At 69.7% G+C, this 54,262-nt stretch carries 56 protein-coding genes and 1 tRNA gene; 28 read left to right on the top strand and 29 right to left on the bottom strand.

Features of this window, described 5'->3' with window-relative positions; genetic code table 11:
• The first annotated feature begins 233 nt into the window (after positions 1-233).
• Positions 234-590, top strand: a complete 357-nt coding sequence (locus EPL03_RS05385; protein WP_135828595.1) for a DUF5802 family protein — start codon at positions 234-236, stop codon at positions 588-590.
• Positions 591-611: 21 nt separating this feature from the next.
• On the opposite strand, the gene carB is transcribed toward EPL03_RS05385, so the two are convergent.
• Both carB and EPL03_RS05395 read right to left on the bottom strand, forming a co-directional pair.
• Entirely contained in the window at positions 612-3,899 is a 3,288-nt protein-coding gene (gene carB, locus EPL03_RS05390) for a carbamoyl-phosphate synthase large subunit (protein ID WP_135828290.1), read from the bottom strand.
• 278 nt (positions 3,900-4,177) lie between these two features.
• Complete coding sequence (locus EPL03_RS05395; RefSeq protein WP_135828291.1) at positions 4,178-5,518, bottom strand: APC family permease; 1,341 nt, start codon at positions 5,516-5,518, stop codon at positions 4,178-4,180.
• Positions 5,519-5,725: 207 nt separating this feature from the next.
• Between EPL03_RS05395 and EPL03_RS05400 the strand changes: the two genes are divergently transcribed.
• Positions 5,726-6,349: an NUDIX hydrolase gene (locus tag EPL03_RS05400; RefSeq protein WP_135828292.1), complete on the top strand. Its 624-nt coding sequence runs from the start codon at positions 5,726-5,728 to the stop codon at positions 6,347-6,349.
• Positions 6,350-6,365: 16 nt separating this feature from the next.
• Here the strand turns inward: EPL03_RS05400 and EPL03_RS05405 are convergent, their stop codons facing one another.
• A complete protein-coding gene (locus tag EPL03_RS05405; protein ID WP_135828293.1) occupies positions 6,366-7,001 on the bottom strand; it encodes a MogA/MoaB family molybdenum cofactor biosynthesis protein in 636 nt (211 codons plus the stop codon).
• Positions 7,002-7,142: 141 nt separating this feature from the next.
• Positions 7,143-7,856 carry a phosphoribosyltransferase gene (locus EPL03_RS05410; protein ID WP_135828294.1) on the bottom strand — a complete coding sequence of 238 codons (714 nt, stop codon included), beginning with the start codon at positions 7,854-7,856 and terminating at the stop codon, positions 7,143-7,145.
• Between the two features lie 168 nt (positions 7,857-8,024).
• Here EPL03_RS05410 and EPL03_RS05415 point away from each other — a divergent pair, with 168 nt between their 5' ends.
• On the top strand, positions 8,025-8,522 hold the full coding sequence (locus EPL03_RS05415) for a LabA-like NYN domain-containing protein (protein WP_135828295.1): 498 nt from the start codon (positions 8,025-8,027) through the stop codon (positions 8,520-8,522).
• 2 nt (positions 8,523-8,524) lie between these two features.
• On the opposite strand, the gene EPL03_RS19785 is transcribed toward EPL03_RS05415, so the two are convergent.
• Positions 8,525-8,695, bottom strand: a complete 171-nt coding sequence (locus EPL03_RS19785) for a hypothetical protein (RefSeq protein WP_168216183.1) — start codon at positions 8,693-8,695, stop codon at positions 8,525-8,527.
• A gap of 203 nt (positions 8,696-8,898) precedes the next feature.
• Between EPL03_RS19785 and EPL03_RS05420 the strand changes: the two genes are divergently transcribed.
• The 3 genes from EPL03_RS05420 to EPL03_RS05430 are packed head-to-tail and all read left to right on the top strand — an operon-like array spanning position 8,899 to position 10,589.
• The gene (locus tag EPL03_RS05420) at positions 8,899-9,396 is read left to right on the top strand and encodes a PUA domain-containing protein (protein WP_135828296.1); all 498 of its coding nucleotides are present in this window, start codon (positions 8,899-8,901) and stop codon (positions 9,394-9,396) included.
• 60 nt (positions 9,397-9,456) lie between these two features.
• Positions 9,457-9,861, top strand: a complete 405-nt coding sequence (locus tag EPL03_RS05425) for a nascent polypeptide-associated complex protein (protein WP_135828297.1) — start codon at positions 9,457-9,459, stop codon at positions 9,859-9,861.
• A complete protein-coding gene (locus tag EPL03_RS05430) occupies positions 9,858-10,589 on the top strand; it encodes a tRNA (adenine-N1)-methyltransferase (RefSeq protein ID WP_135828298.1) in 732 nt (243 codons plus the stop codon). The genes EPL03_RS05425 and EPL03_RS05430 overlap by 4 nt, the downstream gene beginning before the upstream one ends.
• 46 nt (positions 10,590-10,635) lie before the next feature.
• On the opposite strand, the gene EPL03_RS05435 is transcribed toward EPL03_RS05430, so the two are convergent.
• A complete protein-coding gene (locus EPL03_RS05435; RefSeq protein WP_135828299.1) occupies positions 10,636-10,950 on the bottom strand; it encodes a transcription factor S in 315 nt (104 codons plus the stop codon).
• A gap of 156 nt (positions 10,951-11,106) precedes the next feature.
• Between EPL03_RS05435 and EPL03_RS05440 the strand changes: the two genes are divergently transcribed.
• The 3 genes from EPL03_RS05440 (at position 11,107) to EPL03_RS19790 (ending at position 13,607) form a co-directional block, all read left to right on the top strand.
• Complete coding sequence (locus tag EPL03_RS05440; protein ID WP_135828300.1) at positions 11,107-11,898, top strand: protein sorting system archaetidylserine synthase; 792 nt, start codon at positions 11,107-11,109, stop codon at positions 11,896-11,898.
• A 114-nt stretch (positions 11,899-12,012) separates the two neighbouring features.
• The gene (locus tag EPL03_RS05445) at positions 12,013-13,311 is read left to right on the top strand and encodes a HEAT repeat domain-containing protein (protein WP_135828301.1); all 1,299 of its coding nucleotides are present in this window, start codon (positions 12,013-12,015) and stop codon (positions 13,309-13,311) included.
• Positions 13,312-13,451: 140 nt separating this feature from the next.
• On the top strand, positions 13,452-13,607 hold the full coding sequence (locus EPL03_RS19790) for a DUF7837 family putative zinc-binding protein (protein ID WP_168216184.1): 156 nt from the start codon (positions 13,452-13,454) through the stop codon (positions 13,605-13,607).
• A 36-nt stretch (positions 13,608-13,643) separates the two neighbouring features.
• Here EPL03_RS19790 and EPL03_RS05450 read toward each other — a convergent pair whose 3' ends face one another.
• A complete protein-coding gene (locus tag EPL03_RS05450) occupies positions 13,644-13,886 on the bottom strand; it encodes a hypothetical protein (RefSeq protein ID WP_135828302.1) in 243 nt (80 codons plus the stop codon).
• Between the two features lie 79 nt (positions 13,887-13,965).
• Here EPL03_RS05450 and EPL03_RS05455 point away from each other — a divergent pair, with 79 nt between their 5' ends.
• Entirely contained in the window at positions 13,966-15,756 is a 1,791-nt protein-coding gene (locus EPL03_RS05455; RefSeq protein ID WP_244605199.1) for a phospholipase D-like domain-containing protein, read from the top strand.
• 6 nt (positions 15,757-15,762) lie between these two features.
• Here EPL03_RS05455 and EPL03_RS05460 read toward each other — a convergent pair whose 3' ends face one another.
• Positions 15,763-17,667 (bottom strand): DHH family phosphoesterase, encoded by a 1,905-nt coding sequence (locus tag EPL03_RS05460; protein ID WP_135828303.1) that lies wholly within the window; start codon positions 17,665-17,667, stop codon positions 15,763-15,765.
• Between the two features lie 110 nt (positions 17,668-17,777).
• Between EPL03_RS05460 and EPL03_RS05465 the strand changes: the two genes are divergently transcribed.
• Entirely contained in the window at positions 17,778-18,209 is a 432-nt protein-coding gene (locus tag EPL03_RS05465) for a cupredoxin domain-containing protein (protein ID WP_135828304.1), read from the top strand.
• A 52-nt stretch (positions 18,210-18,261) separates the two neighbouring features.
• Here EPL03_RS05465 and EPL03_RS05470 read toward each other — a convergent pair whose 3' ends face one another.
• From EPL03_RS05470 to EPL03_RS05485, 4 genes are read right to left on the bottom strand one after another with little or no spacing between them, the layout of a single operon-like run.
• Entirely contained in the window at positions 18,262-18,897 is a 636-nt protein-coding gene (locus EPL03_RS05470) for a 30S ribosomal protein S3ae (protein ID WP_135828305.1), read from the bottom strand.
• The gene (locus EPL03_RS05475) at positions 18,894-19,229 is read right to left on the bottom strand and encodes a KEOPS complex subunit Pcc1 (RefSeq protein ID WP_368277058.1); all 336 of its coding nucleotides are present in this window, start codon (positions 19,227-19,229) and stop codon (positions 18,894-18,896) included. Before EPL03_RS05475 ends, EPL03_RS05470 begins: the two co-directional genes overlap by 4 nt.
• Complete coding sequence (locus tag EPL03_RS05480) at positions 19,226-20,422, bottom strand: serine/threonine-protein kinase (RefSeq protein WP_135828306.1); 1,197 nt, start codon at positions 20,420-20,422, stop codon at positions 19,226-19,228. The genes EPL03_RS05475 and EPL03_RS05480 overlap by 4 nt, the downstream gene beginning before the upstream one ends.
• Positions 20,423-20,890, bottom strand: a complete 468-nt coding sequence (locus tag EPL03_RS05485; RefSeq protein ID WP_135828307.1) for a 30S ribosomal protein S15 — start codon at positions 20,888-20,890, stop codon at positions 20,423-20,425.
• Between the two features lie 292 nt (positions 20,891-21,182).
• On the opposite strand from EPL03_RS05485, the gene EPL03_RS05490 reads away from it, so the two are divergent.
• Positions 21,183-22,202, top strand: a complete 1,020-nt coding sequence (locus EPL03_RS05490; RefSeq protein WP_135828308.1) for an NADP-dependent oxidoreductase — start codon at positions 21,183-21,185, stop codon at positions 22,200-22,202.
• Positions 22,203-22,262: 60 nt separating this feature from the next.
• Here EPL03_RS05490 and asd read toward each other — a convergent pair whose 3' ends face one another.
• Positions 22,263-23,297 carry an aspartate-semialdehyde dehydrogenase gene (asd, locus tag EPL03_RS05495; protein ID WP_135828309.1) on the bottom strand — a complete coding sequence of 345 codons (1,035 nt, stop codon included), beginning with the start codon at positions 23,295-23,297 and terminating at the stop codon, positions 22,263-22,265.
• Between the two features lie 127 nt (positions 23,298-23,424).
• Positions 23,425-23,598: a 30S ribosomal protein S17e gene (locus tag EPL03_RS05500; RefSeq protein ID WP_135828310.1), complete on the bottom strand. Its 174-nt coding sequence runs from the start codon at positions 23,596-23,598 to the stop codon at positions 23,425-23,427.
• 140 nt (positions 23,599-23,738) lie between these two features.
• Here EPL03_RS05500 and EPL03_RS05505 point away from each other — a divergent pair, with 140 nt between their 5' ends.
• Positions 23,739-24,173, top strand: coding sequence for a universal stress protein (locus tag EPL03_RS05505; RefSeq protein WP_135828311.1), 435 nt, complete (start codon positions 23,739-23,741; stop codon positions 24,171-24,173).
• A gap of 34 nt (positions 24,174-24,207) precedes the next feature.
• Here the strand turns inward: EPL03_RS05505 and EPL03_RS05510 are convergent, their stop codons facing one another.
• From EPL03_RS05510 to cofD, 5 genes are all read right to left on the bottom strand, one after another.
• Positions 24,208-24,891, bottom strand: a complete 684-nt coding sequence (locus tag EPL03_RS05510; RefSeq protein WP_135828312.1) for a TVP38/TMEM64 family protein — start codon at positions 24,889-24,891, stop codon at positions 24,208-24,210.
• A gap of 68 nt (positions 24,892-24,959) precedes the next feature.
• Positions 24,960-25,601, bottom strand: a complete 642-nt coding sequence (locus EPL03_RS05515; RefSeq protein WP_135828313.1) for a DUF447 domain-containing protein — start codon at positions 25,599-25,601, stop codon at positions 24,960-24,962.
• Positions 25,598-26,458 carry a triphosphoribosyl-dephospho-CoA synthase gene (locus EPL03_RS05520; protein ID WP_135828314.1) on the bottom strand — a complete coding sequence of 287 codons (861 nt, stop codon included), beginning with the start codon at positions 26,456-26,458 and terminating at the stop codon, positions 25,598-25,600. The genes EPL03_RS05515 and EPL03_RS05520 overlap by 4 nt, the downstream gene beginning before the upstream one ends.
• Complete coding sequence (locus EPL03_RS05525) at positions 26,455-27,261, bottom strand: tRNA-dihydrouridine synthase (RefSeq protein WP_135828315.1); 807 nt, start codon at positions 27,259-27,261, stop codon at positions 26,455-26,457. The genes EPL03_RS05520 and EPL03_RS05525 overlap by 4 nt, the downstream gene beginning before the upstream one ends.
• A complete protein-coding gene (gene cofD, locus EPL03_RS05530; protein WP_135828316.1) occupies positions 27,261-28,301 on the bottom strand; it encodes a 2-phospho-L-lactate transferase in 1,041 nt (346 codons plus the stop codon). The genes EPL03_RS05525 and cofD overlap by 1 nt, the downstream gene beginning before the upstream one ends.
• Before the next feature lie 568 nt (positions 28,302-28,869).
• On the opposite strand from cofD, the gene EPL03_RS19795 reads away from it, so the two are divergent.
• The 5 genes from EPL03_RS19795 to idsA3 all read left to right on the top strand — a co-directional run bounded on the left by EPL03_RS19795 (position 28,870) and on the right by idsA3 (position 34,255).
• Positions 28,870-29,031 (top strand): hypothetical protein, encoded by a 162-nt coding sequence (locus tag EPL03_RS19795; RefSeq protein WP_168216185.1) that lies wholly within the window; start codon positions 28,870-28,872, stop codon positions 29,029-29,031.
• A gap of 83 nt (positions 29,032-29,114) precedes the next feature.
• Positions 29,115-30,356 carry an HD domain-containing protein gene (locus EPL03_RS05535; RefSeq protein ID WP_135828317.1) on the top strand — a complete coding sequence of 414 codons (1,242 nt, stop codon included), beginning with the start codon at positions 29,115-29,117 and terminating at the stop codon, positions 30,354-30,356.
• 87 nt (positions 30,357-30,443) lie between these two features.
• Positions 30,444-31,457 (top strand): amidohydrolase family protein, encoded by a 1,014-nt coding sequence (locus tag EPL03_RS05540; protein WP_135828318.1) that lies wholly within the window; start codon positions 30,444-30,446, stop codon positions 31,455-31,457.
• Between the two features lie 385 nt (positions 31,458-31,842).
• Positions 31,843-33,195 carry a ribonuclease J gene (locus EPL03_RS05545; RefSeq protein WP_135828319.1) on the top strand — a complete coding sequence of 451 codons (1,353 nt, stop codon included), beginning with the start codon at positions 31,843-31,845 and terminating at the stop codon, positions 33,193-33,195.
• 4 nt (positions 33,196-33,199) lie between these two features.
• Positions 33,200-34,255 (top strand): geranylfarnesyl diphosphate synthase, encoded by a 1,056-nt coding sequence (gene idsA3 / locus EPL03_RS05550; RefSeq protein WP_135828320.1) that lies wholly within the window; start codon positions 33,200-33,202, stop codon positions 34,253-34,255.
• A gap of 135 nt (positions 34,256-34,390) precedes the next feature.
• Here idsA3 and EPL03_RS05555 read toward each other — a convergent pair whose 3' ends face one another.
• Both EPL03_RS05555 and EPL03_RS05560 read right to left on the bottom strand, forming a co-directional pair.
• On the bottom strand, positions 34,391-34,792 hold the full coding sequence (locus EPL03_RS05555) for a DUF7344 domain-containing protein (RefSeq protein ID WP_210424904.1): 402 nt from the start codon (positions 34,790-34,792) through the stop codon (positions 34,391-34,393).
• A gap of 138 nt (positions 34,793-34,930) precedes the next feature.
• On the bottom strand, positions 34,931-36,643 hold the full coding sequence (locus EPL03_RS05560; RefSeq protein WP_135828321.1) for a bacterio-opsin activator domain-containing protein: 1,713 nt from the start codon (positions 36,641-36,643) through the stop codon (positions 34,931-34,933).
• Between the two features lie 131 nt (positions 36,644-36,774).
• Between EPL03_RS05560 and EPL03_RS05565 the strand changes: the two genes are divergently transcribed.
• A complete protein-coding gene (locus EPL03_RS05565) occupies positions 36,775-38,505 on the top strand; it encodes a glutamate--tRNA ligase (RefSeq protein ID WP_135828322.1) in 1,731 nt (576 codons plus the stop codon).
• 989 nt (positions 38,506-39,494) lie between these two features.
• Here EPL03_RS05565 and tmcA read toward each other — a convergent pair.
• Positions 39,495-41,792: a tRNA(Met) cytidine acetyltransferase TmcA gene (tmcA, locus tag EPL03_RS05570; RefSeq protein WP_135828323.1), complete on the bottom strand. Its 2,298-nt coding sequence runs from the start codon at positions 41,790-41,792 to the stop codon at positions 39,495-39,497.
• Between the two features lie 130 nt (positions 41,793-41,922).
• Between tmcA and EPL03_RS05575 the strand changes: the two genes are divergently transcribed.
• A complete protein-coding gene (locus EPL03_RS05575) occupies positions 41,923-42,906 on the top strand; it encodes a transcription initiation factor IIB (protein ID WP_135828324.1) in 984 nt (327 codons plus the stop codon).
• Between the two features lie 42 nt (positions 42,907-42,948).
• Complete coding sequence (locus EPL03_RS05580) at positions 42,949-43,242, top strand: hypothetical protein (RefSeq protein ID WP_135828325.1); 294 nt, start codon at positions 42,949-42,951, stop codon at positions 43,240-43,242.
• Positions 43,243-43,269: 27 nt separating this feature from the next.
• Here the strand turns inward: EPL03_RS05580 and EPL03_RS05585 are convergent, their stop codons facing one another.
• Together EPL03_RS05585 and EPL03_RS05590 are read right to left on the bottom strand one after the other, a co-directional pair.
• Complete coding sequence (locus EPL03_RS05585) at positions 43,270-44,034, bottom strand: CPBP family intramembrane glutamic endopeptidase (protein WP_135828326.1); 765 nt, start codon at positions 44,032-44,034, stop codon at positions 43,270-43,272.
• A gap of 24 nt (positions 44,035-44,058) precedes the next feature.
• Positions 44,059-44,487: a hypothetical protein gene (locus EPL03_RS05590; protein WP_135828327.1), complete on the bottom strand. Its 429-nt coding sequence runs from the start codon at positions 44,485-44,487 to the stop codon at positions 44,059-44,061.
• An 85-nt stretch (positions 44,488-44,572) separates the two neighbouring features.
• On the opposite strand from EPL03_RS05590, the gene EPL03_RS05595 reads away from it, so the two are divergent.
• The gene (locus tag EPL03_RS05595; RefSeq protein WP_135828328.1) at positions 44,573-44,911 is read left to right on the top strand and encodes a hypothetical protein; all 339 of its coding nucleotides are present in this window, start codon (positions 44,573-44,575) and stop codon (positions 44,909-44,911) included.
• Between the two features lie 3 nt (positions 44,912-44,914).
• On the opposite strand, the gene EPL03_RS05600 is transcribed toward EPL03_RS05595, so the two are convergent.
• The 3 genes from EPL03_RS05600 to EPL03_RS05610 form a co-directional block, all read right to left on the bottom strand.
• Positions 44,915-46,156, bottom strand: coding sequence for a mandelate racemase/muconate lactonizing enzyme family protein (locus EPL03_RS05600; protein ID WP_135828329.1), 1,242 nt, complete (start codon positions 46,154-46,156; stop codon positions 44,915-44,917).
• Positions 46,157-46,165: 9 nt separating this feature from the next.
• Positions 46,166-46,363, bottom strand: coding sequence for a hypothetical protein (locus EPL03_RS05605; protein WP_135828330.1), 198 nt, complete (start codon positions 46,361-46,363; stop codon positions 46,166-46,168).
• Between the two features lie 214 nt (positions 46,364-46,577).
• Positions 46,578-47,534 carry a dihydrodipicolinate synthase family protein gene (locus EPL03_RS05610; RefSeq protein ID WP_135828331.1) on the bottom strand — a complete coding sequence of 319 codons (957 nt, stop codon included), beginning with the start codon at positions 47,532-47,534 and terminating at the stop codon, positions 46,578-46,580.
• Positions 47,535-47,636: 102 nt separating this feature from the next.
• Between EPL03_RS05610 and EPL03_RS05615 the strand changes: the two genes are divergently transcribed.
• Positions 47,637-47,909, top strand: a complete 273-nt coding sequence (locus tag EPL03_RS05615; protein WP_135828332.1) for a MoaD/ThiS family protein — start codon at positions 47,637-47,639, stop codon at positions 47,907-47,909.
• A gap of 164 nt (positions 47,910-48,073) precedes the next feature.
• Positions 48,074-48,709, top strand: a complete 636-nt coding sequence (locus tag EPL03_RS05620; protein ID WP_135828333.1) for a hypothetical protein — start codon at positions 48,074-48,076, stop codon at positions 48,707-48,709.
• A gap of 18 nt (positions 48,710-48,727) precedes the next feature.
• On the opposite strand, the gene EPL03_RS05625 is transcribed toward EPL03_RS05620, so the two are convergent.
• Positions 48,728-50,005, bottom strand: coding sequence for an HAD family hydrolase (locus tag EPL03_RS05625; protein WP_135828334.1), 1,278 nt, complete (start codon positions 50,003-50,005; stop codon positions 48,728-48,730).
• 95 nt (positions 50,006-50,100) lie between these two features.
• Here EPL03_RS05625 and EPL03_RS05630 point away from each other — a divergent pair, with 95 nt between their 5' ends.
• On the top strand, positions 50,101-50,388 hold the full coding sequence (locus EPL03_RS05630) for an acylphosphatase (protein WP_135828335.1): 288 nt from the start codon (positions 50,101-50,103) through the stop codon (positions 50,386-50,388).
• 37 nt (positions 50,389-50,425) lie between these two features.
• Here the strand turns inward: EPL03_RS05630 and guaB are convergent, their stop codons facing one another.
• Positions 50,426-51,919 carry an IMP dehydrogenase gene (gene guaB, locus EPL03_RS05635; protein WP_135828336.1) on the bottom strand — a complete coding sequence of 498 codons (1,494 nt, stop codon included), beginning with the start codon at positions 51,917-51,919 and terminating at the stop codon, positions 50,426-50,428.
• Positions 51,920-52,442: 523 nt separating this feature from the next.
• On the opposite strand from guaB, the gene EPL03_RS05645 reads away from it, so the two are divergent.
• From EPL03_RS05645 to EPL03_RS19800, 3 genes are all read left to right on the top strand, one after another.
• Positions 52,443-53,306, top strand: coding sequence for a DUF5794 domain-containing protein (locus tag EPL03_RS05645; protein ID WP_135828338.1), 864 nt, complete (start codon positions 52,443-52,445; stop codon positions 53,304-53,306).
• A gap of 102 nt (positions 53,307-53,408) precedes the next feature.
• Entirely contained in the window at positions 53,409-53,636 is a 228-nt protein-coding gene (locus EPL03_RS05650; RefSeq protein WP_135828339.1) for a DUF5795 family protein, read from the top strand.
• A gap of 134 nt (positions 53,637-53,770) precedes the next feature.
• Positions 53,771-53,950: transfer RNA gene (locus EPL03_RS19800), tRNA-Trp, on the top strand.
• Positions 53,951-54,262 lie beyond the last annotated feature (312 nt).

Consider the following 54,262-nt stretch of genomic DNA (forward strand, 5'->3'; position numbering starts at 1 on the left):
GGGTTACGGCTGTGGGCACTAAACCTTGGGGACTGTTCCGGGCCGACGAGTCGCCGGATTCCCGGCGAGGGTACGCTCGCGACGGGTTCTCGGGCCCGGGCTCCGCCCGTCGCGTCGCTCGCCCGACCAGTCGTCGGGTACGAGTCGCGTATTTTAAAATAGTGCTATTGCACGACTATATAAGTCTTCACGAAAGGGCTTATTAACCACGGTGATATATGGTAGCGTGTCTCATGTTCGAGGAGTTCTCCACCGGCTACTACCTCGGGCGGCTGTACGTCGAGCCGTACGACGGTGAACAGGCGGCCATGCGTCGCGACCAGCACGAGCGGATAAACGAGCAACTGTACGCTTCGGGCGAGGGAATCGAGCGACTCGACGGGCCGCTCGTGATGAAGGTGGACAACCACCACCTCGCGGTCCGAGGCGAGGCCGGCATCCCGGAGGGGACGCTGGCGCTCCCCGAGGACCTGCTCGACGACACCGGCGTCCGGAACCCGCCGGCGCTCAAGGAAGTGCTGCTCGCGAAGGCCGACCGCGCGGCCCAACTCCTCCGGTATCAGGAGACGATGCCCGGCGTCGGGACCTGAATCGGTTTTCGTCCCGCGCGCTCAGCGACCCCACTGACGGACCTGCTTGGCCCGGTCGCCCACCGGCTTCACGTCGAGCGGCTCGTCCCGGGAGTCCAGCGCTTCCAGCGCGGCGCGGGCGCTCGCCTCGGTCGAGAAGTAGGTCAGTTCCTCCTCGACGGCGGTCTCCAGCACGTCGCGGTTCCGCGAGACCGCGAGGTCGACGTCGCCGTCCCGGATCGCAGCCTTGGCGCGCTCGGTCCACTCGTCGCCCTCCGCGAGGTCCTCGGGCGTGACGACCTCGAAGTGGGTCGCGAACTCGGCCGTGCTGAAGTACTCGCCGAAGTCGTCGGTCAGGTCGACCAGCGCGGTTCCGCCCGCCGGAATGGGTTTGCCGGTCGAGTCCTGTGCCTTGTCGTAGGCCTTGCCGAACGCGTCGGCGGTGCCCATCACCTCGCCCGTCGACTTCATCTCCGGTCCGAGCCGGGGGTCGCTGCCCGGCAGGCGGTCGAACGGCAACACGACCTCCTTGACGCTGACCTGCTCGGGCACCTGCTCGTCGACGTCGAGGGTCGACAGCGACTCGCCGGCCATCACGGTCGCGGCCAGCTTGGCGATGGGGACGCCCGTGGCCTTCGAGACGAACGGCACCGTGCGCGACGAGCGCGGGTTGGCTTCGAGGACGTACACCTCGCCGTCCTGGACCGCCAGCTGGACGTTCAGCAGGCCGACCGTGTCCAGTGCGACCGCGATGTCCTCGACGACCTCGCGGACCCGCCCGAGCGTCTCCTCGTCGAGCGACCGGGGCGGAATCATGCACGCCGAGTCGCCCGAGTGGACGCCGGCGGACTCGACGTGTTCCATGACGCCGCCGACGAGTACGTCGTCGCCGTCGGCCACGGCGTCGACGTCGAGTTCCACCGCGTTCGCGAGGAACTCGTCGACGAGGATGGGTTTGTCCGGGCTGACGCGAACGGCCTCCTCGATGTACTCGCTGAGTTCGTCGTCGTCGCGCACCACGTCCATCGCGCGGCCGCCCAGCACGTAGGAGGGCCGGACGAGGACGGGGTAGCCGACGTCGTGGGCGAGGTCGAGCGCCTCGGCCTCGCTGGTCGCGGACCCGCCCTCGGGCTGGGCGATGTCGAGGTCGTCCATCAGCCGGTTGAACCGGTCGCGGTCCTCCGCGAGGTCCATGGCCTCGACCGAGGTGCCCAGAATCTCGCAGTCCAGTCCTCTGCGCTCCAACTCGGCTTCGAGGGGTTCGCCCACGTCGACCGAGGTCTGGCCGCCGAACTGGACCATCACGCCGTCGGCGTTCGTGGTCTCGACCACGTCCGCGACCTCCTCGGCCGTAATTGGCTCGAAGAAGAGTCCGTCGCTCGTGTCGTAGTCGGTCGAGACGGTCTCGGGGTTGTTGTTGACGACGTGAGCCTCGATGCCGGCCTCGCGGAGCGCGCGCACCGCGTGGACCGAGCAGTAGTCGAACTCCACGCCCTGGCCGATGCGGATTGGGCCGCCGCCGACCACGACCACGCTCTCGACGTCGCGGTCGACCTGCACCTCGTCGATGCCGACCCCGGTCGCGCTCGACGCGCCGGGCTGGCGCGAGGAGTAGTAGTACGGCGTCGAGGCCGCGAACTCGCCGGCGCAGGTGTCGACCTGCTTGAACTCCCGGTCGGGAGCCGCCGACTCGACCGCTTCGACCGTGGCGGCCCCGCCGTCGGTCGCGGCTCCGTCTGTAGCTCCGCCGTCGCTTTCGGCCGGGAGCCACGAGGCGTGGGTGTCGTCGAACTCGCCGCCGGCCATCGCGGTCAGTTCGTGGTCGGTGAACCCGACCTCGGCCGCCCCTTCGAAGTCGCCCTCCTGTGCGGCCACGGCCGCCTCGGCGACGTTCCGGTAGCGCTCGACGTACCACTCGTAGATGCCCGTCAGGTCGACGACCTCCTCGACGGCGTACCCCCGGTCGAACGCCTCGAACATGGCGTAGGGCCGGTCGGGCGTCGGCGATTCGAGGTAGTCGGCTTCGAGTTCGTCGTCGCCTACGTCGGCCCAGTCGACGTCGGGGTCGTACTCGCTCGACCGCAGCGCCTTCAGCAGGCTCTCCTCGAAGGTGCGACCGATGGCCATGGCCTCGCCGGTCGACTTCATCGCCGTACCGAGCTCGAAGTCGACGTCGGGGAACTTGTCGATGGGCCAGCGTGGCACCTTCGTCACCACGTAGTCGATGGCCGGCTCGAACGCGGCGGTGGTCTCGCCGGTTATCTCGTTGTCTATCTCGTGGAGCCGTTTCCCGAGCGCGACCTTCGCGGTCACGCGGGCGATGGGGTAGCCCGTGGCCTTCGAGGCGAGCGCCGACGAGCGCGAGACCCGCGGATTGACCTCGACCACGCGGTACTCCCCGCCGGGCGTGCCGTCGTCGCGCCACGCGAACTGGATGTTACAGCCGCCCTGAATCCCCAGATCGCGAATCACTTCGAGAGCGGCGTCGCGCATCTCCTGGTGGCCGTCGTCGGGGATGACCTGCGAGGGCGTGACCACGGTGGACTCGCCGGTGTGGATGCCCATCGGGTCGATGTTCTCCATGTTGCAGATGATGATACACGAGTCGCCCGCGTCGCGCATCACCTCGTATTCGAGCTCGACCCAGCCCGCGATGGACTCGGTTATCAGCACCTCGCCGTTCCGGGAGAGCCGCAGCCCCTTCCGGACGCGGGTGAGGAGCTCGTCCATCTCGCTCACGACGCCGGACCCGGACCCGCCGAGGGTGTAGGTCGTGCGCGCGATGACCGGCAGCCCCCCGACCTCCTCGACCGCGGCGTCGACGCGCTCGCGCAGCGACTCCTCGTCGACGTCGCTGACGGACTCGTCGTCGTCCAGCGTGATAGTGGTCGAGCGCGCGACCGGCTGGCCCAGCTCGCGCATGCGCTGGCGGAACAGGTCCCGGTCCTCGGTGGCGTAGATGGTGTCCAGCGGCGTGCCCATTATCTCGACGTCGTGTTCGTCGAGGACGCCCTCCTCGGAGAGTTCGGCCGTGACGTTCAGCCCGGTCTGGCCGCCCAGCCCCGCGATGACGCCGTCCGGTTGCTCCGCGCGGATTATCTCGGCGATGGCCTCGGTGGTGATGGGCTCGATGTACACCTCGTCGGCCATCTCGGGGTCGGTCATGATGGTCGCCGGGTTGGAGTTGACCAGCACGACTCGCGCGCCCTCCTCCTGGAGCGCGCGGCAGGCCTGCGCGCCGGAGTAGTCGAACTCGGCCGCCTGTCCGATCTGTATCGGGCCGCTCCCGATGAGCAGGATGGTGCGTCCGTCGGCAGTGTCGTCGGTCATTCGTTGGTAGGACGGAGTTCGCTCATCGTAATAAATCCGACGATAGATTACGAGTTCCGAAACGATATTTCGATTTTCGAATTTGGTAGGGGTTAGCACGGTTCCCGCCTGCGACTGCTGCGGGTCGATACTCCCCGGCCGCGAGCGCGCTCACACGGCACGCGTGCGCTCGGCCATTCCGGTCACGGGAGCGCTCGTCGAACGTGGTTCGCCCCCAGAGCGCTGGCCGCGTCGCGTCCGGCCGACGGGAAAACGGGACGCGGCGCGTCGAGCCCAACCTACAGTTCGAGGTCGGGCTCGTACTCCCGAACCTCCTCCTCGATGCGGTTGCGCTCGAAGTAGAGGAGTTCGACGGCCAATACGGCCGTGGCGATACCCACCACCGCGTAGAAGGTGCCCGGTTCGCGCGTGTAGAGGTTGGACAGCATCAGCGGGAAGAACGTCACCGCGCCGGCGGTTCCGACTGCGGGAACGACGGCGTTCACCTCGTCGTGGTCGCGCTGGCGGAACGCGAGGTAGCTCATCGAACCGAAGACCAGGATGAACGACAGCGACGCGAACGAGGTGATGGCTCCGAGGCTCCCGTACCACGTGGACGCCGCAGTGGCCGCACCGAGGACGAGTACCGTCCGCTCGGGGACGCCGTCGGCGTCCGAGTCGCCGATCTGGTCGGGGAGCAGGTCGTCGTCGACCATCCCCTTCGCGAAGTGCGCCGACGAGAACAGGGTCGCGTTGATCGCGCTTCCCGTCGAGAACAGCGCCGACAACGCGATGACGACAGCGCCGACCCGCGCCAGCCCGTACGGTCGCATCATCATCGTGGCGGCGTCCTTCAGGGCGACGTGGGGGTGCGACTGGAGCGCCTGTGGGGCGAGGTTCACCGTCACCATCCCCACGAGGACGTAGATGGCGACGGCGACCGGGATGGAGACGTACACCGCCTTCCGGATGGTCTCGACCGGGTCCTCGATGCTCTCCTGGTCGTAGAACAGCAGCTGCCACCCCTGGAAGGCGACGAACGAGATGGCGGCCGCCACGACGGGACCGAACCCGCCGAGCTGACCCGCGCCGTACTCGAAGGCCGCATCGCTAAAGCCGACCGCGTACACCATCCCGAACGCGCCGAACGCGACGAGGATACCGACCTTCAGCGCGACGAGGACGTTCTCGGCGACGCCGGTGGTTTGCGCGCCGAGCAGGTTCAGCCCGACGAACCCGGCCACCGCGAGGACCGAGACGAGCGGCCGGGTCGGCACGCCGGCGACGCTCGTCGGAACAACGCCGAACGCGGCCGTGAACTCCCCGAACGCGAACGCGTACATCGCCATCGACCCGACGTACCCGAACAGGAGCGTCCACCCGACGATTCCGGCCAGCGTGGCGTTGCCGAGGTAACACTGGACGAACGTCACGGAGCCGCCGCGATTGTCGGTGAGGCTGTTGAGCGCGTTGTACGAGTAGCCCGCGCACGCGGCGACGATGCCTGCGAGAAGGAACGCGACCCAGATGGCGGACGTCGTTATCTCCGCTACCACGCCGAAGACGGCGTAGATGCCGCCCCCGATCATGCCGCCGAGCGCCATCGAGACGCCTTCTTTCAGTCCGAGACCGTCATCCATGGCCATCGACCTCCATCCGATACGTCCCGTCCGAGACGGTAGTGTCTTGCGAGGCGTGAATTCTTCGCTCGACGGCGTCGGGGCGAACGGCGTCGCCGCCCTCGTCGTCCCCGACAACTCGTCTGGGCCCGCTCCCGACGTCCACGTCCCGAGCGTCGCGCCGACTTATCGAAGACGGTTTTACGGCGCTCGCACAATTCAGCCACAATGAGCACCGACGCCGACGATTCGTCCGCCGACCCCAGCACGTCCGATTCGGAGGACCGCCACGAGAACGCCCGCCAGCACGTCGTCACGGTCGACGAAGACGACGGGAAGCAGGGCGTCGCGAACCGACTCGACGCCCACACCGGCGACGGCATCCGCCACCGGGCGTTCACGACGCTGGTGTTCGACGGCGACGGAAACATCCTGCTCGCTCAGCGCGCGCCCGGCAAGCGCCTGTGGGGCTCGTGGTGGGACGGCACCGTGGCCTCCCATCCCGTCGAGGGCCAGTCCCAGGAGGAGGCCACTCGCCAGCGCCTCGACGAGGAACTGGGCGTCACGCCCGACCAGTACGACGACCTCCGGGTGACCGACCGGTTCGAGTACAAGCGCTACTTCGAGAACGCGGGCGTCGAACACGAGGTGTGTGCGGTACTCAAGGTCACGCTGGACGACCGCTCGCTCGACCCCGACGAGGAGGAGGTCGCGGGCCTGCTGTGGGTGCCCTACGAGCGCCTCCACGAGCATCCCGAGTGGTACCGCCAACTGCGCCTGTGCCCGTGGTTCGAGATAGCGATGCGACGGGACACGTCGCCCGACCACACGCCGCCCTCGGGCCCCTACTGAGCGTTCGAAACGCCGCTCAGTCCCCGCGCCCCGCCAGCCCGGCGAGGTGGTCGGCTTCCTCGACGATTATCTGCTCGACGCCGAGGCGGGCGGCGTCCTCGCTCCCCGGCAGGCAGAACACCACCGCGCCGTCGGCCACCCCGGCGGTCGCGCGCGTGCCGACGACCTTCGTGCCGACCCGGTCGTGCGAGAGGAGTCGGAACAGTTCGCCAAAGCCCGGTAGCTCCTTGTCGAACAGCGGTTCGAGCGCCTCGACGGTCACGTCGTCGGGGGTCACGCCCGTCCCGCCGGTCGTCACCACCGCGTCCACGTCGTCGCGGCCGACCAGCGCGTTGACCGAACTCTGGACCCCGTCGAAGTCGTCGGCGACGAGGTCCCGGCTGACCACCCGGTGGCCCGCGTCCTCCAGTCCGGCCACGACGACGTCGCCCGAGGGGTCGTCCGAGAGGCTCCGGGACGACGAGACGGTGACGACCGCCACGCCGAGGCTGTCGACGTCGTGGGCGTGGTGGTCGTCGGTCGCCCCGCCGTCGTCGTGGCCGTCGCTCCCGGCGGTGTCGGGTTCGGTCGTCGCTTCGGACTCGCCGGGGTCGTCCTCGTCGTCCCCGTCGTCGCGTCCCCGTCGCGTGTCGCGGGATTGAAAATCGACCATGTGCGCGCATTTGTGCGACAGGAACTTAAATCAACGCCGCGACCGTTCCGCCCCGTTGCCGTCCTGCCCGGGGTCGTTCACCGCCCGACCGAGCGACGTGAACGCACCTCGACGGGCGTTCGCGGGTCCGACTTCGACCGCCTACGCCCCCACGCCCTCGTCGTTGGCGACCAGCCGCCACCGCTCGCCCTCGTCTTCGAGGACTCCCCGACGCACCATCTCGTCGAGCACCTCCGTCATCCGCTCGGGCTGGGCGATCTCCATCTCGATGCGCTCGACGTCGTGGTACTCGCTCAGGAGGTGGCGTATCTCCTCGGCGGTGAACGTCTCCCCGTCGGCCTTCTCCATCGCGCCCGAGGTGAGGTCTATCATGTCCTCGATGAAGTTCCACGGGTAGACTATCCACGCCCACTCGTCGAGGCGCTCGCCGACGTAGTCGGGCTCGAACTCGCTGGTCTGGAGGAGCTGGAGCGTCGCGGTCCGGACCTCCCCGGCGTCGCGGTCGGTGACGTACTCGTAGGCGCGCTCGATGGAGCCGCCGGTGTCGGCGATGTCGTCGATGACGAGCACGTCCTTGCCCTCGACGCTCCCCTCGGGCATCGGATACCGGATTTCGGGGTTGCCGGACTTCTCGGCGGTCCCGACGTAGTGTTCCATCTTGAGACTCGTCAGGTCGTCGAGCCCGAGGAAGTCACAGATACACCGCCCGGCGAACCACCCGCCGCGAGCCAGCGCCACCACCACGTCGGGCTCGAAGGAGTCGCGCTTGACCCCGTCGCTGACGTCCCGGCAGAGCCCGTAGATGTAGTCCCAGTTCGTTATCGTGCACTTGAACTCGTCGGGGAGTTCGCTCATACCAACTCGGGTGTCGCACGTCTTCGCACTTAACCGTTTACAGGTGTGGTTGCGGGCTCGTCCCCGGCGATTCGGACCGAGCCGCCGGGTGCGCTGGTCTTCGCCCGCCGGGCGACTGACCGCGTCGGCGTACAAGTCTTTTTACCGCAGGCGGATGCAACGTCTGCTATGACCGAGATACACCCCCACCAGCGGGTCGCCGTCCTCGCGGACGCCCAGAACCTCTATCACACGGCCCAGAGCGTCTACAGCCGGAACATCGACTACTCGGCGCTGCTCGACAAGTCCGTTCAGGGTCGGGAGCTGACCCGGGCCATCGCGTACGTAATCCAGGCCGACAGCCCGGACGAGGAGCGGTTCTTCGAGGCGCTGGAGGACATCGGCTTCGAGACCAAGATAAAGGAACTCAAGACGTTCGGCGACGGCTCGAAGAAGGCCGACTGGGACGTGGGGATGAGCCTCGACGCGGTGACGCTGGCCAACCACGTCGACGCGGTCATCCTGTGTACCGGCGACGGCGACTTCTCGCGGCTCTGCTCGCACCTCCGCCACGAGGGCGTCCGCACGGAGGTCACGAGCTTCGAGGAGTCGACCTCCGAGGAACTGATTCAGGCTGCAGACTCGTTCATCGACATGTCCGAACGACCCGACACCTTCCTGCTGTAGACTCAGACCGGCCGGCCGTCTTCGCCGGCCGTGCCGCTCAGGAGCGCGCCGGCCGCGAGTCCGAGGACGGCGACCGCCGAGACCACGTAGGAGGTGAACGTCTGCTGGGTCGCCACCGCGAAGATGACGACGCCGAACACGACCAACAGCAGGGCACCGATTGTCTCTCTCATCGTGGGCCCAAGTACTCGCTCGAAGCTAATAAATCGACCCATAACCGCGGGGCGACGACGTGAGGAATCGTGACCTTTCGTCGACGTCTCTCGGTTCCTGTTACCGAGTCCCACTATCGGGGCGGTCGGGTCGGTCCCCGTCGGTGGGCGTCGCTCGGCCCGAGAGCGAAGCCTTTTCGCCGACCGACTCGAACCGGTGACGGATGACCACGCGCGAGACCGACGACGGGGCCGACGACCTGCCGCGACTTCGCACCGTCGCCGACTACCAGTTCGGGCCCGGCGTCGGCGCGGCGCTGTTTCCCGAGAGCGAGCGACTGACGGTCCGGCGCTCCTCGTCCGGGCGGCCCCAGCAGGTCCTCGCGGACGCCGGGCGAGTGGTGACCTACGGCACCGACGGCCGGTTCACGCTGGGGCTGGAAGGGGGCCGGCGGCTCGCGGCCGCGCTCGACCCGCCGGCGGGCCGCGTGACGGTCGGCGACGAGAGCGACCCGTTCGTCAGGGACGGCAAGAACGTCTTCGCCAAGTTCGTCTCGCGGGTCGGGCCGGAGGTCCGGCCGGGCGACGAGGTCGCGGTGGTCCACCGCGACGGGGGGCTGCTCGCGGTCGGCCGGGCCGAGCTCTCGGCCCGTTCGATGGCCGACTTCGACACCGGGATGGCGGTGCTGGTCCGGGAGGGTGCGGGCGACGAGCCGGTCTGACCCCGGCGGCGGTCGGTCCGCTCCAACACGCTTATCCCCTCACGTTCCGACGCTTGGAGTATGTTCGGAGGAGGCGGCGGGGGCCTCGATCCCCGCAAGATGAAGCAGATGATGAAGCAGATGGGCATCGACGTCGACGAACTCGACGCCGAGGAGGTCGTCATCACCAAGAGCGACGGTGAGCAACTGTACTTCGAGGACCCCGACATCACCGTGATGGACGCCCGGGGACAGGAGACCTATCAGGTCGTCGGCGAGGCCCAGAGCCGCGAGGCCGATGCTGGCGCTGTAGGGGACGCCAGTGCGGTCGAAGCGGGCGCGGACGCGGCGGCCGGCGACGACGCCATCCCGGACGACGACGTCGAAATCGTCGCCCAGCGCGCGGGCGTGCCCGAAGACGAGGCCCGCGAGGCGCTCGAAGCCACGGACGGCGACCTCGCAAACGCGATTCAGCGCCTAGAGTGACGGTCCTGCTGGTCCACGGCGACCGGGAGTACCTGCGCGAACCCGGCGAGGAGCTCCAGACCGACCTCGGCGTACTCGACGTGCCCGCCGACGTCGAGCCCGGCACCACGCTCGAGACCCATCTGGGCGAGCCCTTCGAGGTCCGGCCGCTCCGGGGTCCGGACCTGTTCAACCACTTCGAGCGCACCGGCGCGCCGATGATGCCCCGCGACGTGGGGCTGGTCGCGGGCCACACCGGCGTCGCCCGGGGCGACCGCGTGCTCGACGCCGGCACCGGGACGGGCGTGCTCGCGGCGTACCTCGGCCGGATGGGCGCGGACGTGACCACGTTCGAGCGCGACCCAGACTTTGCCGAGGTGGCTCGCGAGAACATGGCACTCGCGGACGTCCTCGACCGCGTGGACGTGCGCGCCGGCGACGTGACCGAGGCGCTCGACGCCGGCGACCTCGACGGTCCCTTCGACGTCCTCACGCTCGACACCGAGGACGCCCCGAGCGTGGTCGCCCGCGCACCCGACCTGCTGGTCGACGGCGGGTTCGTCGCGGTGTACTCGCCGTTCGTCGAGCAGACCCGCGAAATCGTCGCGGCCGCGCGCGAGGCCGGACTCGCGGACGTCGAGACGCTCGAAACCATCCAGCGACACATGGACTTCGACGACCGTGGCTCGCGGCCCTCGACTGCGGGCGTCGGTCACACGGGATATCTGACGTTCGCACGGCGGTCGTAGTTGCGAGGGCGGCGCGTTCGTGCGCGGGCGGCGGGAGACGCGGGTTCTAGTTGTCGTCTTCGCGCCACTTGTGCTCGCACTCGGTGCAGATGAAAAAGCGCGTCTCGCTCTCGTCGGCCGACCGAATCTGTTGCATGTACCACCGCGCCTCGTCGTGCCCGCAGTTCGGACAGTGGGCGTCGGTCACGGGGAGCGCGCTGTTCTCCTCGTCGCCGGTCTCGATGACCTCGCTCTCCTCCTGGTCGTCGGTGACGGTGTAGTTCGCGGCGTCGTCCTTGGGTTCCTCGTAGCCACAGCTCCCGCACACCCACAGGCCGTCCTCGGCTTTCATCATCGAACCGCACTCGTCGCAAAACTCCATTGGTGGCACGACGTAGCTGGCGTGGCAAGTTAAGCGCCCCGTTTTCGCCCCGGACGCGCCCCACGCCGGCCACACTGTCGAGTCGGCGACGACTCCGCGAGCGAGAACTTTCCCGAGTATAAAGACGTAAGACCGGCGGTCGCACACCGGACACGTATGCAACCCCGGTTCGTCGGTCGGCTCGGCGTGGCCGACGCCGTGACCTCGGCCAACGCCGCCCTGGGCTTTCTCGCGGTCGTCGCGGCCACCGTCGACCCGGGACTGGCGGCCCGACTCGTCCTGCTCGCGGCCATCGCCGACGGGCTCGACGGCGTGGTGGCCCGGAAGCTGGGGAGCACGCCCGCCGGCGAGTACCTCGACTCGCTCGCCGACGTGGCGTCGTTCGGCGTCGCACCCGCCGTGCTGGTGTTCGCGGTCGCGCGCGGTCGGTGGAGCCTCGCCGAGCCGTCGCTGGCCACGGCGGCGACGTTCGCCGTCCCCGCGCTGTTCGTGGCGATGGCGGTCGTCCGACTCGGGCTCTACACCGCCTACGACGTGGGCAACGCCCACACCGAGGGCGTCCAGACCACGCTCGCGGGGACGGTTCTGGCCGCCGCCGTGCTCTCGGGCACGACCGACGCGGGCGTCCTGCTCGGAGCCACCGGCGCGTTCGCAGTGCTGATGGTAGTCGACGTCACCTACCCGGACCTGTACGCCCGGGACGCGCTGGCGATGGGTGGCCTGCAGGCGCTGGCGGTCCTCGTTCCGACCGCGCTCGGCGGCGCGTTCCCGCGACTCCTGCTCGGGGCCGCGCTCGCGTACCTCCTGCTGGCCCCGCGATTCTACTGGCGCGAACTCCCCGACTCGTCCGCCGACGCGGTCCGCGACGAACCGGTCGACGGCGACGACCGCGAGTCCGAGCGCCTCGACGCCGAGGGGTCCGACGCCGGCACGAGCCACGGCGACTGAGGACCGGGCTCGGCGACCGGCCGGACCGTTCCCGAGGTGGAAGGGAAACGCTCTTGAAGCGTACGCACGGAGGTTCGACCATATGAGTCCGGTAAGCGAAACGGGGGCGGACGAATGAGCGACGAGGGCGAGGACAGCGACGTCGAGAGCGAGGCGGCGGACGCCGAGGACGAGACCGCCGACGAGGAGGCGGTCGAGCCAGTACTCTCGGAGGACGAACTCGACGCCGAGTTCGACCAGGCCGAGTCGGACCTCGACGCGGCCGAGACCGAGGCCGACCTCGACGACGTCGAGACCGCGCTCGACGACGTCGAGGGCCACCTCGAACGCGCCGACCTGCCCGACCCCGACGACGACGAGGAAGACGGGCCGCGCGCGGCGTTCGAGGACCGGCTCTCGGAGCTCCGTGCGGACCTCGAGGCCGAGCGGGGCCCGTACGCCGAGGACGTCGTCGAGGACGCCTCGGCGGCCGGGACGACCGTCGAGGACACCGAGTGGACCGACGCCGGTCGGGATGAACTGGCCGACGCGGTCGAGACGTTCGTCGCGGACGTCGAGGCGGCGCTCGGCACCGACCTCGGCGTGACGGTCACGCCGGCGGTCGAGGACCTCGCCGGCGCGATAGAGGACGCGGCCGTGGCGGTCGGCGAAGCCGGCCTCGACCCCGACGCGGACGCCGAGACCGTCGCCGACCTCGTGGCCGCGACCGAGGCGCTGGAGGCCGGCGTGGCGGACGCCGAGGAGTGGGACGACCTCACCACCCGCGAGCAGTTGCAGGCCCAGGGGTACTACGAGGTGCTCGACCACCGCAAGGACTACCCGCCCGAGTGGCACGCGCTCAAGGTCTGGGAGAAGCGCAACCGCGCCGACATGGTGTTGCTCGCGCTCGACAGCTTCGAGTCGAACTTCATGGAGGAACACTGTCTGGACGCGCTCGTCCGGATGGGCCATCCGGACTCGCTCGACGCCATGACCGACCGCGCCGGGCGTCGCGACGAGGACGCCATCCGCATCCTCGGCAAGATCGGCCACGAGGACGGCCTCGACGCCGTCCTCGAATACGTCGACTCGGACCCGGGCCTCGCCAAGCCGGCGCTCACGGCCGCCGGCGAGATCGGCAGCGAGGAGGCCACCCAGGACGTGGCCAACCAGCTCGCAGCCGACGACGCGTCGGTCCGCAGCCGGGCGGCGCGCGCGCTCGGGCTCATCGGCGACGCGCGAGCCATCGACCCGCTGGCCGACGTGCTCGACGGGGACGACGCCGACGAGGTGCGGGCCAGCGCGGCGTGGGCGCTCAACCGGATCGGCACCGAGCGGGCGCTCGACGCGGTCGCCGAGTACGCCGACGACCGGTCGTACCTCGTCCAGAGCGAGGCCGAGAAGGCGGGGACCGAGCCGGAGCCGGCCGCGTAATCGCCGCGTACTCCGAGCCTCCCGTTTTCAGTACGACATTGACCCGCCCGTCGACGGAGTAGTGTGACGATACTGCGACCGGGCCCAGGTTACCTCTCCAATAACAATGAGACGTTCGTACGTTGTAATACGCGGGTCCAATGTCGTTCGACGCGGAACCGCTCGGCCGCTGTCCGGAGTGCGGGACGGAGATCGCGCCGGACTTCCTGCTCATCGAGTACGAGTCGGGGGGTCGGCCCACGCGCTTCGCCGAGTGTCCGGACTGCCGGGACGTGGTTCACCCCTCGGCCGACTGAGACGCGATTCGCGTCGGTTCGCGCCCGCCCTCCGGGTCAACCCAGCAGCGCCGCGACGAACTGGAGCGCGAACGAGACCGCGACGAGGAACGCGCCCACGCGGCCGGCCCACGTGTGCTCGACGACTTCGCCCGGCGAGATGTCGACGCTGTAGTCGTTGTACTCCTGGCTGTACTCGACGTAGCTCGGGAGCTGGAAGAACTCGAAGAAGACGAGCGCGGCCCCGAGCGCGCCCAACGCGTACCCGGCGAGTTCGAGCGCCGCCACCAGTTCGACCATACTGACACCCCCGAACCTGTCGAGCAAAAAGCCTCCGGTCCCCGAGGGTTTAAATCCGAAGACGCGACGAAAGCCCCCCGTGCGCCCCTTCACCCTCCCGGCTCCGGCCGGGCGACTCGCGCTCGGTCTCGCGGTCCTGCTCGCCGTCCTCGCCGCGGGTCCGCCGGCGGTATCGGTCGCGGCGGCACCCGCCTCGACAGCGTCGACGCCCGCCACGGTTGCGGGGGTGTCACCGGCCACCGTCCCCGGCAACGCCTCGACGGTCGCCCCCGGAAAGGGCGCGAGTGGGGACACTCCGAACGCATCGGCTGACCACTCGAGCGACGCGCCGACTCTCGTCGCGCTCTACCCGAATCCCGCGACCGACGGCGACGCCGGGGAGTTCGTGGCGGTCCGCTTCCCGAACGGGACCGACGCCTCGGACTGGTCGCTCGACGACGGCGAGTCGACCGTCCCGCTGCCGAATTCGACCGTCTCAGGCCGAGTGGCGGTCTCACCCGACCCCGAGGTCGCCCGAAACCGGACCGACCTGCGCGTCCTCGGACTCGACGCCGACCTCTCGCTGGCCAACGGGGGCGAGACCGTGCGACTGACCAGTGGCGACACCGTCGCCGACGTCGCCGAGTACGACGACGCTCCCACGGGCGAGCGCTGGCACCGGACGCCAGCGGACCAAGACGACTGGACGTGGACGCCCCTCGGCACGACCGACTTCGCGCTCGAGCGGTCCGGCCCCGCGAGCGCTCGGGCGTTCGTCCTCCCGGACTCCCCGGAGGTCCCCGTGGAGACGCTCCGGCGGGCCGACGACCGCCTGCTGGTCGCCGGTTACACGTTCACCTCCGAGCGCGCGGCCGACGCGCTCGCGGACGCGGCCCGGCGCGGCGTCGAGGTCAGGCTGCTCGTCGACGACGCACCGGTCGGCGGCCTCGCACGCAGGGAGGCCGAACTGCTCGACTCACTGGTCGCGCGCGGGGTCGCGGTCCGGGTGCCGGACGGCCCGCTCGCGCGATACCGGTTCCACCACGCCAAGTACGCCGTCGCCGACGACCGGGCGCTGGTGCTGACCGAGAACTGGAAGCCGGCCGGCACCGGCGGCCACGGCAGTCGCGGCTGGGGCGCGGTCGTTCGCGACGGGGCGACCGCCGACCGACTCGCGGCGGTGTTTCGGGCCGATGCCGAGTGGCGCGCGGCGGTGCCGTGGTCGGAGTTCCGGAAGGGCGAGCGCTTCGAGCCGACCAACGCGACCGACGAGTCGTACCCCGAGGAGATTCCGCCCGCGAACGTCACCGTCGAGTCGGCCGGGCTACTGGTCGCGCCCGACCACGCCGAGTCGTCGCTGGTCTCGCTGCTCGACGCGGCCAACGAGTCGCTCCGGGTCCAGCAGGTCGAGATCGGCGACCGGCGACAGCCGTTCGTGCGCGCGAGCCTCCGGGCCGCCCGACGAGGCGTCGACGTGCGAATCCTGCTCAGCAGCCCGTGGTACGCCGAGGAGGACAACCGCGCGCTGGTCGAGTGGCTGAACGAGCGCGCCGACAGCGAGGACCTGCCCCTTGACGCCCGCCTCGCGAATCCCCGAGGTCGCTACGAGAAGATTCACGCCAAGGGCGTGGTCGTGGACGGCGAGGCGGCGGTGGTCGGCAGCATGAACTGGAACAACAACTCCGCGCGGAACAACCGGGAGGTCGGGCTCGTCTTACGCGGCGAGGAGCCGGGCGCGTATTACGCCGACGCCTTCGACGCCGACTGGCGGGCGAGCGCGGGCGGGCCTGCGGGCGGCGAGCGGTTCCCGGTCGGCCTGCTCGTGGCGGTAGCCGTCGGGGCGCTCGCCGCGATACTGTACGCCAGACGCGAGGTGGTGTTCGAGAACTGAACGCGGTCAGTCGTCCTGCTCGTGGCCGACCACGGTGCTCTGGAGCTCCTCGTCGAGTTCGGCGTCGGCCATCTTCTCGACCAGGGTGTCGAGCACCTCCTCGCGCATGCCGGGCACGAACTTGATGGAGCCGACGACGAGGTGGCCGCCGCCCGAGACGCCGCCCCCGACGACCTCCTCGTCGAGTTCCGACACCATCTCGGGGATGTCGAGCCGGACGCCGTCGCTCCGGAGGACCGCGAAGTCCGGGCCGTAGCCGATGGTGATGACGGGGTCGCCCGTCTCCTGGACCTTCCGGTCGTGTATCTCGCCGGTGGTCTTGCCCGGCGCGGGGAAGGTGAACCGGTGGGCGTGGTTCTCCACGTCGACGCGGTAGAGGTGGGCGTCGCTCTCCAGCCGCTCGTGTTCGACGTGGGGCATCGCGGCGTCGAGCTGGTCGTCGACCTCCGAGCGGGCGGTCTCGGCGAGGAACTCGACCAGTTCCCGGTGGCGCTGCTCGTCGTCGCTGCCGACGTTGAGCACGTCGTTGATGAGGTTGCGGCCCGCGTCGTACTTGAGCCAGTGGGCCTCGTAGTCGAGCGCCTCGCCGACGTCCCGGAGGAACGACTCCTCGTACCCCTCCGACTCGGCCAGTTCCACGTAGTCGGTCATCGCGTCGGCCTTCGAGCGGTCGCACAGCCCCGCGACCGCCGGAACGTGACGGAGTTCCTCGGTGATCGGCGGCCATATCATCCGCGCCAACTCGACGCACATCATTCCGGTCGTGATGCGGTAGTCCTCGTCGTAGAGGTACGGGTTGACGTGGGCGTCGACGTAGGGTTCGACCGCCTCGGGGTCGGGGTGGTGGTGGTCGACCACGACGATGGGGATGTCGTAGTGGGCCAGGTTCTCGTAGGCGGGCACGTCCTCGGCAGTGGACCCGTTGTCGAGCATCAACAGCATCGGGAGCTTCTGGCCGTGGCGGGCCTGGTCTTCGAGCGCGAAGTTGAGGTCCCGGGTCACGTCCTCCATCTCGTAGAAGGGAGCCTTCGAGGGGAGGCGCTTGAACAGGTGGCGCTTGGCCTCGGGGTCGTGGTGGGTCTGTTCGATGAACTTTTCGAGCGCGAGTTGGACCGGAATCGAGGCGCACATCCCGTCGCCGTCGGCGTGGTGACGAACCCGGATGGGTCGGCTCTCGAGGACGGTCCGACGGAGCTGGCGGGCGACCGATTCGAGGTCGGGAAGCAGTTGCGCGAGCGCGGGCCACTCGACCAGCGGTTCCACGTCGTGTGGCTCGGCGCGCGCTTCGAGCGCTTCGGTGAGCCGCCCCCGTACCGCCTCGGCCTCGTCGCCGGCCAACACGTCGAGCGCGTCGACCTCGACCTGGAGGGCGTTGTCCCGCTCCTCGACGTCGCCGGTGATGCGAATCACGTCGTCGATTTCGACCTCGGGGTAGGCCCGGACGCCGGCCTCCTCGAACGCCGCGCAGGGGACGACGCCCGTCTCGTCGCTGACGTGGAAGATGGTCGGGCCGCCGGTCTGCTTGATCTGGACGACCTCGCCTTCGAGGTGGACGGTCGCGCCGATCTCGTCGCCGAGTTCGCCCGCGTCGGCCACGTCGTAGTCGTGGCCGACCGGTTCGGTCTCGTAGTCGTCGACGTCGACCGGGTCGAAGCTCAGGTCGCCGTTCTCCCGTATCTCGGTGAGTTCGACCACGAGGTCGTCCCCGACCGCGTAGCTCCCCTCGTAGGTCGACTCGTGGGCGAGTCCGGAGACCGACTCGGAGACGTCCACGAACACGCCGTAGTCGACCACGCCGTTGACCGTCGCGCGGTAGTAGTTGCCCTCGGAAACGTCCTCGACCGTACAGTCCGGGTCGAGGTCGTACACGACGGGCGGGCCGCCCTCACCGGAGTCGTCGTCAGTGGTCATTCTTGGAGTGATTTCGGTTCGGCCGATTTTAAGGGTTTGCAACTGGACCCGCGGGGCCGCTCGTCTCGCGTTCCGTGAGGCATATGTCGGTCGCCTCCCGAGTGTCGGACATGGACCGCCGAACCTTCCTCGCCGGCGGCGCGGGCCTCGCGTCGGTCGGCTTCGCGGGCTGTAGCGCGTTCACCGGCACCAGCGCCAGCGCCGACGAGGACGACTACGACGTGGGCATGGGCGCGGCGTTCTTCCGGCCGGCCGAGCTCGAGGTCGCGGCGGGCGAGACGGTCGTCTGGCGCAACACGGGCAACCGTCGTCACACGGTCACGGCCTACGAGGGCCGGTACCCCGACGGGGCCGAGTTCTTCGCCTCCGGGGGCTACGACGACGAGGCGAGCGCCCGCGAGGGGTGGCGGGACGGCTTCGGCGGCGCAATCGAGTCGGGCGAGGAGTACGAGGAGACCTTCGAGGTGCCGGGAACCTACCACTACTTCTGCATCCCCCACGAGCCGTCGGGGATGGTCGGCCAGGTCGTGGTGACGGAGTAGCGAGTCGAACCGCGATAAAACGAGAATCGAATCGAACCGCGAAAGGCCGCGTTCAGACCTCGACTTCTTCCTCGTCGACGTCCACCGAGGTCTCCTCCTCGGCGGCGACCTCCTCGGGCCGCGCTTCCATCGTCGCCTTCTGGACCTCGACGCGCCGGAGCGGGTAGATGGTCTTGGCGTCGCCGTAGATGGCCGAGGAGAGCCGACCCTCGACCACGCTGTCGATGAGGGCCTCGAAGGTGCGGTCCTCGGCGGCCTCCTCGACGATGTCGACCATCGTCTCGCGGATGGCCTTCTCCTGGCTCGCGTCGGCGCTCTTGGTGGTGAACGCCACCGGCTGAATCTGGACGCGGTAGTCGTCGGTGGTCAGCACCGTGACGTACGCCTCTATCTTCGACGCGCCACGCCGCACCAGGCTCCGCAGGTAGTCGCGGGTGAGTTCGTGCTTGATGAACTCGGTGTAGGCCGCGTCGCTCCCCACGTCGTTTATCTTGAACGTGAGCTTGGTGTTGTTCTCGCTGGAGTCGCCTTTCAGCTCGCCCAGCGTGGTCTCGACGTTGCGACCGACCACCTTCTCGGGCTCGTCGGCGGGCGTGCCGCCGAGTTCCTGTCGGTCGAACTGCTGTGGCGCGTGGATGGTGTACCAGCGCTTCTCCTGTTGCTGCTTGGATACGCTTCGTTCGCTCATTGGTCGTGTGTAGTGTCTGTCTGGGTATCCGCGTGTCGGTTGGCGTGCTGTGCTACGTCTCGGGCCACCGCGAGGTTGACCGCGTAGTCGTCGACCGTGGTCCGGAGACCGCCGGTCGTCGACCGCTCGACGGTCGTGACGACGGTTCCGGGACCGTCGGCCTCGCGTTCGACGCGCGTCTCGATCTCCGGCGTGTTGTCCGGCCGGACCGCCGCCGCGACGATGTCGGCGTCCGCCAGCGTCGTCCGGAGCGTCGCCGAGCGCGTGGCTCCGGTCGTCGCGTCGCCACGCGGCGGCGAGCCGTCGTCCGAGGCCGAGCGCTCGTCGGTCACGTTCCGGCCTCCCGGAACGCCGCGAGGAACTCCCGCGCCGCGGTCTCGGCGTCGAATCGGGCGTAGCCCCGGCGGGCGGTTCCGCCGCCGCGACCGCCGACCTCGGCGGCCGCCTCGGTCATCGCCGCGCCGACGTCGGCGGCCTCGACTGCGGCGGCGGCGGCCGCCGACTCGGTCACGACGAGCGCGACCGGTTCGGGCGACCGGAAGTCCCGGACGAGTCGGGCGACCGTCTCGACCGGCGCGTCGTCGGTCCGGAGGGCGAACAGGCCGTCGTACCGGCCGGTCGTTCCCTCGCGCAGGGTCGCGTGGGCGCGCTCGGCGTGAGCGCGCCACGCGTCGAGCGCGTCGGCGCGCACGTCGTGACCGAGCGCCAGCGCGACGCCCGTTCCCGGTCGCTCGCGCGCGACCGCCGCCAGCACGTCGGCGTACCCCTCGACCGTGGCGAACGCGTTCGCGCCCGACTCGCGGTCGGCTCCGACGGCGTGGGGGGCGAGCGCGCGCTCGACCGCCTCGGCCGCCCGGTCGGTCGCGGCCTCGTCGCCCGCGACCGCCAGCGCGTACTCGGCGGCGACGGTCCGGCGGGCCGACTCGTCGAGGTCGACCGGGAGGTCGAGCTCGGCCAGCGCGGCCTGCGCGGCGTCCGGGTCGCCCGAGTAGTCGGCGTGAGCCAGCGTCGAGTGGGCCAGCCCGTCGGCCAGGTCGTCGGTCGGGACGCCCACGCCGGGACGGCGCTCGACGCCGGCCTCGCGGGCCGCCTCGAGGACGTGTGCGGTCTCGCCCGCGCCGGGCGGGCGTTCGGCCGCGACGACGCCAGCCAGCGCCAACATCGGGTCCGGTGTGGCGTCGAGTTCGCGGGCCGCGTCGAACGCAATCACGCTCGTCGGCGTCGCTTCGCCCGGCAGGTGGACGTCCGCGCTCGGGTCGAGTCCCACGCCGACGGTCGCGTCCGCGTCGCTCGCGTCGTCGTCCGGGTCGGCGTCGGCCAGCGTCTCGCCGAAGCGACCGACTCGGACCTGATACGGCACGTCGCGGGCACCGCAGGCGCGTGCGAGCAGGCCGGCCGCCGCGAGGCAGTCGCCGTCGGCACGCGCGAGGACGCGGACGAAGCCGGCCTCGCGCAGTGCGGCGGCCGCGTCGCTGGCGGCGGGGGCTGGCTCGTCGCCCGTTTCGCGTCGGCCCGAGGCTGACATCTACTCGTCGAGCAGCTCCTTGGCCGTCTCGTACGAGTACGAGAAGCCGGCGTCGAGTTCGTCGCCCCGGTAGTAGTCCACGAGCCGACGGACCTTCGACTGGGTGTTCTGGAGCGCCCGCTTGTTCTGGGCGTCCTGGGGGTTCTCGTCCATGTGCTCGCGCAGGCGGACGGCCCGCTCCATCAGGTTCCGGAGGTCCTCGGGCAGGTCGGGGTCGGCGTCGTTCTCGTCGAGAATCTCGGTGACCTTCTTGCCGGTCGCCAGCTTCACGTCCGGGACGGGCGTGCCGGTCACGCCCTCGTCCCGAAGCTTCAGGCCGATCTCGCTCGGGCTGTGGCCCTGTTCGGCGAGTTCGACCACGCGGTCCTCGACGGCGTCGGCGTCTACGTCGCTCCACTCCGGCGGTTCGTCTGCCACGGGTTTGTCCGAGTCGGACGACCCGCGGCGTCGGGTGTGCATTCGTGCCATGGTTGTCTGATTGGAACTGCACAGGCCGCTAAATCGCGTTCCTGTGGCGTGCTGGTGCGTCCGGGTGACGCGGCGCACGTCCGCAATCCCGAGCCACTGAAAGAGCGAGGCGTCGCGCCTCGGCGTGGCGAGTCAGATTTGCGGCTGTGCTGTTCCCGTGTCCGGAACCAGCGCACCCGTGACGGTAAGGCTTACGGAACCGCCGTGCCCGGCGACCTGTCGCCGCCTCCGAGTTCCAGTCGAGCTTTCCGCGACCGGAGTACCCTTCCGGGTCGCGGCCGTACTCCGGGCCATGTCGGAAACCAATCGAACGTTCCTGCTGGCGAATCGCCCCGAGGGCCGACCCGACCGCGACACCTTCGAGTTGGTCGAGCGCGAGGTGCCCGACCCCGGTCCCGGCGAGGCGCTGGTCCGCACCCTGTACCTCTCGGTCGACCCCTACATGCGGGGTCGGATGGACGACGCCGAGTCGTACGCCGAGCCGTGGGCGGTCGGCGAACCCCTCCGAGCGGGCGTGGTCGGCGAGGTCGTCGAGTCGAACGGCGCGGGCTTCGAGCCGGGCGACGTGGTCGCGGGCGACCTCGAATGGGCCGACTACGCCACCGCGCCGGGCACCGACCTCCAGCCGGTCGACCCCGACCTCGCACCCGTCTCGACCGCGCTGGGCGTCCTCGGGATGCCCGGCCGGACCGCCTACTTCGGCACTCGCGAGGTGGCCCAACCCGGTCCGGGCGACACCTTCGTCGTCACGGGCGCGGCGGGCGCGGTCGGGTCGGTCGCGGGCCAGATAGCCGGTCTCTCGGGCGCTCGCGTGGTCGGGTTCGCCGGGTCCGACGAGAAGGTCGCGTTCCTCGAAGACGAACTCGGCTTCGACGCCGGCATCAACTACAAGGACACCGACGACTACCGGGGTGCGCTCGACGAGGCGGCCCCGGAGGGCGTGGACGCCTACTTCGACAACGTGGGCGGTCCCATCACCGACGCCGTCTTCTCGAAGCTCAACGTGGACGCCCGCGTGGCGGTCTGCGGCCAGATTTCGCTGTACAACGCCACGGAGATGCCGACGGGACCGCGCAAGCTCCCGACGCTGGTCCAGAAGCGAGCGCGGGTCGAGGGCTTCCTCATCGGTGACTTCGCAACCCGGTTCGAGCAGGCGACCCGGCGGCTCGGTCGGTGGATTTCGGAGGGGAAGATACAGTACCGCGAGACGGTGACCGAGGGGTTAGAGAACGCGCCCGACGCGTTCCTCGGGCTGTTCGAGGGCGAGAATATCGGCAAGCAACTCGTGAAGGTCGGCGAGCGCGACGCGTAGAACGCGGCTCCGATTACCGGCGACACCGTCCCGACGACCGGCGCGAACTCGACTGGGAGGTTAAATCCAGCCCTCGCGCCGGAGCAGTTCCCCGTTCAGCACCGCCGCGCCCGCCGCGCCCCGGATGGTGTTGTGCGCCAGACAGTTGTACTGGACGCCGGCCGGCGTCTCCTGGACGCCGCCGGCCGCGACCGCCATCCCGCCGCCGAGCGTCCGGTCGAGCCGGGGCTGGGGTCTGGCCGGGTCGTCGAACACCTCGATGAGCCGGTCGGGCGAACTCGGGAGGTCGAGGCCCTCGACGGCGAGGAAGGCGTCCTCGACTTCGGCGGCGGTCACGTCCCGGGCGGTCTCGGCCCAGACGTTCTCGAGGTGGCCGTCGATGGTCGGCACGCGGTTGCACGACGCCGAGACCTCGGCGTCGTGGTGGGCCAGTTCCGCGCCGTCGAACGTGCCCAGGAGCTTGCGCGACTCGGTCTCCATCTTGTCCTCCTCGCCGCCGATGTGCGGGATGACGTTGTCGATGATCTCCATCGAGGAGACGCCCGAGTAGCCCGCACCGGAGACGGCCTGCAGCGTCGAGACGTGGACGCGTTCGAGTCCGAACGAGTCGAGCGCCGCCAGCGTCGGGACCATCGTGATGGTCGAGCAGTTGGGGTTCTTGACCACCGCGCCGTCCCACCCGCGCTGGTCGCGCTGGACCTCCAGCAGGTCGAGGTGGCCCGGATTGATTTCGGGAATCACGAGCGGGACGTCGTCGGCCAGTCGGTCGTTCGAGGAGTTCGATGAGAGGACGTAGCCCGCCTCCGCGAAGTCGGGTTCGACCTCGCTCGCCACGCCCGAGGGCAGCGACGAGAACAGCAGGTCGACGTCGTCGGGCACCGGCTCGGGGTCGGTCTCGCGAACCGTCAGGTCGGCCACCGACGACGGAATCGGCGCGTCGACCCGCCACTTTGCGGCCTCCTCGTAGGGGAGGCCGGCGCTCGCGTCGCTCGCAGTTACCGCCGCCAGTTCGAACTCCGGGTGGCCGTCCAGCAACTGGACGCATCGCTGGCCGACCGCTCCGGTCGCACCGAGAATACCGACTCGTACGGTCATCGTCGGGACTGGGGTCTACGGTAGCAAAACGGTTTGGATACCACGGGTTGTTGCACGCGGTGGGCGAGGCCGACGACGGCCACCCGGGAGTCGCTCGGAGAGCGCCGGTACGAATCGCAGAAAGACGCTACTGCTTGCGCGTGACGTAGCCCGCGATCTGGTTGCGGACGCCCTTCGACTCGATGTTGGTGAGCTTCGTGACGCTCTCTTTGTTCTGGTCGAAGTCGGCCGTGAACGCTTCGGGGTAGCGGTCGAGCAGGATGGTGCCCGTCTTCTTGACGTAGTCGGGTTTGATCGGCATGCCGAACAGTCGACGCCGGGAAACCAAGTGCGTTGCGGTCTCGGGCGGTCGGGGCCCGCGGCGTCGAATCGACAACTCCTATGGGACCGACCCCGTAGCTCGCCCGTGCGTTCGGTTCACGCCCAGTGAGTGTTCACCCGATGTACGACACCATCCTCGTTCCGACAGACGGCAGCGACGGCGCGGCCGCCGCCACGGCGAACGCGCTCGACCTCGCGGCGACGTACGACGCGACGGTTCACGTCCTGTACGTCGCCGACGTTCGGATGAGTCCGGTCAGCGCCGACATGGACGACGAGGCGGTCGCGGACCTCGTCGACGAGTCGGACGCCGACCCGACCGCCCCGATACTCGACCGGGCCGACCGGGCCGACGTCCCGGCGGTGAGCGCGGTCCGCCACGGCGTCCCCCACGAGGCCATCGTCGCGTACGCCGACGACCGCGACGTCGACCTCGTCGTGATGGGAACGCACGGCCGAACCGGACTCGACCACGCCCTGCTCGGGAGCGTGACCGAGCGGGTCGTCCGGACGAGCGACGTCCCGGTGCTGACGGTGCCGACAGGCGACTCGTAGGGCGCGTCGCCCGCTCGGCGTCCCGACGCGGCGGTCACCGACCGTCGAGCAGCGACAGTATCCGGTCGCGGTTCACGAGCCCCCAGATGGACGACACCGCCAGCACGACGAGCAGTATCACGGCCGCGAGGACGTTCTCGTCGGCGAAACTCGCGCCGGACACGTTCACGACGACGTAGGCCGGGGCGCGCCCGACGAGTGCGAGGACCACGAGCTTCCACAGGTCGACGTCGGTCAGTCCCGCGACGAAGCAGACGGCGTCGTCCGGGAGGCCCGGGACGAGGAACACGACGAAGAGGCCGCCGAGCCCCGCGCCCGCGACGAACTCGTCGAACCTCGCCAGCGCGTCGTCGCTGATGACGGTCTCGACGAACGGCCGGCCGTACCGCCGCGACAGCCAGAACGCGACGAAGCTCCCGATGGCGAGACCGACGAGGCTGTACACCGACCCCCAGACGCTGCCGAACAGGTAGCCGCTCACGAGGCCGGTCACCTGCCCGGGAATCGGTGCGACCACGACCTGGAGGGCCTGGAGCGCGACGAACGTGACCGGAGCCAGCGCGCCGAAGCCGGCGACGAACTCGCGGAGCGCGGCCGCGTTCGTGAGAAACGGGGCGTAGGTCCGCACGAGCGCCACGAGCGCCGCGAACCCCGCGAGGACGGCGACCACCGCGAGACCGACCCGTCGCCGTGCCGCCGGGGACTCGAAGACGTTCACTGTCGGGACTCAACGGGTTCGTTTCGGAGCCGCCGACGAAAGTATTCCGCTTCCCGAGCGGTTCGGGCTCACTCGTCGAGGTGGCTCCGGAGCCGGTCGAACGCCCGCTCGACCCGGCGGTCGCCACACGTCCGCCCGACCGCCTCGAAGTACGCCAGTCGGTCCCGCAAGGTCGACTGGTCGTAGGCGTCGACCCCGAGCCGCGAGGCCGCGACCGTGGCCTCCACGACCGCGTTGAACCCCCGCGAGACGGTCGGGACGGTCTCGCACTCGACGGCCGCCTCGCGGGGTCGAAGCTCCCACTCCTCCCACTCGGTGCCGCCGGACTCGCCCGCGTCGACCCGCTCGGCGGCTACTTCGGCCCACGCGTCGGCGCTCGCGAGTACCGGCTCCTCGATTTCGTAAATCGAGAGCGCGGCGTCCGCGAAGTCCACGGGGTCGCGGGTGAACTGGACGTAGCCGCCGCCCCGCCGGTGGAAGTTGCGTCGGGTTCGGGTGTTGCCCCACGTCCGCGCGGTGACGGCGGCGGACTCGCCGGGTTCGTCCGGCGAGTCCGGCGATTCGGGCGGATGGAGGCCCAGCGCGGCGACGTTCCACAGGTCGTTCGGGCTGAGCGTCGTCACGACCGACTCGGTGACGCCCCGGAACGCGACCGGCCAGCCGGCGTCCTCGGACTCGGGGCCGGACCCGCCGTCTTCCCGGTCGCTCACACCGTCACCTCCCCGCGTTCGAGGGCGACGAACAGGCCGGCCGCCGTGAGGTCGGCGGTCGTGCCGGGGTTGACGCCGTCGGCGACCAGCGACTCCGCGAACGCCGCGACCACCTCGGGACCGCCTTCGAGCGCCTCCTGGGCCCGGACGCGCACGCTCTCGGCGGTCTTCGTGCCGTGCTGTTTCGCGACCAGCGTGTCGGGTTCGCGGGCGAGCAGTTCGAGGTACACCTGCGCGGCCTTCGCCGAGGCCGGAACCGAGTCGGGCAGGTCGGCGAGCCGGTCGGCCGCCCGGAAGGTGCGCTCGAAGCCGCCGGTCCACTCGGCGGCCACGTCATCGTCGTCGTCGCCGAGCGCCAGCACGTCGGACAGCGTCGCGTCGCGCTCCTCGACCGCCGGAATCGCGTCGCTCCCACGGCGGACGTCGAGGGTCTGGGCGTCCTCGGGCGGGTCGTCGACGAACACGTCGGCGTGGTCGAACGCCCGGTAGAAGTTCGCGGCGTCCTCGGTCGTCGTCGCCTCGACGACCCGCGTCGCGTCCTCGGGCGAGAGGTCGCCGGAGCCGCTTTCCCCGCCGGAGGCCGCTGCCCGGACTAGCGGGACGAGCAACAGGAGCGCGCCGAACTGGGTGTTGCCGCCCCGTTGGCGACTCATCCCGGCGACAGCGCGCTCGAACGCCTCGCCCACGGGCGCGCCATCCTCGGCCGCGCGCAGACCCGACCCCGACCCGACCGCGCCCGCGAGGAAGTGCTCGAATCGCAGGTCCGGGAAGTCGCGCTCGCGGTCGACGTTCCCCGGCTTGGGCGTGCCCGCCACCTCCAGCAGGAGCGCGAGCTGGGCGTTCTCGGCGGGCGTCATCGCGGCACCTCCCGCCGCTCGCGCTCGCCACGGTCGGCCCGCCCGTTCCCGGCCACACCGTCCCGGCCGCGCTCGGCGAACCAGCCGTCGACCGCACTCCGGACCCGCCGGAGGACCGCCGGGTCGTCGCTCGGCCGGCCGACGCTCACCGCGTCCGCGCCGTAGGCCAGATACTCGCGGACCGACGCCTCGTCGCGCACCTCGTTGTTGGCGACGACGAACAGGTCGGCCGCGTCGGCCACGTCGGCGACGACCGACTCGGAGTCCATCGCGTCGACGTGGACCGCGTCGGCTCCGGCGTCGGCGACGACGCGGGCGACCTTGGCGAGGTCGACGCCCGGCACCTCGGCGCGGACCTTGACGCTCACGTCGGCCCCTTCGCCGGTTGCGGCCGCGACCTGCTCGGCGAGTCGGTCGGGGTTCCCGAGCAGGGACTCGCCCGCGCCGGCCGCGCACATCTCCGCCTGCCGGCAGTGGGCGTTGAGTTCGAGGACGGCGTCGCGGTCGGCACAGATTCGCGCGACCGCCCGAATCGGCGGCAGCGATGCTGACCGGACGTTGACGCCCGCCCGGAGGTCGGCGTCGGCGAGCGCCGCGAGTTGGCGGTCCGCGAACGCGACCGGGTCGTCGGGCAGGAACTCCACGCGGTCCCGGTCGACCATCTTCCGGGCGGCCTCGCGAGTGGGTTCGTCGAGCGCGACGCCGCCGAGCAACGCCGCGCCCGCGAATCGCTCGCCGGTTTCGGCCCACGCGGCGTCCGACCGGCCGCTGAGGCTGGCGAGCGCGAGTCTGGGTTCGAACATCACGCCACCTCCCCGGTCGGCTCCGGCGCTCGCCCGACCAGTTCGAGCGCGTCGGCGACCGCTTCCGCCACGCACTCGGCGTCGCGTTCGTCGGCCATCTCGGTGTCGGTCCGAACGACGGGGCGGTCGAGGTCGGTGCCGTCGGCCTCGTCCAGCACGAACGCGTCGGCGAAGGGGTAGGCCGCCGCGACGCCCCGCGTCGAGGGGTCGTAGCCCACTGCGTCCATCAGTTTCGCGGCCGGGCCGGAGAACACCTCGTCCTCGACGAACGGCGAGACCGCGACCACGGTGGCGTCGCGGAGCGCCTCGCGCAGGGCGTCGATGGCGACCATCGGCCCGATGCTGGTGACGGGGTTCGAGGGCCCGATTACGACTGGCCCCGCCGCGATGGCGTCGAGCGCGGCTGGCGAGGGGTCGGCCGCGTCCGCGCCCCTGAAATCCACGTCCGCGACTGCGGGGTCGGCGCGGTGGGCGACCCAGAACTCCTGGAAGTGCATCTCGTCGGCGTAGTCGGATTGGGCGTCGGTGCGGACGATGCTCGCCACCGGGTCGTCGCTCATCGGCACCACGTCAACGGGCGCGTCGAGCGCGCCCGCGAGCGTGCGCGTGACCTCGGTGAGGCTGTGGCCCTCGTCGAGCAGACTCGTCCGCGTGAGGTGGACCGCCCGGTCGCGGTCGCCGATCTCCATGAACTCCCCGACCCCCGAGAACCGCCGCCAGTCCGCGAGGTCGCGGCCGGCGGTCTGGGCCTCGTCGGGCAGGTATCGCGGCCCCGCGTCGAGGTCGGCGGCGTCGGCGAGCGCGCGCAACTCGTCGTGGGTCTCGGTCGTGTCGTCGGCGATGCCCCACCACCGCTCGCGGTCGAGCAGGTCGCCCTGCTCGAACAGCACGGTGTCGACGTCCGGGCAGACGAGCAGACCGCCCAGTTCCACGTCGTCGCCGGTGTTGGCGACCACGGTGGTCTCGGCCGAGTCGAAGACGGAGTCGGCTCCCGCGAGGAGTTTCGGGGTGCCGGTGCCCCCGGAGAGGAACGTCGTCATACCCGGACGTGCGTGTTCGGAGGGGTAAATGGTTGTGCTGTTCGGTGGATGCGTAGGTGATTGTCGTTGCGTACACGTGAGCTGGCGCAACCTTCCACCCGGCGCGCGTTGGCGCGGCTTCATGCCGCGCCAGCATTCGCGCGAGGGACGAGCATCGCAGGCCGAAGGCCGAGAAGCGCAGGAGGCTGGGGAGGTGTGAGGTTGCGTTGCCGTGCAGTGCGGTTGCGGTTTCTCATTTGCCTCGGCAGTAGCTAGCTTCACGATTCAGTCGACCGTTATTCTGGGTTCATTTAAACTAGCTACTGCCGAGGCAAATGAGAAATCGAAACCTCACACCTCCCCAGCCTCCTCACTCCCTCGCTGCGCTCGGTCGTTCGTCCCTCGCGCGCGTTGCTCGCGCGCGCCGGAGTGGGACAACCTCAAAAGCAGGAGTCAACGAAAACGGCGGGGACCGTGGCGAAGTGAATCTAGATTTTGGAGCCACTCGTTGACGCAATCGAAGGGTCCGTTTCGCCGCCGTAACGCAGCCGGCACGTGAACTTATCACCTCGTCCACGCTACGGGGGGTATGGACTGGCGAATCGTCGTCGCCGGATTCGTCGTGAGCGTCGGATTCGTCGTCGGCTGGATGGAGTTCGGCACGCTCGGCGGGGCGGTTCTCTCGGTCGTCTTCGTCTCCGGGCTGTTCCTCGCCGACTGGGCTATCGACGAGTACATCTACGAGGTGTAAATCGAGTCGTTCCGAGTACTCTCACCGTCGTTCGACCGATCTCCTCCCCGCGCTTTTTATACCAAGACGGCGAAACGCGGAATATGAAGACCATCAAGGACAGCGTCCACGACCACATCGAGGTCGAGGGCGTGGCTCGGGAACTGCTGGACGCGCCCGCGGTCCAGCGGCTCCGCCGCATCAAGCAGCTCGGGCCCGCCCACCTCGTCTACCCCTCCGCGAACCACACCCGGTTCGAGCACAGCCTCGGGGTCTACTACCTCGCGTGCGAGGCGCTCGACCACCTCGGGATTCAGGGCAAGCGCGCCGAGCGGGTCCGGGCCGCCGCCATCCTCCACGACGTCGGCCACTGCCCGTACAGCCACGCCATCGAGGAGGTCGTCCACCGTCACACCGGCAAGTACCACGACGACGTCCACGAGCTCCTCGCCGACAACAAGGTGGGGGAGGTGCTCCGCGACCACGGCCACGCGCCGGACGCCATCGCGGACCTCATCGCTGGCGAGGGACGACTGGGCCAGCTCGTCGCGGGCGAGCTCGACGTCGACCGGATGGACTACCTCGTGCGCGACGCCCACCACACCGGCGTCCCGTACGGCACCATCGACCACGCCCGACTGGTCCGGGAGCTGACGCTGGTCGACGACGAACTCGTGCTGGCGGCGGGCAACGTCCCGACCGCCGAGAGCCTGCTGCTGGCGCGCGCGCTGATGAACCCGACCGTCTACAACCACCACGTCACCCGCATCGCGCGGGGCATCCTCCAGCAGGCCACCGAGCGCCTGCTGGAGGCCTCGGACGTGACCCCCGAGCGGCTCCGCCGGATGGACGACGCCGACCTCCTCGTGGCGCTGCGCGAGACGCCCGAGACCGCCGAGTTCGCCCGGCGGCTGAGCGACCGCGACCTCTACAAGCGGGCGGTGTGGGCCGAGATGGGCGACGTGCCCGAGGCGGTCATCGACGCCGACCACGCGACGCTCCGGGAGTTCGAGGCCGACGTCGCGGCCGACGCCGGCGTCGACCCCAGCGAGGTCATCGTCGAGGTGATGGCCCGTCCCGGCATGACCGAGTCCGAGTCGCGGGTCGTGGTCAACGGCGAGATACGGCGGCTCGAGGAGCAGTCGGCGCTGGTGGCCGCGCTCCAGCACGTCCAGCGCGCCCAGTGGCGGCTCGGCGTCTACGCGCCCCGCGAGGCCACCGACGCGGTGGGCCACGCCGCCGAGCGCGTGCTCGGACTCGAGACCGACGGCGCGCTCGTCAACGAGGTCCGGACGCCGGGGACGCCCACGACGCTCGACGAGTTCGGGTCGCCGCCGGATAACTGAGTTCGACGGCCGACTCCGCCCGGTGTCGGACGCTCGGCGGACGAACGAATGGGGAGCTTCAAGGGCGTTCCGGCGCATCCCGAACACATGATTGTCGAGGGGACCGTACTCCGAGGCCCCGAGTTCGAACCGGTAGCGGGCCGCGTCGTGGTCGAAGACGGGGAGATAACCGCAGTCGAGGAGGCGTCGGTCGACTCCTCGAAGGTCGTGGTGCCGGCGTTCGTCAACGCCCACACCCACATCGGCGACTCGATCGCCAAGGAGGCCGGCGGCGGGCTGAGCCTCGACGAACTCGTCGCGCCGCCCGACGGCCTCAAACATCGGCTGCTCCGGCAGGCCGACCGCGAGGAGAAGGTCGAGGCCATGCGCCGGTCGGCCCGGTTCATGCAGCGGACCGGCACCGCATCGTTCCTCGAATTCCGGGAGGGCGGCGTCGAGGGCGTGTACGCGCTCCGGGAGGCGGTCGAGGGGCTGGATATCGACCCCGTGATACTGGGGCGCGAGACCGTCGACGCCATGGCGGCCAGCGAGGGGTTCGGCGCGAGCGGCGCGCGCGACGCCGACTTCTCGCGCGAGCGCACCGCCACCGCCCGCGAGGGCAAACTGTTCGGCATCCACGCGGGCGAGCGCGACGCCGCCGACGTCAACCCCGCGCTCGACCTCGACCCCGACTTTCTGGTCCACATGGTCCACGCCGAACCGCTCCACCTCGACCGCGTCGAAGACAGCGGTGTCCCGGTGGTGGTGTGTCCCCGCTCGAACCTCGTCACCGACGTCGGGGTCCCGCCCATCGCGGAGCTGGTCGAGCGCACCACGGTCGCGCTGGGCACCGACAACGTGATGCTCGACAGCCCCTCGATGTTCCGGGAGATGGAGTTCGCGGCCAAACTCGCCGACGTGAGCGCCCGCGAGGTGCTCCGGATGGCGACGCACAACGGCGCGAAAATCGCCGGGCTCGACTGCGGAGTCATCGAGGAGGGACGCCCGGGGAAGCTCCTCGTGCTCGACGGCGATTCGGACAACCTCGCGGGCGCGCAGGATGTGGTCCGCGCGGTGGTCCGGCGGGCCGGAGCCGGCGACGTCGCGGACGTGGTCCTGTAGGCGACCCCGACGACCGACCGGAGGTCGACTCGCGCGAGTCGCTCGGCCCGACGCTCGCATCGGTGGCCGGTTGTTTCCGCTTTCGTTCGCGCCGTACCAACTCGAATCCCGGGACGTCGGTGGGCCGCGCCCAATCCCGGCAGTTTTTATTACCGGGACGCGTAACCCAAGCATAGACCGTTCGCTCGCGGGACGTGGCTTCGGCCGCCGCGGGGTCCCTCCACGGCTGCAAGACGCCGGGCGGGGGCCGCGACGCCGCGAGCAGGTTTACGTGCGTACGGACGCCGCGTGGCGCTGCCCCGACGGGCAGTCCCGCGTTGCCGCCGCGGCACGGCGTGGCTCCGTCAGGGAACGCGACGCGGCTTTGCGTACATACGGTGAAACTATGGAAATCGAAATCGCAACAATCGGCGGATACGAGGAAGTCGGACGGCAGTGTACTGCCGTGCGCGCAGGCGACGACGTGGTCATCTTCGACATGGGGCTGAACCTGTCGAAGGTGTTGCTCCACGACAACGTCGAGACAGAGAAGCTGCACAGTCTGGACCTCATCGACATGGGGGCCATCCCGGACGACCGCGTGATGTCGGAGCTCGAAGGCGACGTGCAGGCCATCGTGCCGACCCACGGTCACCTCGACCACATCGGGGCCATCTCGAAGCTGGCCCATCGGTACGACGCGCCGATAGTCTCCGCGCCGTTCACCATCGAACTGGTGAAACAGGAGATTCAGAGCGAGGAGAAGTTCGGCGTCGAGAACGACCTCGTGAAGATGGACGCGGGCGAGACGATGTCCATCGGCGACTCCGGACAGGTCGAGTTGGAGTTCGTCAACGTGACCCACTCCATCATCGACGCCATCAACCCCGTTCTCCACACGCCGGAAGGGGCCATCGTCTACGGCCTCGACAAGCGGATGGACCACACGCCGGTCATCGGCGACCCCATCGACATGAAGCGGTTCCGCGAGATCGGCCGCGAGGGCGAGGGCGTGCTGGCGTACATCGAGGACTGCACCAACGCGGGCCGGAAGGGCCGCACGCCGAGCGAGTCGGTGGCGCGCCGCCACCTCGAAGACGTGATGCACTCGGTCGAGGACTACGACGGCGGCATCGTGGCGACCACCTTCTCCAGCCACATCGCCCGCGTCAAGAGCCTCGTGGAGTTCGCCAAGGACATCGGGCGCGAACCCGTCCTGCTGGGCCGGTCGATGGAGAAGTACTCGGGCACCGCCGAGCGACTCGACTTCGTGGACTTCCCCGAGGACATGGGGATGTTCGGCCACCGCAAGTCGGTCGACCGCACGTTCAAGCAGATAATGAAGGAGGGCAAGGAGAACTACCTCCCCATCGTCACGGGCCATCAGGGCGAGCCCCGCGCGATGCTCACCCGCATGGGCCGGGGCGAGACGCCCTACGACCTCGACAACGGCGACAAGGTCATCTTCTCGGCCCGCGTGATTCCGGAGCCGACCAACGAGGGCCAGCGCTACCAGTCCGAGCGCCTCCTCAAGATGCAGGGCGCGCGCATCTACGACGACGTCCACGTCTCGGGCCACCTCCGCGAGGAGGGCCACTACGAGATGCTCGACGCGCTCCAGCCCCAGCACGTCATCCCCGCCCACCAGGACATGAAGGGCTTCTCGCCGTACGTGGACCTCTGCAAGAGTCAAGGGTACAAGCTGGGCCGGGACCTCCACGTCACCAGCAACGGCAACCTCATCCAACTGGTCGAGTGAGAACATGACGGACGCGAGCGCCGGGACGCTGGAAGCGCAGGTGATGGGCGCGGTCGAACAGCGACGCGAACTCGTCAACGAGGCCATCGAGACCGACCTCCCCGTCGAGGAGCCCGAGCGCCTCTACGAGGCCGCCCGCTACCTGCTCGACGCGGGGGGCAAGCGCCTGCGACCGACCGTCCTGTTGCTCGTCGCCGAGGCGCTCGCCGATATCGACCCCGAGGCGGCCGACTACCGCGACTTTCCCGCGTTGACGGGGGGAACGGTCGACGTGATGTCGGCGGCCGTCTCCATCGAGGTCATCCAGTCGTTCACGCTCATCCACGACGACATCATGGACGACGACGACCTCCGGCGGGGCGTGCCGGCGGTCCACCGCGAGTACGACACCTCGACCGCGATTCTGGCGGGCGACACGCTCTACTCCAAGGCGTTCGAGATACTCGTGGAGGCCGAGGCCGCCCCCGAGCGCATCGTGGAGGCGACCGACGTGCTGGCGACGACCTGCACCAACATCTGCGAGGGGCAGGCCCTCGACATCGCGTTCGAGGACCGGACCGACGTGTTGCCCGCGGAGTACCTCCAGATGGTCGAGGACAAGACCGCGGTCCTCTACGGTGCCTCGGCGACCATCCCGGCCATCCTGCTGGGTGCCGACGACCGGACGGTCGACGAGCTCTACCGGTACGGCATCGACGTGGGCCGGGCGTTCCAGATTCAGGACGACGTGCTCGACCTGACGGTGCCAAGCGAGAAGCTGGGCAAACAGCGGGGCAGCGACCTCGTGGAGGACAAACAGACCCTCATCACGCTCCACGCCCGCGAGCAGGGCGTCGACGTGGACTCGCTGGTCGAGACCGACGACGTCGACGCCGTCACCGAGGCGGAGATCGACGAGGCGGTCGCCCGGCTCGAAGACGCCGGGAGCATCGACTACGCGACCGACAGGGCCCAACAGCTCGTCTCGACGGGCAAGGACCGGCTCTCGGTCCTCCCGGACAACGAGGCCCGCGAACTGCTCGAGGGCATCGCCGACTACCTCATCGAACGCGGGTACTGACCGGGACGGTCGTCCCCGGCGCTCGTTCTCGGCGACGGACGAATCGCTCGACAGCAGCGTGAGAGAAATCGATGTCGGCCGCCCGCGGGTGACAAGCGCCGGCGGGGCGGAACTACTCGTCCTGTGGGGGAGAAACTACTCGTCCGGGAACTCCTTGTAGTGGGTGTGTTCGAGATACTCTTCTATCGTCGGCTGTCGCCAGTAGCGGACGGCGTCGCTACGAGCGTCGTACTCCACGACGTCGGCGTCGGCGAGTCGGGGCAGATGGACCTCGCGGAGCCCGTCCGCGACCTCGCGGCGGAGCGACTCGGCGAGTTCCGACTCGCCCGCCCGGGCCTCCAGCATCGCCACCTCGTCGGCGAGGCTGCCGACGTCGGTGAGTCCGTCCTCCGTGCCGACGAGCGCGTACATCGCGTAGCGGCGACGGCGGTCCGCCAGCAGGTCGAACACCGTGTCGAACGAGGGCGTTCTGACCGCGCGACCGCTTCGGAGGGCGTGGTCGCTCTCTCGGCCCGACCTGACTGAATCGTTGCTCATCGCGGGTGACCTCCACCACCAGGTTCCGCCAGCGGGGACAACAAACCCATGCCTCAACAGTTAGGTACGCCGGGGAGAGAGTGTCAGATGCCGAACGATAGGGGTCTGGACGGTCCCGGGGCGGACGCGCCGGCCGACTCAGGGGTCGAGATACGTCCCGACGAGCTTGCGCTGTGCGGCCTGGAGGTGCTGGTGGAGCGTCGGCGAGGAGATGCCCAGCGAGTCGGCCACCTGCTCGCCGGTGCTCCCGCGGGGGTACTCGTAGTACCCCGCGAAGTAGGCGGTCTGAAGTGCGGTCCGCTGTTTGTCGGTCAGGTCCCGGTCGAGCGTCCCCCGGAACTCCGCGGCGGTGTACACCGGCCGGTCGACCTCCTGCTTGCTCGCGAGCTCGGCGTCGGGGTAGGTCGTCCGGAACCCGTCGACTATCGACCGGACGTCCGCGTCCGCCGACGCCTCCGCGACGTACCGGGCCGTGCCGCCCTCCGCCACGGCCCCCGTGACCACCGCGCCGGCCGTCAGAAGCCGGTCGACGCCCGACCACGTCAGGTCGAGTTCGAGCAGCCCGCCGTCGCCCTCGTCGGTCACGACCCGGCGGTCGTCGGTCGCGCCCAGCTCGCCGAGCCGACGGGCGACGGTCCCGGCCGACGCGCCCTCGACCGCGACGTACTCGAGGACCCGGTCGTCGGAGACGGGAACGACGCCCTCCAGCTCGAACCGGGCGTCGAGTTCCGCGGAGAGACTGGCGAACGCCGACCGCTGGCTGTCGACCCGGAACTCCAGTTCGACCGCGGTGTCCGACAGCAACAGGTTCCGGTTCCGGACCGCGTCGATGGCGAACGAGACGAGCTCGCCCAGCGTCTCCAGCGCGGTCAGTTCCCGGTCGCCGAACGCCCCGCTGCATCCGCCGCTTACGCCCAGCACGCCGTCGTTCGTGGAGCCGTGCGACAGCGGGACCAGCGCCGCCGCCGCCATCCCGAGGTCGAGCATGATCTCGCGCTCGCGCTCCGAGAGGACGTCCGTCTCGGCCACGTCCGAGACCACCACCGACTCGTCCTCGCTCACGACCCGGGCCAAGGAGTTGTCCTCGTCGGCCCGGGTGCTCGTCGCCGCCACGAGGGGCGCTATCTCGTCGCGGTCGACGCCCTCGACCACGCTGGGGTCGGTGCACTCGTCTTTGACCCACGGACCGCCGACCCACGCGAACTGATACAGCGCCGAGTCGGCCAGTCGCTCGCAGACGACGCGTTCTATCTCCTCGCGGCTCGCCGACCCCACCAGCGACTGGAGGACGTCGTGGACGAGGTCGTTGACGCGACTCAGGCGGTCGAGTTCGTCGGCCCGCGCGGCGGGTTCCCGCTCGACGACGACGCCCGTCGCGGGGGCTGGGGCGGCCGCGACCGCCCGGTCGACGCGCTCGCGGAGGCGTTCGCCGCCGACCGACTTGGGCAGGTAGTCGGTGACGCCCCGACCGACGGCCTCGCTCGCGAGCGCCTCGCTGCCGGAGTCGGTGTAGAGCACGAACGGGAGGCCGGGGTGGCGCTCCCGGACGACTTCGAGCAGGTCCAGCCCGTCGGTCTCGGGCAGGTCGTGTTCGCTGACGACGCAGTCGACGGTCCGGGGCGACGCGAGCCGGTCGAGCGCGACCCCGCCGGTGGGGACGGCCGACACCGCCACGTCGTCGGCCGCCGACAGCGTCGACGGCGGGTCGGCGTCGTCGACGTAGAGGACTCGAATCGCGGACTCGGGCGGCTCGACGACCCGCGCGTCGGCGGCCGTCCCGGCGTTCCGGGTCGAGCCGTCGCGGTCGGACTCGGCCGTCGGTCGCACCGGGGTCGGCTGCTCCGAGGTCACGTTCTAAATGCGCGATACACGCCCGGAAAGGAAAGTGTATTGGTCAACTGTGATACGTCTCCGCGCGGCGAGACCCCGGACTCGGTTCGAATCCGGTCCAGTTTTCCCCGGGACGCTCGAATCGGTCGCCAATGAACGACGAACTGCGAGCGCGCGTCGAGCGCGAGGTCGAGACCCACGCCCTCGTCAACGCAGTCAAGCACGGCAGCGAGGCCGACGTGGGCGCTATCATGGGACCGCTGATGGGCGAGAACCCCGAGTTCCGCGAGCACGGCGACGAGATTCCGAGCGTCGCCGGCCCGGTCGTCGCGGAGGTCAACGGTCTGAGCGCCGACGAGCGCCGCGAGCGTCTGGCCGACCTTGCGCCCGACCGGCTCGAAGCACTGGAGCGAGAAGACGAGGGCGACGACACGGTCCTGCCCGACCTGCCCGCGGTCGACGAGTACGACGAGATACGGATGCGGCTCGCCCCGAACCCCAACGGGCCGTGGCACATCGGCCACGCCCGGATGCCGGCGGTCATCGGCACCTACGCCGAGGAGTACGACGGCGAGTTCGTCGTCCGGTTCGACGACACCAACCCCGAGGCCGGCGTGGGCCGGCCCATCCCGTGGGCGTACGACGAGATTCTGGACGAGGTCGAATATCTGGGGTTCGAGCCCGCCGAAGTGTACCGGGCCAGCGACCGGCTCGAAACCTACTACGACCACGCTCGGGACCTCATCGAGAAAGGCGGGGCCTACACCTGCTCGTGTTCGGGCGAGGCGTTCTCGGAGCTGAAGAACTCGGCCGAGGCGTGCCCGCACCGCGAGAAGGACCCCGAGACCACGATGGCGGAGTTCGAGGCCATGGTCGACGGCGAGTACGAGTCGGGCGAGATAGTCCTACGGGTCAAGACCGACATCGAACACAAGAACCCGGCGCTCCGGGACTGGGTGGCGTTCCGCATCATCGACACGCCACACCCCCGCGAGGCGGCCGAACAGTTCCGATGTTGGCCCATGCTCGACTTCCAGTCGGGCGTCGACGACCACCTGACCGGCGTGACTCACATCATCCGGGGCATCGACCTGCAGGACTCCGCGAAGCGCCAGCAGTTCGTCTACGACTACTTCGGCTGGGAGTACCCCGAAGTGGTCCACTGGGGCCACGTGCAGGTCGACGAGTACGACGTGAAGATGTCGACCTCGACCATCCGGGAACTCATCGAGTCGGGCGAACTGGACGGCTGGGACGACCCGCGCGCCCCCACGATTCCGAGCGTCCGCCGCCGGGGGATTCGGGGCGAGGCGCTCGTGGACGCCATGGTCGAACTCGGGACCTCGACCAGCAACGTCGACCTCGCCATGAGTTCGGTGTACGCCAACAACCGCGAACTGATAGACGACGACGCGGACCGCTACTTCTTCGTGCGCCAGCCCAGCGCGGAGTTCACGGTCACGGGAGACGCGCCCGACGCCGCCCACCCGCCCGTCCACCCCGACCACGACGAGCGGGGCACTCGGGACATCGACCCCGGTAATCGGGTCAGCATCGAGGAAGCCGACGTGCCCGCGGACGGCGAGCGCGTCTGGCTCAAAGGCTTCGGGTGTTTCCGCAGGGACGGCGACGAACTCGACTACGCGGGCGACGACATCGCGGCGGTCCGCGAGGAGGGCGTCGACGTCATCCACTGGGTGCCGGCCGACTCGTCGACCCTCACGCAGATGCGCCACATGGACGGCGACGTGGTGGGCTACGCCGAACCGGGACTCCGCGAGGCCGACCCCGACGAGATGGTCCAGTTCGAGCGCGTGGGCTTCGCCCGCGTCGACCGTCAGGAGGCCGACGACGAGACGGTCGTCTACTTCGCCCACGAGTAGACTGCGTGCCGGCGTACTGATTCTCGACACGGGCGCGCTCGGTGACGCCTTCCACGGGTGGATGCGCTCGACGAGACTGACCACGATAGCGTGCGCTCGGTGACGCCGACCACGAGGGGATGTGCTCGGTGACGCCGACCACGAGGGGATGTGCTCGGTGACGCCTTCCACCGGAACGCGCCCGAGGAACCGAACCGCCGGGGTGCGCTCGGTGACACAGCCACCGAGGGCGGGACTGAAAGGGGCCGCCCGCTCGCGTTCAGTTCAGTCGTCTCAGCGACCCCTATCCTCGCGCGGGCTGTGCGGAGAGCGCGAGGATATGTCGCTGAGCGGCCTCCTCGTGAGCGAAGCGAACGAGGGCTCGTCGGAACTCGCTTCCGACGGCGGCGAGCGGGCGGGGGCTTTCGGGGCGTCGTTCATCACGACAGTCAAGACGCGACCGACCGAGCCAACGATACACAGCGAGCGGGCGGGGGCTTTCGGGGCGTCGTCTCGATACGTTCCAAAAGTAATAGTGGCGTCTCGTAGCGAGCGGGCGGGGGCTTTCGGAAAAGAAGCACCTCCGAACTTCGGTCCTCGTCCTCACGAACCCCGAACTGAACTTCGGTGCGAAGCTAGCTACTGCCGAGGCAAATGAGTGCCCGCACCGCAACCGCAACCGTGACCGCGACCGCGCCTCGTCCTCCCCAACCGCCTGCGATGCTCACTGCGTTGCGCTTCTCGGCCCTCGCACGCTTTGGCGCGAGATGAACTCGCGCCAGCGCGCGCCGGAACGGGTGGACGACCATCGCGGAATCGTCCGTTGAACCATCGCGGAATACGAAGTTCGCCCCGAAGCACGCGCACGATCGACACGCCATCGCGGAACCTCCGAACCCCTCACCACCACTCCTCGTCGTCCGCCCACGGGACGTAGAGTCGGACCGTCGCGGGCTCCGAACAGCCGTCGTCGGCGCACTCGGTCATCCGGCCGCCCGACGCGCTCGCGGCTAATCGGTGTACCGCCGCTTTTCGGCCATCGCCGCCTCGCCGCCGTACCGGTCGACCAGCGGTTCGTAGGCGTCACCGAGCGCGCGCATGCACTGGCCCGCCGAGTGGAAGCCGAGTTCGTCGGCCACCGCGGGCCAGGGGTGGCCCTGCAACGCCTTCCGGACCAGCAGGCGCTCGGCGCGGGCGTCGAGCAGTCCCTCCCCGTCGACGAAGTACCGGAGCGCGACCCGGCGGAAGGGGCGTGGCGCGGCGTCGTACAGCCCCGGCCCGTACGCGCTCGCCGCGACCGCCCGCCAGTCCCACGCCGAGAGGTCCAACTCGACCGGCGCGTCGACCGTCCGGAGCAGTTCCCGCACCACGTCGGGGTCGGCGTCCCGGAGCGGGTCGGCCAGCATCGACGCGACCCGCGAGCCGAACCACTCGGCGTGGCGGTCGTGGAGTCCAGCGCCCGCCTCGGTCAGGGGGTCGAGCAGGAGCGCCGAATACTCCCCGCTTGCGTCGTTGCGCGTGGTCGAGAGCTGCACCGCGCGATAGCCGTTCGACCGCCAGAACCGCAGCAGGTCGGGCGTCGCGCCGAACCCCGTCCCGAGCCAGTCGAACTCGCCTTCGAACTCCCCGCGAACCTCCGCGAGCAGGCGCGACCCGAGTCCGCGCGAGCGCACGGCGTGGTGGGTGGCGATGCGCAGCACGCGTAACCCCGTCGGACTCCCGGCGTCCTCGTCGCGGAGCTGGGAGGTCAGCACGTCCGGGAGCATGTTGCCCCGCACCCGACCGCCCTCGTACATGTGTTCGCGCACGTCGGCGGGCAGGTCGCCCTCGCGCGCCAGCAGCGCCACGGCGGCGACGTGGCCCGCTCGGGCAGACGACTCGCCGTCGACCACCAGCGCCCGGACCGCGAGGTTGGGCGCGTCGAGGACCCGCGCGAGGTCGTCGGGCTCGGTCCGGTAGTGAGCCAGCACGAGCAGGCCGAACGCCTCCCGGAGCAGGCTCTCGTCGGCCGCCAGTTCGGCGGGCGAGAGCGCGCGGTAGTCGACCGACTCGGGCGTCGCGTCCGCGACTACCTGCGCGACCGGCGGCCGGGCGTCCAGCAAGAGCGCGCGGAACGCCCACGTCTCCACGGGGTCGCCCGCAGCGTAGCGAATCGGCTCGTCGAGTCGCGTCTCGACGACCGCGTGGTCGCCGTCGGCGAGTCGGTCGCGGAACCGGACCGAGAACCCTCGACCAGCGCCCTCGTAGCCGTGGACCGTCGTGGTGAACGCCAGCTTCCGAGCGGCCAGAAACCGTTCGAGCAACCGGACCGGGAGCGCGGCCGCCTCGTCCACGAAGACCGCGTCGGGAGCGTGCCCCTCGCTATCGAGCGACGCGACCGCTGCGGTGGGTTCGGCGAACCGAACTCGGCCGCCTCCGTCGACGGTGACGGTCCGGGGCGGCTCGTGGTCGGCGTCGAACTCGCATCCGACCGACGCCAGCAGTGCGGCCGCGCGGACGAACACCTCGCGGGCGCTCCGGTACTCCGGGGCCGTCACCAGCACGTCCGCGCCCTCGGCGGCGAGGCTGCCGGCGGCGATGCCCGCCGCGCTCGACTTCCCCCTGCCCCGGTCGGCGTCGACGACGACTGCGGTCGGTTCGGACTCGCCCGCGTCGCCACCCCGCAGGGCTTCCAGTTCCCGAACGACCGCCCGCTGGTCGTCGGTGAGACAGGCCGCGTACGCCTCGTCCGGGAAGCCGCGGTCGGGTGGGGACGTGGTGGCGTCCGGAGCCCCGCCAGCGAGTCGCGGTGCCGGACGGGTCAGTCCGTCGCGCTCGACCACTCCGGCGTCGGCGTCGACGACCGCGACGCCGGGATGCGTTCGCAGCGTCTCGGCGAATCGCCGCCGGAAGCGCCCGGTCACGTCGGCGAGGTCGGCGGGCGGCACCGCCAGCGACTCGTCGAACTCGGTCCTGCGGCCGGGCAACTCCTCGAGCGGCGGGGTCAGGACGACGAACAGGCCGCCGCCGTCGACCGCGCCGGCGAGCCGACCCACCGCGTTGGGCCGGAAGTCGGCGTGGGCGTCGTACACCACGCAGTCGCGGGTGGTGCCGAGCAGTCGGTCGGCGCGTCGCGGCCCGACCTGCTCGCATCCGAGGTTCCCGGTGCCGACGAGCGTGGTCGCCCCGCGGTCGATTCCGGCCGCGTCGAGCGCCCGGGCGGCCGCCTCGTAACAGCCGTCCCGGTCGCCCGCGAGCGCGAGCAGTCGGCGCTGGTCGGTCGCCGCCGCCTCCTCGCGGAGCGCGGCGGCGACCTCGGCGAGGGTCATGTCCGGAGGTTGCGTCGAGACGGGCAAGGGCGTTGTGCATCCGCGCCGGTGGGGCGCGACTGGCGTCCCCGGACGCGGCGGCCGTCCCCCTCCGAGGGTTTATCTATCGCACGCTCGTACTGTCGAACTCATGACCGGGCCGATCCGCCAGCGAGAGCGAGGGGCCGACCGGGGGGAAACCGAACGCGATGGGACCGAACGCACCGAATCGGGGGGCGTGCGGACCTGTCCCGAGTGCGAGGCCGACTCGCTCGTGTCGGACGCTGGCGGGAGCGAACTGGTGTGCGAGGACTGCGGGCTCGTGGTCGAGGAGAACAACGTCGACCGTGGGCCGGAGTGGCGGGCGTTCAACCACCAGGAGCGCCAGAACAAGAGCCGGGTGGGTGCGCCGACCACCCAGACGATGCACGACAAGGGGCTGACGACCACCATCGACTGGAAGAACAAGGACGCCTACGGACGGTCGCTCTCGTCGGAAAAGCGCAGCCAGATGCACCGCCTGCGCAAGTGGCAAGAGCGCATCCGGACGAAGGACGCGGGCGAGCGCAACCTCCAGTTCGCGCTGAGCGAACTCAACCGGATGTCGTCGGCGCTCGGCGTCCCAAAGTCCGTACAGGAGGTGGCGTCGGTCATCTATCGGCGGGCGTTGAAGGAGGACCTCATCCGGGGCCGGTCCATCGAGGGGGTCGCGACCGCCACGCTGTACGCCGCCTGCCGCAAGGAGGGCATCCCCCGCAGTCTAGAGGAGGTCTCGGAGGTCTCGCGGGTCGAGCGCAAGGAAATCGGCCGCACCTACCGCTACGTCTCCCAGGAGCTCCAGCTCGGGATGGAGCCGGTCGACCCGAAGAAGTACGTGCCCCGCTTTTGCTCGGAACTCGACCTCCCCGAGGAGGTCCAGAGCAAGGCCAACGAAATCATCGAAACCACCGCCGAGAAGGGATTGCTGTCGGGCAAGTCGCCGACGGGGTACGCGGCCGCCGCCATCTACGCCGCCTCGCTGCTCTGTAACGAGAAAAAGACCCAGCGCGAGGTCGCCGACGTCGCCCAGGTCACCGAAGTCACCATCCGCAACCGCTACCAGGAACAGATCGAGGCCATCGGACTTTACAACTGAGAGCCCGTAGGGCGGCCTAACGTGACCGTGGGGAGTGTCCGAATGGGAAACGACGACGAGTTCGAGCGGCGACTCATCGAGGAGTTCGGGGCCGACGCCGGAGCGGCGCGAGTGGTCGCGCGACAGGTCCGGGACCTCTCGGACTCGGGGCAGTTCGAGGCCGACATGGCCCGCGAGTTGACGGCGTCGGTCGCGGTCGAGAACCTCCGCGACGCGCCGGACGGACTCGCGCTCCCCGAGCGGTGGAACTGGTGGGTCGGCGCGCTCGAACTCGCCTACGGCGGCTACGACCGGTTCCGGGTCCTGCGGTGGACCGGCACGTCCGAAGGGTCGTGACCCGGCCGACTCGCGAACGACGAGCGGTCAGAGCATCCCGGTCGGGAGTCCGCCGGTCGCGCCCAGATACGCGCCGTAGAACTGGACCGCGTTGAACGCGCCGTGTATCAGCGACGGGACCACGAGGTTCTCGGTCCACTCGTAGGACGCCCCGAGGACCGGCGAGAGGACGAACAGGATGCCCAGATACGCCAGCCGGCCGCCGCCCGTGACCGAGAAGACGTGGATGGCGGCGAACACGAAGCTGGCGACCACGATGGCGACCCACGGGCCGAACGACTCGCGGAGCCGGCCCTGCACGACGCCCCGATACAGCAGTTCCTCGCCCGGGCCGATGAACAGGAACGAGAAGGGCACGAGCAGGAGGTAGACCCGCGGGTCCTGCTCGCCGAACTGCTCGATGGTGTTCGACCCCGACTCGATGCCCAGCACGGTCAACAGCCCCGAGACGACGACGAGGCCGGTGAACAGCAACACGGTGCCGCCGACCGCCCAGCCCAGGTCCCGGAGGGTCGGCACCCGCGCGCGAAGGAAGCCGAGCCCCCTGTCGGTGTACGACAGGTACGCGAGCGCGAAGCCGCCGAACGCCACGCCCTGACCCATCACGGCCGAGAGCGCGACGAGCAGCGTCGGCCGCTCCAGCAACTGGATGCCGACGAACGCGAGCACTCCCATGGCGACGCCGACCACCACGGTCGCGAAGAGGTAGCCGCCGACGCCGAGCGCGCTGGCCGCGAGCAGCGCGCGGACCGGCGAGCCGGCGGGTGAGACGTCTTCCTGAACTCCGTCCATACTGGTCGAGAGTACGCACTCGACTCACTTGAATGTCGCACAGACCGCCTCGCGGGCCGACCACGGCCCGCGAACGTACCGGGTCGGGTCGCGCTCGACCGCGAACGCCCGCACGACGAGTACCAGCCGTCCCTCGGGGACGGTCGCGCGCAACACCGGCCCGCGAGAGGTCGCGGCGACGTACGGTGGGGCCGCGACCGGCGACGCCGGCAGCGAGAACCCCGCGGCGCGCACCGCGCCCGCGAGGACGTCGGGCAAGCGCGCCCACGCGTCCCGAACGTCGAGTTCGGCCCGGAGCGGGCCGGCGACCTCGCCGGGGTCGCTGGTCGCCGGCCCGTCCCACGAGTCGGCCACCGAGTCGGCACAATCGAGGACGGCTTCGACCGTCTCGGCGTGTGCGTCGCGGACGTGCCGTCGGGCGAGTTCGGCGGGGTCGGGGGCGTCGTCTGCCACGCGACCCGGTTGCGTGCCGGAGGACATATTCCCGGCGATGCCGCGTCGAAAACGTAATCGTTCCCGCGTCCACACGCCGACACGGATGAACGGTTTCCGCGCGCTGGACCTGACGTTCGGCCTCTCGCTGGCGTTCGCCGTCCTCGTTTTGCCGCTGGCGTCGTCGGTCGGGCGGACCGAACTCGGACTCGTCGCCGGACCGGTCGCGTCGGCCCTCGTCGCGGTCGGGATTCTCGCGCGGACGCCCACGCTCGAAAACGGGGCCGTCTGGCGGTTCGGCGGGCTGACGTTCCTCGTGGCGGCCGGCGTCCACCTGCTGGCCGGCACCGGCGCGAACGCCGGCGAGGCCTCGCCCGCGGTGGTGGTCGGCGTGTGGGTCGTCGCGGTTCTCGCGGCGGGCGCCGTGGTCGCGCGCCGGCGCTAATCGCTACGCTTCGTCGAACAGTTCCTCGCCGGCGACCATCCGCTTCTCGACCACGTCCATGTCGAGGGTGACGCCCAGCCCCGGCTTCTCGGGAATCTCGATGGAACCGTCCTCGATGACGTCCTCCTCGACGAGGTCTTCCCACCAGCCCAGTTCGTAGCTGTGGTACTCGACCGCCAGCGCGTTCGGGATGGCGGTGCCGACGTGGGCGGAGGCCATCGTGGCGACCGGCGAGGAGACGTTGTGCATCGCCACCGGCACGTAGTAGGTGTCGGCCATGTCGGCTATCTTGCGGGTCTCGCGCATCCCGCCGGTCTTGGGCAGGTCGGGCGCGACGACGTCGACGGCCTGCTCCTCGATGAGCCGGCGCTGGCCGTGCTTGCGGTAGACGTTCTCGCCCGCCGCGATGGGCGTGGTCGTCTCGTGGGTGACGCGGGCCTGCACGTCGTGGTTCTCGGGCGGGACGGGGTCTTCGAGCCACCAGACGTCGTACTCCTCCACCGCGTCGGCGAGCCTGCGGGCGCTCCCGGCCGAGAACGTCCAGTGGCAGTCGAACGCCACGTCCGCGCGGTCGCCCACGCGCTGGGTGACCGCCTCCACGATGTCGACCTTGTGTCCTATCTCGGGGTTGCGGAGGTGGCGGTTGGCGCGGTCCTTCTCGTGGCCCGAGGGCACGTCGAGGTCGAACTTCAGTGCGTCGTAGCCCAACTCCTCGACCACGCGCTCGGCCTCGTCGGCGCAGGCCTCGGGGTCGGCCTCGTCGGCGGTGTGACAGTCGCAGTACACCCGGACCTCGTCGCGGTACTTGCCGCCCAGCAACTGGTAGGCCGGGAGGTCGAGCACCTTGCCCGCCAGGTCGTGGAGCGCGATCTCGATGCCGGAGATGGCGGTGACGGTGACGCCCTCGATGGAGCCCTCGCCCGACATCTTCTGTATCAGGTGCTCGTAGAGTCGGTCGATGTCGAGTGGGTTCTCGCCGACGAGGAACGGTCGCATCCGCTGTATCAACTCGGGGACGCCCGCGCCCCAGTAGGCCTCCCCGGTGCCGACGACCCCGGCGTCGGTGTACACCCGCACCAGCGTCCACGGAAAGTTGCCGTCTATCATCGTGGTCTGGACGTCGGTGATCTCGAGGTTGCGCGGCCCCGGCGCTCGCTCGGCCCGACAGCCCATCGTCTCCGCCGAGAGGTCCCGCATCGTGTACTCGGCGTTCGGGTCGTGCAACTCCGCGTAGTTCCTGACCATGCGAAACTGTTACTCCGCTCCAAGTAAAAGCTTGGAGGCTTCGATTCGCGGTCCGACCGCCGGCACGAGCACGAGGTACGCGCCAGCGGCCGTGAGCGCGACCGCGAGCGGGAGGCCCTCGACCGATAGCGCACCCGCCACGGCGACGAACCAGAACTGGCCGCCGAGCATCGTCCGCTTGTTGACCGGAGGTGCTTGGATGGACATGGCTACTGGTGGTCAGTTTCCGTTCTCGTTTCCGCACCCGGGGACTGAGACCGCGCGCGACCGAACGGGACGTCCCCCGGCACGGAAACGGAGGATGTCAACATTTGACATGGAACGGCATTAAATCTTCCGACCGTTTACCGCCGTACAACGGAGCGAAACGGTCGGCTCGGACCGCGCCGGAACGCTCGGACGCGGCTCCCGCCCGGACTCCTCAGAGCAGGTCCAGTTCCGAGAGGTCGGTCGCCAGCGCCTCCCGGTCGTCGTCGTCCATCGTCCGGAGGGGACGCCGGAGCGGGCCGGGCGAGAAGCCGACGTCCCGGAGGTCGAGCGCGGTCTTGACTCCCGCCATGTAGGGCCCGCGCTTGAGTGCGTCCCGGACGTCGTACACCCTGCTCTGTAGCTCCCGGGCGCGGTCCTCCTCGCCCGCGTCGTACGCCTCGTAGAGGTCCACGACCAGTTCCGGGAAGACGTTGGCGACCGCGCTCACCATCCCGGTACAGCCGACTTCCAGTCCGGGGAACAGCAGCGAGTCCGACCCCGCGAGGAAGGTCAACTCCGGGTGAGCGTCGATTGCCTGTCCGAGCCACGGCACGTCCTTGCTGGAGTCCTTCAGCCCGGCGATGCCGTCGATTTCGGCGACATCGGCCAGCGTCTCCAGCGACAGCGAATTGCCGGTCTTGCTCGGGATGTGGTAGACGTACACCGGGAGGTCGACCGACTCGGCCACCCGCCGGTAGTGAGCGACTGTGGCCTCGCGGTCCAGCGGGTAGTAGTAGGGCGTGACCACGACCACGCCGTCCGCGCCCGCCATCTCGGCGCGCTCGGCGTGGCCGACCGTCTCGCGGGTGGACGGCGCGCCCACGCCGGCGATGACCGGGGCGTCGTCGCCGACGGTCTCGACGACCGCCTCGACCACGTCGTCGCGCTCGTCGGGGGTCAACAGCGGGAACTCGCCGTTGGTCCCCAGCGGGAAGACGCCGTGCGCGCCGCGGTCCACGACGAACCGCGCGTGGGCCGCAGTCGCCTCGTAGTCGACCGATTCGTCCTCGTCGAACGCGGTGACGGTCGGCGGAACCACGCCGTGGAGGTCGAGCGGGTCGTTCTCGCCGGGGTCGGGTGCCCCGCCCGAGCGAGTCTCGGATTCGGCGTCGGGTGCGTTCTCCACCATACCCGACCCGTCGAGGGCCGCGTCCTTAAGCGGTGGCGTCTCGGCGCGTTTCTTTTTCGCTAGTGAGTAAACTTTTAGTCTCTGGGGCCGCGAGGAGGTGACATGAACGTCACGGTCAGGCTCACGGGCAGCCTCGTCGCGCGGACCGGCACCCGGGAGGCCCGCGTCGCGGTGCCCGAAGACGCGACGGTCGCGGACGTCGTCGAGCAACTCGCGGCCGAGTACGGTCCCCAGGTCCGGGCGGGCGTGCTGGACGGCGAGCGACTGCGCTCGGACACGGTGGTCGTCCGCGAGTCGGTCGACTCCACGGAGACGCTCTCGACCGGGAGTTCGCTGGAGAACGGCGACACGGTGCGATTTCGACTGAGCGCTTGATTCGGCGTCGGTGGGGACCCGACGCCGTAACTTCCGACGCTACCGGCGACAAATTTCACCCGAACGTTTGAGCGTTCCGTCACTTTCTTCTCGGGGGAGCGAAAGAATCGGGGTATGCCCGCGTCCGCGCATCGCCACCGACCCGCCAGCCCCCGAAGTCAGCCATGAAAATCGAGTGGGAACTGGTCGCCTTCGCGGTGCTGTTGGTCGGACTCGCGGCGAATCCGGTCTGGCTCTATCCGGACGACGCCGACTCGACCGCCGAGTACCGGGCGGTCGAGGTCACCGACGAGAACCGCTACGAGTTCGTCATGAACCATCCCGACGTGCTGGAGTGCAACGGCGTCGTCCACGAGCGGACGTGTGGGTTCGAGGCCGCCGCGCGCGACGGCGGCGTCACCGTCGACGCGGACGCGACCCAGTACGCCACGAGTCGGGAGTACCAGTTCGTTGCCTTCCCACTGGAGACCTACCGGACCGCGATGGCCGAGGACGACGGTGGCGTCCGACTGACGTTGGAACGGGTCACGATGCGCCAGATCGTGGCCGACCTCGCGTACCCGTACGCTCGTGCCAGCGACCCGGCCAAAACGGTCGTCGACGAGGGAACTGCGGTCGTCGACCACGGCGTCCCCGACCGCGACCTGTTCGTCGGCCGGGGCGACCGCTACTACTATCTCGACTACCTCGGGACGCCGGGGCCGCCGCTCCACGGCTGGCTTTCCGAGGTTCGGTGGCTCATGTGGCTCGGCACCGTCCCGCTGTCGGTCGGCGCGGCGTGGCGGTGGAGCACGGCGTAACGACGACGGCAGTTCCGCTTACTCCAGACTCGCGAGCCGGTTCAGCGCGAAGATGGTCCGCAACACGTCCCCGGCCTTCCCCCGGTCGAACACCAGTTCGTCGGTCCGGATGACGTGGTCGAGTACCTCCCGCGAGGCGTGTTCGGGCGCGGCCGCGATGCCCGCGTCCTCGGCGTCGACCCACTCCATCACCCGCAAATCGCTCTTGGAGTCGCCCAGCACGGCCGCGAACGGGTCCTCGACGCCCAGCACCTCGAACGCGGCCTCGACCCCCACCACCTTGTTGAGTTCGAGGCTCCCGATTTCGGCCGCGTCGGCCTCGTAGTAGGCCACGTCGACGCGCTCGAACAGGTCCAGTACCGCGTCGGGGGTCTCGTCGCCGACCGTTTCGGCGTCGGGCATCTCGCCCCGGGATTCGAGCACCGAGCGAATCTCGGGGTCCTCGTCGGCGTAGTAGGCCCGCGCCCACTCGCCGGGCGCGTCCGAATCCGCGCCCGCTCCGTCGTCGACCGCCGCGCCGACTTCCTCGGCGACCGCCTCGCCGAGCAGGTCGAGTTCGTAGACCAGCGCGCGGTCGATTATCCCGCGAGCGTCGTCGCTGCCCGTCTCGAAGTTGGGCTTGAGCGTGACGTTGAACTCGTTGCCCTGGAGGTGACAGCCCCGGCGTATCTCGGCCGGCGCTTCCGAGAGGACCCGCGAGCGCACCGCGTCGAAGACGCCCCGCACCGTCGCGTCGAGGTCCTCGTACAGCAGTCGCTTGGTGTCCGCGCCGTGGCCGGGCGTGAACACGCCGGTCCCGGCCTCGTAGACGATGCTGAGGTCCCCGGAGTGGACCATCTCGTTGCCCAACCCCTGAATCGCGAACCCCTTGACGTTCTCCAGGGTCTGGCCGGTACAGACCACGATGGGCACGTCCGCCTCGTGGAACTCGGTCAGCAGGTGGAGCGTCTCGCGGGGAATCTCGTTGTCGGTGCCGCCCGCCGACCGCAGGGTCTCGTCGACGTCGAGCACGAGGACGTTCACCCCCCGGCCGTGCTTGGCGTGGAGGTCGAGCGCGCCGAACGCCTGCTCGCGGGTCGCCCGCGCGGCGAGGTCGGCGAACGTCTCGCCGGTCTCGGGGAACGCCTCGCGGACCTCGTCCTTGCGCCCGGCCAACTCGTCGCTGGCCTCCTGCCAGCGTTCGAGGGCGACCCGCGAGTCGACCGGCGGGAACAGGTCCACCAGGTCCTGGAACGCCCGGAGGGTGGCCGCGTCGAACTCGTCGTAGAGCCGGTAGAGCTGGTCGTACCGCTGCATAGCGACACTGGGTCGCTATCGGGGATAAAGGTCCGGGTCGCTCCGGAGCCATCCAAATCGGCTTAAGCGAGAACGCCCAATCTCTCGACCGAAACATGGCCGACGGAACCGACCGCGTTCGCGCACACGTCTTCGTCTCCGGCACGGTACAGGGCGTCTACTACCGAGCGAACACCCGCGACGCCGCCCGGGAGTGCGGGGTGGACGGCTGGGTCCGGAACCTCGACGACGGCCGGGTCGAGGCCGTCTTCGAGGGGCCCGAGGACGCCGTCTCGGGGATGGTCGAGTGGAGCCACGAGGGCAGCCCCGCAGCCAGCGTCGACGACGTCGACGTCGAGTACGGCGCTCCGAAGGGCGAAGACGGGTTCCGGGTCCGGCGGTGACGTCGGGTCTCCGACCGGTCGAAGCGCCGTCAGTCCGTTACTCCGTGGGACTGTAGTTTGGCGCTTCGTCCGTTATCATCACGTCGTGGGGATGGCCCTCGGTCTGGCCCGCCGTGGAGACGCGGACGAACTCCGAGCGCTCCTTGAACGCCGGGATGGTCCCCGCGCCGACGTAGCCCATGCCCGACTGCATCCCGCCGACGAGCTGGTGGAGTTCGGATTCGAGGCTGCCCTTGTAGGGTTCGGCGGCCTCGATACCCTCCGGGACGTACTCCTCGTCGTCCTCGGGGTCGTCCTTGAGGTAGCGGTCGCCGTCGCCCGACTGCATCGCGCCGACCGAGCCCATGCCCCGGTACTGCTTGTACTTCTTGCCGTCGATGGTGATGACCCGTCCGGGCGCTTCGTCGGTGCCCGCGAAGTACGAGCCCAGCATGACCGCGTCCGCGCCCGCCGCGATGGCCTTGATGGCGTCGCCCGAGTACCGGATGCCGCCGTCGGCGATGACCGGCACGTCGTGTTCGGCCGCCACGTCCGCGACCTCCGCGACGGCGGTGATCTGGGGCATGCCAGCGCCCGAGACGACTCGGGTCGTGCAGATGGAGCCGGGTCCGATGCCGACCTTGATGCCGTCGGCGAAGTCCACGATATCCTCGGCGGCCTCGCGCGTGCCGACGTTGCCGACCACCACGTCGGCCCCGACTGCTTCTTTGATTTCGTGCGCGCCCTCGATGACGTTCCGGTTGTGGGCGTGCGCACAGTCGATGAAGACCACGTCGACGCCGGCCTCGTCGATCGCGACCGCGCGGTCGGTCTCGAAGGGACCGACGGCCGCGCCCACGCGAAGGTGACCGTCGTCGTCGCGGACGGCCTCGCCGTACTCGCGGCGCTGGAGGATGCCCTGCATGGTGACCAGCCCCGTCAGTCGGTCCTCGCCGTCCACGATGGGGACGCGCTCTATCTTGTGCTCGTACATGAGTTCGAGCGCCTCGCGCGCGGTCACGTCCTCGCCGGCCGTGATGACCTCGTCGGTCATGGCCTCCCGGACCTCGTCGCGGTCGCCGACCTCCAGGTACGGCCGGATGTCCGTGCCCGAGATGATGCCAAGCACCTCGTCGTCGTCGCTGACGACGGGCGCGCCCGAGACTCCTCGGCGGTCCATCATGGCGTCGACCTCCCGGACGGTCTGGTCGGGGTCGGCGGTCACCACGTCCCGGATGACGAGTTCGTCCGCGCGCTTGACGCGCTCGACCTCGGCGACGACCTCCTCGACGTCCATGTTGCGGTGGAGCACGCCCAGCCCGCCCTCCCGGGCCATCGCGATGGCGAGTTCGCTCTCCGTGACGGTGTCCATCGCGGCCGAGAGCACGGGGACGTTTATCTCGACGTTGGTCGAGACGCGAGTCGAGACGTCGGCCTCGTCGGGTTCGACCCGGCTCTCCTTGGGTCGCAACAGTACGTCGTCGAACGTCAACGCCTCCGGGACGCGGAGCTTGTCGGTGAACTGTCCCGTTCGGTCAGAATTGCTCTCCATGTAAGCCGAACGTAGCCCCCGGTCAAAAACGTTGCGAGATGATGTACCGGGCCCCGGTCAGTCGTGGGTATGATACGCATGGTCGTGGGAACGCCAGGGCCCCGTCGGGCCGGCGTCGGCCGGCGTGTCGTTCGAACCGGAGTTCGGCTCGGACCGATATCAGATTCGTTACCTGAAGATGGTCGGTTGAAGGCGTGACTAACCGAGAATTCTATGCCGCTTATACGTACGGCGGTGTGGTATCTCTGTTGAGTGGGGTTCTCTCTCACGCAACGTTTATGCTCGGAACGCGTTTTGGAACGGATATGGACTCTACCAGTCCCATCGCATCGGGCATCGCCGGTCAGACGAGCGTCGACTCCGGCAACTTCTTCAAACCGAACGATTCGATGGGATTCCGTACACTGGTAGAGACGACCTTCGTGGGACGACGGTGTGACCTCGGACGCGACTCGGGCCACCGCAGGCACCGCCACTCCCATCACCGTTTGGCCGATGGTCACGGCCGGGCCAGCTAGCCCGCATGAGCAGTTCCCAGCACCCCGTCGCGCTCCGACTGGAGCGACAGGTGGGCGGCGCGACGAAGCTACTGGCCACGGTCATGTGCCTCCCGCTGGTCGACGGCATCTTCCCCGCGCTCGTGCTCGCGGGCGAGCTCGACGACCCCATCGGCATCCTGCAGGTCGGCCTGCTGGTGTTCGGCGGGAGCGCCACGGTCGCGGTCATCCTCGCGGAGATGGACGGGACGCCCCGCGAGCAGGCCAGGACCGTGCTGGCGGTCGGCACCGGACTGGTCGCGATCGCGGCCGTGGAGGCGGCGTTCGCGCCGACCATCGCGAGCGCGCTGGACCTGGTCATCTTCGAGCGGTTCGCCGCGCTGGTGATGGCGGCCATCGCGGCCAAGACCGCGAGCGCGCGCATCGGCGAGTACCTGCCCGGCCCCTCGGTCATCGTGGGCCTCGGACTGGTCGCCAGCCTCGACCCCGGGGGCTTCGAACTCGTGCTGGTGCCCGACTACGGGCTGGTCCTCCGGGCGGTCGCCGCGGCCGGGTCGGGCGTGGCGTTCGCGCTCGCGGTCGCGCTGACCGCCCCGTATCTGCGCGAGGTCGTCCACATCGACCGCTTCCGGTTCGGCAGCGCGGTCGCGCTGGGCCTCCTCCCGCTGAGCATCGTGAACCTCGCGCCCGACAACGCGCCGCTGGCGGTCCTCGTGGTCACGGGCCTGCTCGCCTACGACCCCGGACCGCCGGACGCCGCCGTCGAGAGCGGTGGAACCGACGACGCACCTGCGGAACCGCAGACGGTCGCCACCGACGGCTCCGGCGACGACGAGGACTCGGGCATCGATTTCCCCGCGTCCGAGGACGAGCGCGAACCGTGGCTCTGATCTCCTGATCTTTTCTCGAGTATACCGACCCACGAACCATCCTCCCTGTAGAGTCCGTATCGGACGGGAAGGCTTACCCGACCGGGCCGCCATCGTCCCGACATGGCCGACAATCGCGTCGTGCAGGGTCGGATGGTGACGCCCGAGAGCCTCGCCGAGATGATAGAGGACGGGGACGTGATGGACGCCGAGTCCATCGCCGACGCCGACCGCGAGTGTCCCGACTGCGGTGGCGACGTGCTGGAAGTGGGCTACATGCCGGGCGTGACCGAGTTCGTCACCGGCTGGAAGTGCCAGGACTGCGACTGGGCCGAAACCGACCGGGAGTGAGTTCGGAATTCGAGTGTAGTTGGGATATCAATCGACGAGGGGTTCAAATCCCTCCGACCCCGCTGCTTTCGACGATGCCGAGGACCCCGGGAAACCGAAATCCCTTTAGGCGGGATAGACCAACGAAATCCTGCGGGGTCGTGGCCAAGTCAGGGATGGCGACTGACTCCAGAGGCGACGCGCCCGGGACGAGACTCCAGCTGATATACCGAGCGACCGACTGATCATCGGCTCGCGACGACGACCCTCTGGAGTTCCGAGGCGCAGACACCGGAGATATCAGTCGATCGGGGGTTCAAATCCCTCCGACCCCACTTTTCGCGGCTCGCAACACCGCGAGCGACTTCCATGTCGCTCGCTTTTCCGCGGGTCGCAAGAATGAATCGTCGAGGGATTTGGACTAGGCCAGAGGCACGCCCGCGCAACGAAGTGAGCAGGAATGTCTGACCGTAGTTCACAATTCCTCCGACCCCATTACTTCATCGTGTTATTCCAATCCATAGGTGGTATAGGTGAGCCATGGAGCTGTCCATTGACTCCTCAAAAGTATTAATCTATCGTGGATAACCTGTCTAAGTATAAACTCGGGTATACCAAAGCGATTAATGTACTTGTTTGCTTCTCCG

The organism is Halorussus halobius, assembly GCF_004765805.1.
Taxonomy (GTDB): domain Archaea; phylum Halobacteriota; class Halobacteria; order Halobacteriales; family Haladaptataceae; genus Halorussus; species Halorussus halobius.

Excerpts from the sequence above, each read along its gene's own strand:
- EPL03_RS05400 (WP_135828292.1), top strand. The coding sequence starts at position 5,726 with ATGAGCACCGACGCCGACGATTCGTCCGCCGACCCCAGCACGTCCGAT.
- EPL03_RS05535 (WP_135828317.1), top strand. The coding sequence starts at position 29,115 with ATGAAGACCATCAAGGACAGCGTCCACGACCACATCGAGGTCGAGGGC.
- EPL03_RS05565 (WP_135828322.1), top strand. The coding sequence starts at position 36,775 with ATGAACGACGAACTGCGAGCGCGCGTCGAGCGCGAGGTCGAGACCCAC.
- idsA3 (WP_135828320.1), top strand. The coding sequence starts at position 33,200 with ATGACGGACGCGAGCGCCGGGACGCTGGAAGCGCAGGTGATGGGCGCG.
- EPL03_RS05440 (WP_135828300.1), top strand. The coding sequence starts at position 11,107 with ATGCAACCCCGGTTCGTCGGTCGGCTCGGCGTGGCCGACGCCGTGACC.
- EPL03_RS05520 (WP_135828314.1), bottom strand. The coding sequence starts at position 26,458 with ATGACGCCCGCCGAGAACGCCCAGCTCGCGCTCCTGCTGGAGGTGGCG.
- EPL03_RS05540 (WP_135828318.1), top strand. The coding sequence starts at position 30,444 with ATGATTGTCGAGGGGACCGTACTCCGAGGCCCCGAGTTCGAACCGGTA.
- asd (WP_135828309.1), bottom strand. The coding sequence starts at position 23,297 with ATGACCGTACGAGTCGGTATTCTCGGTGCGACCGGAGCGGTCGGCCAG.
- EPL03_RS05605 (WP_135828330.1), bottom strand. The coding sequence starts at position 46,363 with ATGTCCATCCAAGCACCTCCGGTCAACAAGCGGACGATGCTCGGCGGC.
- EPL03_RS19795 (WP_168216185.1), top strand. The coding sequence starts at position 28,870 with ATGGACTGGCGAATCGTCGTCGCCGGATTCGTCGTGAGCGTCGGATTC.
- EPL03_RS05505 (WP_135828311.1), top strand. The coding sequence starts at position 23,739 with ATGTACGACACCATCCTCGTTCCGACAGACGGCAGCGACGGCGCGGCC.
- EPL03_RS05595 (WP_135828328.1), top strand. The coding sequence starts at position 44,573 with ATGAACGGTTTCCGCGCGCTGGACCTGACGTTCGGCCTCTCGCTGGCG.
- EPL03_RS05410 (WP_135828294.1), bottom strand. The coding sequence starts at position 7,856 with ATGAGCGAACTCCCCGACGAGTTCAAGTGCACGATAACGAACTGGGAC.
- EPL03_RS05420 (WP_135828296.1), top strand. The coding sequence starts at position 8,899 with ATGACCACGCGCGAGACCGACGACGGGGCCGACGACCTGCCGCGACTT.
- EPL03_RS05620 (WP_135828333.1), top strand. The coding sequence starts at position 48,074 with ATGAAAATCGAGTGGGAACTGGTCGCCTTCGCGGTGCTGTTGGTCGGA.
- EPL03_RS05610 (WP_135828331.1), bottom strand. The coding sequence starts at position 47,534 with ATGGTGGAGAACGCACCCGACGCCGAATCCGAGACTCGCTCGGGCGGG.
- EPL03_RS05545 (WP_135828319.1), top strand. The coding sequence starts at position 31,843 with ATGGAAATCGAAATCGCAACAATCGGCGGATACGAGGAAGTCGGACGG.
- EPL03_RS05465 (WP_135828304.1), top strand. The coding sequence starts at position 17,778 with ATGGACCGCCGAACCTTCCTCGCCGGCGGCGCGGGCCTCGCGTCGGTC.
- EPL03_RS05450 (WP_135828302.1), bottom strand. The coding sequence starts at position 13,886 with ATGGTCGAACTGGTGGCGGCGCTCGAACTCGCCGGGTACGCGTTGGGC.
- carB (WP_135828290.1), bottom strand. The coding sequence starts at position 3,899 with ATGACCGACGACACTGCCGACGGACGCACCATCCTGCTCATCGGGAGC.
- EPL03_RS05625 (WP_135828334.1), bottom strand. The coding sequence starts at position 50,005 with ATGCAGCGGTACGACCAGCTCTACCGGCTCTACGACGAGTTCGACGCG.
- EPL03_RS05575 (WP_135828324.1), top strand. The coding sequence starts at position 41,923 with ATGACCGGGCCGATCCGCCAGCGAGAGCGAGGGGCCGACCGGGGGGAA.
- EPL03_RS05555 (WP_210424904.1), bottom strand. The coding sequence starts at position 34,792 with ATGAGCAACGATTCAGTCAGGTCGGGCCGAGAGAGCGACCACGCCCTC.
- EPL03_RS05600 (WP_135828329.1), bottom strand. The coding sequence starts at position 46,156 with ATGGTCAGGAACTACGCGGAGTTGCACGACCCGAACGCCGAGTACACG.
- EPL03_RS05650 (WP_135828339.1), top strand. The coding sequence starts at position 53,409 with ATGGCCGACAATCGCGTCGTGCAGGGTCGGATGGTGACGCCCGAGAGC.
- EPL03_RS05615 (WP_135828332.1), top strand. The coding sequence starts at position 47,637 with ATGAACGTCACGGTCAGGCTCACGGGCAGCCTCGTCGCGCGGACCGGC.
- EPL03_RS05630 (WP_135828335.1), top strand. The coding sequence starts at position 50,101 with ATGGCCGACGGAACCGACCGCGTTCGCGCACACGTCTTCGTCTCCGGC.
- EPL03_RS19790 (WP_168216184.1), top strand. The coding sequence starts at position 13,452 with ATGTCGTTCGACGCGGAACCGCTCGGCCGCTGTCCGGAGTGCGGGACG.
- EPL03_RS05405 (WP_135828293.1), bottom strand. The coding sequence starts at position 7,001 with ATGGTCGATTTTCAATCCCGCGACACGCGACGGGGACGCGACGACGGG.
- guaB (WP_135828336.1), bottom strand. The coding sequence starts at position 51,919 with ATGGAGAGCAATTCTGACCGAACGGGACAGTTCACCGACAAGCTCCGC.
- tmcA (WP_135828323.1), bottom strand. The coding sequence starts at position 41,792 with ATGACCCTCGCCGAGGTCGCCGCCGCGCTCCGCGAGGAGGCGGCGGCG.
- EPL03_RS05645 (WP_135828338.1), top strand. The coding sequence starts at position 52,443 with ATGAGCAGTTCCCAGCACCCCGTCGCGCTCCGACTGGAGCGACAGGTG.
- EPL03_RS05500 (WP_135828310.1), bottom strand. The coding sequence starts at position 23,598 with ATGCCGATCAAACCCGACTACGTCAAGAAGACGGGCACCATCCTGCTC.
- EPL03_RS05485 (WP_135828307.1), bottom strand. The coding sequence starts at position 20,890 with ATGGCACGAATGCACACCCGACGCCGCGGGTCGTCCGACTCGGACAAA.
- EPL03_RS05395 (WP_135828291.1), bottom strand. The coding sequence starts at position 5,518 with ATGGATGACGGTCTCGGACTGAAAGAAGGCGTCTCGATGGCGCTCGGC.
- EPL03_RS05470 (WP_135828305.1), bottom strand. The coding sequence starts at position 18,897 with ATGAGCGAACGAAGCGTATCCAAGCAGCAACAGGAGAAGCGCTGGTAC.
- EPL03_RS05480 (WP_135828306.1), bottom strand. The coding sequence starts at position 20,422 with ATGTCAGCCTCGGGCCGACGCGAAACGGGCGACGAGCCAGCCCCCGCC.
- EPL03_RS05585 (WP_135828326.1), bottom strand. The coding sequence starts at position 44,034 with ATGGACGGAGTTCAGGAAGACGTCTCACCCGCCGGCTCGCCGGTCCGC.
- EPL03_RS05435 (WP_135828299.1), bottom strand. The coding sequence starts at position 10,950 with ATGGAGTTTTGCGACGAGTGCGGTTCGATGATGAAAGCCGAGGACGGC.
- cofD (WP_135828316.1), bottom strand. The coding sequence starts at position 28,301 with ATGACGACGTTCCTCTCCGGGGGCACCGGCACCCCGAAACTCCTCGCG.
- EPL03_RS05385 (WP_135828595.1), top strand. The coding sequence starts at position 234 with ATGTTCGAGGAGTTCTCCACCGGCTACTACCTCGGGCGGCTGTACGTC.
- EPL03_RS05425 (WP_135828297.1), top strand. The coding sequence starts at position 9,457 with ATGTTCGGAGGAGGCGGCGGGGGCCTCGATCCCCGCAAGATGAAGCAG.
- EPL03_RS05580 (WP_135828325.1), top strand. The coding sequence starts at position 42,949 with ATGGGAAACGACGACGAGTTCGAGCGGCGACTCATCGAGGAGTTCGGG.
- EPL03_RS19785 (WP_168216183.1), bottom strand. The coding sequence starts at position 8,695 with ATGAGAGAGACAATCGGTGCCCTGCTGTTGGTCGTGTTCGGCGTCGTC.
- EPL03_RS05460 (WP_135828303.1), bottom strand. The coding sequence starts at position 17,667 with ATGACCACTGACGACGACTCCGGTGAGGGCGGCCCGCCCGTCGTGTAC.
- EPL03_RS05525 (WP_135828315.1), bottom strand. The coding sequence starts at position 27,261 with ATGTTCGAACCCAGACTCGCGCTCGCCAGCCTCAGCGGCCGGTCGGAC.
- EPL03_RS05445 (WP_135828301.1), top strand. The coding sequence starts at position 12,013 with ATGAGCGACGAGGGCGAGGACAGCGACGTCGAGAGCGAGGCGGCGGAC.
- EPL03_RS05490 (WP_135828308.1), top strand. The coding sequence starts at position 21,183 with ATGTCGGAAACCAATCGAACGTTCCTGCTGGCGAATCGCCCCGAGGGC.
- EPL03_RS05415 (WP_135828295.1), top strand. The coding sequence starts at position 8,025 with ATGACCGAGATACACCCCCACCAGCGGGTCGCCGTCCTCGCGGACGCC.